The sequence below is a fragment of the Kribbella sp. ALI-6-A genome, from assembly GCF_001984195.1.
Classification (GTDB): Bacteria; Actinomycetota; Actinomycetes; order Propionibacteriales; family Kribbellaceae; genus Kribbella.
In genome coordinates, this window is sequence record NZ_MTQN01000008.1 from 1 (window position 1) to 54745 (window position 54745).

The following is a 54745-nucleotide window of genomic DNA, read 5'->3' on the forward strand; positions in this document are numbered from 1 at the left end:
AAGATCACCCAGATCTACGAGGGCACCAACCAGGTCCAGCGCATCGTGATGGCGCGGCAGCTGCTGAAGGGTCTCGGCTGAGGTCGAAGCCGCAGGGCAGACGACGTGGCGGCTCTTCCCACCGCCTGGGCGGTGGGAAGAGCCGTTCAGCGGTGCGGTCGGTTCACTCGGCGTCGGGCGCCACGATCGTCGGGAACGCCTGGTCGAACGCGGTCAGGACCTCGCGGCTGGGCAGGACGTGACCCTGGTTGGGCGCGCTCTGGGCCAGCTGGTGACCCCAGCTCGACGCTTTCACCCGCTGGTTCGGAGTGCCGTGGTGGCCGTCGGCCGTGAACGAGCAGTCACCCACGTTGAAGAAGATCTGCTCGAAGGCTTCCACCCGCTTGCGCTGCATGGCCAGGCCGCGGGCGTGGGTCAGCGAGTAGCCGGCCAACGCGTCGGCCTGCAGTTCGGAGTGCCGGGTGGTGTCCGCGTCCGAGTCCTCGGTGATCACGCCGTGCTCGAACTGCACGTGGTGGCCGAACTCGTGCGCCATGATCGCTTCCGGAGCGACGTCGCCGTACCCGATGGCGTGGTAGGCCTCGAGGATGCCGTCGCCCATCACCAGCTTGTCCGGGATGCCCTGCAGGGCCGGCGGGTCGCTCGGCAGGATCTCGGAGGCGTAGGCGTTGAAGGAGAACAGCGGGTGGTGGCCGTACTGCCACTTCTCCTGGCTGAACAGCTGGACGATCAGGTCCGCGAGCGGAGCCGCCGCCTCGGGGGTGGGGAGGCCGAGGGCCCCGACGAGCGTCCGGGTCACCTTCGCCTTGTCGACGACCGTGTTGCTGTGCATCGCCAGCAGTTGGATGTCGTCGGACCGGGTGTCCCAGAACCTCCGCAGATCCCGGAAGGTGTGGGTGACCGGGGTCTTGAACTCGTCGTTGCGCCCGAAGACCTGCGGGGTGTCCTCGGTCTCGAAGAGCAGGGTGTCGTACGTCGGGATCTTCAACCCGAAGAACACGAGGATGAAGGCCTCGGTCGAGTCCATCTGCGGGAGGTGGGCCTGAACCCACGCGTCCTTGGGGGTCGGGCCGCACTGGTAGTCCGCGGGGTTGATGAGGCGCTCGACAAGCGCAGCGGTGGGTGCGGACTCCGGGAGGCCGAGTTGCCGGTCGAGCTCGGCCAGCCGCGCCTCGAAGTCTGCCGGCAGACCGTCGAGGATGCGCTGGGCGATCGCCTCGGCCTGCTCAGGGCTGAGATCACCGACGGAGACCTGTGTCGTGGAGTTGGTCGGGGTACTGATCTGGGCCTGGGCCGGACTTGCCGCCAGGGTGCAGCCCAGGGCGAACGCGGCCAGGACCGCCGGCCACTTGACTAACCTCTTCATACGCCATCCTTCCATGGGGGACTCGCCCAATGTCAGCCGGTCCCACGGCACGAGGCCAGATGTGGCGGATGGCAAGATCCGGCATGGCAGGATCCTGACGGCTAGATGAGCGGACCCGCATCCTGCTCGAGTGGTGGGCGGCGTTCACGGTGCTGGTCCACCGAATCTTCCCCGTCAGACGTGACGCGGCCGATCCGCTCGCTACGCTCGGCTACCGAAGCGTCACGCTCGCCGACCCGCGGCTGTCAGCATCGACATCACGGCATTCGGGCCGACGGGCCCCACCTGGGACACCGAGCATCGCCGACTCGGCTGCGCAACACGGCGAGCGGGATGCAACAGCGACAGGTGTGCTCGCGACCGCGGTCGCGAGCACAGTCGTAGCGGCTGCGCTGTCATACTGCTGAGCAGGCTCCGCGGCTTGAGTAGGAATCTGACTGGTGTCCTCGTACCTTGGAGTCCTCAGCGGGCAGCGGGCCGGTCAATTTGGACCACGACACTGCTTCCGATGCGAGGTTGCCCGTGATGCTCCGCCGGCTGAGGATCGAACACTTCCGCGGGATCGAATCAGCGGAATGGTCCATCAATCGGCGGCTGGTGGCGCTGGTCGGCGCTGGTGACAGCACCAAGACGACGCTCCTTGATGCCATCGGACTGGTGCTCAACCCGAACTACAACCCGCAGTTCACGGATGCCGACTTCTACGGCCTCGACCTCACCAGGAACGTCGTCATCGAAGCGACCGTTGCAGATTTGCCGGACAACCTCGTCAAGGAGAGCCAGCTCGGCAAGGATCGCTCCGGAATCATGCCGGACGGGACGCTAGTGCACGACCCTATTGATGAAGCCGAGGAGTGCCTCGTCATCCGGCTCACCGTGACGCCTGAGCTCGACCCAACTTGGGAGGTCGTGCGACCCGATTCCGACGATGCCCGACCGATCACCGGAACCCAGCGGCGGCAGCTAGGCTACTTCCGTCTAGGGGAGCGGCCCGACTTGCACCTACGCTGGGCTCGCGGATCTGCGCTGTCAGGGCTGACCGACGGCAGCGACGGCGCATCTTCCGTGATTCTCGGCGCGCACCGCGAAGCCCGGTCTGCGGTGTTCGACGCGGACACTAACCCCCTGCACGCCGCTGCCGCGGCCGCCCAGAAATCGGCGGGCTATTTCGGCGCGGCTGCATTCGTCGAGCTCCGACCCGGTCTGGAGCCGGGTTCAGCGACGTCCTCACACGCCTTGATGCTCCACGACGGCCTTGTACCGCTGTCGAGCTTCGGACTCGGCACAAGGCGTCTCACCAGCCTGTCGATCCAGGATCTGGCGATGGACGGTGGCTCGATCATTGCCATGGATGAGGTCGAACACGGCCTGGAACCACACCGTCTGGCACAAACACTCCGCCGCCTCAAGAAGCGAACCGACGCCGGCGAGTTGCAAATCGTCATGACCACGCACTCGCCCATCACGGTGGAAACGCTGAGCGCGGTCGACCTGGTTGTCGTGCACACCAACGGTGCCGGGACAACAACGTGTCAGGCTGTACCCGAAGACCTCGACAATGTGCAGGGCACGTTCCGGAGCGCACCCAACGCGCTGCTGGGACGACGTGTGCTGGTTGGCGAAGGGGCGACCGAGGTCGGGTTTCTGCGTGGCCTGCTTCGCCACTGGGATACCGAGCGGCTGGCCGCCGACGAAACTCTTGCCGCCGCCATAGGCACCGTTCTGGTGAACGGCCGCGGAGGGACGCAGTCGACGCAGCGTGCCAAGAACTTCCAGCAGCTCGGTTATCCAACCTGCCTACTCGTGGACAACGACGATCGAGCCATCGACCAGTCGGTCGCTGAGTCCGAAGCCGTCGGGGTGGCTGTGCACCGCTGGACGCTCGGCAACGCACTCGAGGACGAGGTGATCCATACTCTGTCGGCTCAGGGGCTCCAGGCGGTCGTGACGCTAGCGGTGGATATCAGAGGCGAGCAGTCGATCCAAGCGACTGTCGGCGCGACTCTTGGCGGGAAGGCGTTGATCGGCGCAGATGTCGCTGCATGGCAGACGCAGGCAGACGTCGATCTTGCAACGATGCGCACAGCCATCGCCGCGACCGCGACCAAGAAGGAGTGGTTCAAGCGCGAGGATCACGGCGAGGAGTTGGCCGAGGTCGTGATCGCGCACTGGGGCGGTCTTGAGAACACACCTCTCCTGAAGGTGATCGGCGAGCTGCGCGCGTTCGCCTACCCGGCTACGCCAGAGCCGTCGACGCACTTGGACGCGGAGCTCAAGGGTGAGCAATGATCCGCCCCTCCAGGGCGCGGTGCAGACGCTGCTCAGCACGTTACCGGGCTCAGTCGCGCTACCGGCCGGCGCAGGAAAGACTGAGCTGATCGCGGCTGCCGTAGCCGAAGTCGCCGCGCAGGGCGGCACAAGCCTCGTGCTGACGCATACCCACGCTGGCGTGGATGCGCTCCGACGGCGGATGAAAAAGTTTGGTGTCGATCACACGCAAGTCGTCGTCCGCACCATCGACTCCTGGTCGTACAACCTGATCGCTCACTTCCCGAGTCTCGCGGAGCTCGTTGTTCCCGCAGCTCCGGACTGGAGCAAGGTGGCCGAGTATCACCGTGCAGCTGCGCGCGCTGTGAGCACCAGGGCCGTGCGGCGGATGCTCGAAGTCAGCTACTCGAACCTATTCATCGACGAGTACCAGGACTGCCTGACCGACCAGCACACATTGGCGCTCGAGCTCGCCCAAGTGCTGCCCACGGCGGTGCTCGGTGATCCCCTCCAAGGCTTGTTCAACTTCGGCAAAAACCGTCCAGCCGATTGGAGCGCCGACGTCGTCGCGAACTTCCCGGCCGTCGACATCGATTACCGTCCGCGCCGTTGGGACCCCGATCACCAGGAACTTGGCGCTTGGCTCGTCGCCATTCGCGAGAACCTGCTGAACGGCCGGCCAATCGACCTCACCTCGGCGCCCGTCACCTGGGTGCCGCGGCGAGACGCTCGAACCTTCGTTAACACTTGCTACGCTGCCCTGGATCTCGACGGGACCATTGCTGTGCTGGGGCAGTTTCGTCCGGACTGCGTCAACGCCGCAAGCAGCCTCGGTGGTTCGTACTCGGTCATGGAGGCGATTGACGAGAAGGTGTCGGTCACCCTGGCCACTAGAATCGACACCAAAGGCGGTGCCGAGGTGGCACAGGCGGTGGTTGAGTTTGCGATCGGCTCAACGGCTGGGCTTGCCACGCACATCCCAGCTGCGAAGCGGCGGCAACTCGGTGAGGGCAAGTCGTTCGTGACTCGACGCGAGGACTTGCGGCCCGCCTACGAGGCAGTCGTTCAGGTTCGCAGTGATCCGACTCCGGCCGCTGTGCGAATTGCGCTCGATCTTCTTGGCAGGCTGCCTGGCGTAACCATCCATTGCCGCGAGGCGTGGTTCGAAGTCATGCGATCCGTAGCCACCGCCATCTCCGATGAATGCACAGTGTCCGAGGCGCTGCAACGGACGCGAAATCACACCCGGGCCGCCGGGCGTTCACCAACCACCCGAGTGGTGTCACGGCCGCTTCTGGTCAAAGGACTGGAGTACGACCACGTCATTATTCTGAATCCCGTGAAGTACACCGCTCAGGAACTGTATGTAGCACTCACGCGGGGATCGAAATCTGTGACCGTCATCAGTGACACGATCGTACTCCCGGCCGCGCATATGGCACTGCCCTCGGCCGCGGCACCTAGATAATCTGCTCGACATCCGCGAAGAGGTGTAGCCGCGAATGGTCAGCCACGCCGTCGAACGTCTACAGAGCACGCCTAGCTCGTCAGCGACTACGGCACTGACGACGTCCCTGATGCCCTATAGATTTCCAGCGGCGACGCAGCTCTTCGCCGACGCTTCCACCGTGCTGTCCTTCGTCGCCCCGCTCCGTATCTGCTCCGTCGAGCACTGACCAACGGCGGGGAAGTCCGGCAATCGATGACCGACATCTTCGCAGGTCACAGCCATTTTCGGGGTCTTCGCGCGTTGATCGAGTCGGCGCGGCCAAAGATCACCCAGATCTACGAGGGCACCAACCAGGTCCAGCGCATCGTGATGGCGCGGCAGCTGCTGAAGGGTCTCGGCTGAGGTCGAAGCCGCAGGGCAGACGACGTGGCGGCTCTTCCCACCGCCTGGGCGGTGGGAAGAGCCGTTCAGCGGTGCGGTCGGTTCACTCGGCGTCGGGCGCCACGATCGTCGGGAACGCCTGGTCGAACGCGGTCAGGACCTCGCGGCTGGGCAGGACGTGACCCTGGTTGGGCGCGCTCTGGGCCAGCTGGTGACCCCAGCTCGACGCTTTCACCCGCTGGTTCGGAGTGCCGTGGTGGCCGTCGGCCGTGAACGAGCAGTCACCCACGTTGAAGAAGATCTGCTCGAAGGCTTCCACCCGCTTGCGCTGCATGGCCAGGCCGCGGGCGTGGGTCAGCGAGTAGCCGGCCAACGCGTCGGCCTGCAGTTCGGAGTGCCGGGTGATTTCCGCGTCCGAGTCCTCGGTGATCACGCCGTGCTCGAACTGCACGTGGTGGCCGAACTCGTGCGCCATGATCGCTTCCGGAGCGACGTCGCCGTACCCGATGGCGTGGTAGGCCTCGAGGATGCCGTCGCCCATCACCAGCTTGTCCGGGATGCCCTGCAGAGCCGGCGGGTCGCTCGGCAGGATCTCGGAGGCGTAGGCGTTGAAGGAGAACAGCGGGTGGTGGCCGTACTGCCACTTCTCCTGGCTGAACAGCTGGACGATCAGGTCCGCGAGCGGAGCCGCCGCCTCGGGGGTGGGGAGGCCGAGGGCCCCGACGAGCGTCCGGGTCACCTTCGCCTTGTCGACGACCGCGTTGCTGTGCATCGCCAGCAGTTGGATGTCGTCGGACCGGGTGTCCCAGAACCTCCGCAGATCCCGGAAGGTGTGGGTGACCGGGGTCTTGAACTCGTCGTTGCGCCCGAAGACCTGCGGGGTGTCCTCGGTCTCGAAGAGCAGGGTGTCGTACGTCGGGATCTTCAACCCGAAGAACACGAGGATGATGGCTTCGAGCGAGTCCATCTGCGGGAGGTGGGCCTGAACCCACGCGTCCAAGGGGGTCGGGCCGCACTGGTAGTCCGCGGGATTGATGAGGCGCTCGACAGTCGCAGCGGCCGGCGCGGACTCCGGGAGGCCGAGCTGCCGGTCGAGCTCGGCCAGCCGCGCCTCGAAGTCTGCCGGCAGCCCGTCGAGGATGCGCTGGGCGATCGCCTCGGCCTGCTCAGGGCTGAGATCACCGACGGAGACCTGTGTCGTGGAGTTGGCCGGGGTACTGGTCTGGGCCTGCGCCGGACTTGCCGCCAGGGTGCCGCCCAGGGCGAACGCGGCCAGGATCGCCGGCCACTTGACTAACCTCTTCATACGACATCCTTCCGGGGAACGCCGGTCGCGGGGATCCGGCCGGTGTGGGGGACTCGGCCAATGTCAGCCGGTCCCACGGCACTGACGCCAGACGGGACGGATGGCGAAATCCGGCATGACAGGATTCCGACGTCCGCCCGACCGATTCCTTTGCGGGCCGGGCGGGGTCTACAGGGCATGACCGACAACCACAGTCGCCGACTGACCCAGTCCGTGCTCGTCTCGCTGAACGGGGTGATCAGCTCGCCGGCGGCCTGGGCCGGGCCGTATTTCGGGCCGGGCAGCGCCGCCCAGTCGCTGGCCGCGCTGCAGCGTAGTGACGGGCTGCTGATGGGGCGTACGACGTACGAGATCTTCTCGCGGCAGTGGCCGGCGGCGAGTGGACCGTACGCCGATCACCTCAACCGGATGCCGAAGTACGTGTTCTCGTCGACGCTGCGCCGGGCGGACTGGGAGAACACCACCGTCGTGCCCGGCGACGTCCCCGAAGAGGTGCACGCCCTCAAGGAAGCCGACGGCAACGATCTCGTGGTCTACGGGCACGGTCGGTTCGGGCAGACGCTGGTGGACGCGGGGCTGGTCGACGAGCTGTCGCTGACGATCGTGCCGGTCTTCGTGCCGACCGGTACGCCGCTGTTCCGCGATGGCGGGCAGAATCACCGGTGGGAGCTCGTCCAGGCCGGACCAGGTCACGATCCGGGGCTGGTCGATCTCACCTACCGGCCCGCGGCGAGGGAGGTGCAGGGATGAAGACGATCGCCGGCGACGCACCCGACCAGTTCCTCGCCGACGCCGAGCAGCACCGGGGCGAGTTGCTGGCGCACTGCTACAAGCTGCTCGGGTCCCTGCACGAGGCCGAGGACGTCGTCCAGGAGACGTACGTGCGGGCGTGGCGGGGCCAGGAGTCGTTCGAGGGCCGGTCGTCGGTGCGTACCTGGCTGTACCGCATCGCGACCAACCAGTGCCTGAGCGCCCTCGGCTCGCGGCAACGCCGGGCGCTGCCGTCCGGTCTGTTCGCGCCGAGCCAGGATTCCGGCGTACCGATGAGCCCGTACGCCGGCAAGGCGCTGTGGCTGGACCCGTTCCCTGACGTCGCGGCGGCCGGTGGAGATCCGGCCGAGGTCGTCGCGGCGCGGGCCGGCGTACGCCTCGCGCTCGTGGCCAGTCTGCAGCATCTCCCGCCCCGGCAACGTGCGGTTTTCATCCTGCGGGAGGCGCTGCGCTACCCGGCGACCGAGGTCGCCGACATGCTCGACATGTCGGTGGCGGCGGTCAAGAGCGCCCTGCAACGGGCTCGCGCGCGGCTGGACGAGATCGCGCCGACCACGGACGAGGTCGTCGAGCCGGACTCGCCCGAGGCGCGGGCGATCCTGGACCGCTACATGGCCGCCATCGAGCAGGCCGACGTCGAGGCGATGAACGACCTGCTGCGCGCGGACGCGCGGCTCGAGCTCGTCCCGTCGGACGTCTGGTTCCAGGGCAAGGCGACCTGCGTCGGTCACCTGCGGGACAGCGTGATGACCGAGCCCGGCCTCTACCGGATGGTGCCGACCGTCGCGAACGGCCAGCCGGCCGCGCTCGCGTACTACCGCCAGTCCATCGACGAGGAGTTCGAACCGTTCGCCGTCGCGGTGCTGACCGTCGACCAGAGCACGATCAGCGCGCTGACGATCTTCGCCGACCCGGACCTGGTGGCGCGGTTCGCGGCGGGGTGACGCTGTGCGAGATCCTCGGCCGTACGCCGGGAGACACGCGCGGATTCGTGCCGTCAGGAACTGTGGCGGTGAGTGGGACGTTTGGCGGGCGTGACATCTGTCGAGCAGGCCGAGACAGGCCAAGCGCAGCCGCGGAGCCGTGGTACGGGATTGTTCCGGGCGTTCTGGCGCTGGCACTTCTACGCGAGCTTCCTGGTCATCCCGGTCGTGGTGCTGTTGGCAACGACCGGGTTGATCTACCTGTTCCGGTTCCAGATCGAGCCTTTGCTGCATGCCGACGTGATGAAGGTCGAACAGCCCGCGGGGCTGCGCGCGCAGCCGTACTCGGCGCAGCTCGACGCCGTACGGCAGTATTTGCCGGACGCCACGGTCGTCTCGATGACCGAACCGTCTGGGCCCGACCGGTCGACGGTGTTCTCGGTCGACACGCAGGCCGGGCCGCGGGACGTGTTCGTGGATCCGTACGAGGGCACGGTGCTCGGCGCGCTGAATCCCGACACCACCTTGTCCGGTGGCGCGATCCTGTTGCACGGCGAGCTGATGATGGGTCGCGTGGGCGACTTCGTGATCGAGGTCGCCGCGTGCTGGGCGATCGTGATGGCGCTGACGGGTTACTACCTGTTCTTCCGGGGGCGGGTCGCGCGGGCTCGGCGCCGGGCGGCCGGTGCTGCGGGTGCGGTGCTGAGGTCGCGGCACGGTCGCACCGGCGCGGTGCTCGGGGTCGGACTGCTCTTCCTGATCGTGTCCGGCCTGCCCTGGACGGGATTCTGGGGCGAGAGGGCCCAGCAGATCGCCAGCAGTCAGGGCAGTTCGCTGTGGAGCGAGGACCACGGCGCGCTGTCGGACCCGACGTCGACGCTGGACGAATCCCTGCCGCACAGCCACAACGTCCCGTGGGGACTGGGCGAGAACGAGGTGCCCAGCTCCGATCCGTCCGAGAAGGGCCGCTCGACGGCCGACGTCGACACCGCGATCGCGGTCGGGCAACGGCACGGGCTCCGGCACCCGATGACGATCGCCTTGCCCGCCGACGACGCGGGCGTTTACTCCGCGATCGGCTACGCCTTTCAGGATCCCGGCCAGGAGCGCACCGTGCACGTCGACCAGTACGGCGGCCGCGTGGTGTCCACCTACGGTTACAGCGATTACCCGGCGCTGGCGAAGGTCGTTGCTCAGGGCATCGCATTGCACGAAGGGCGTCGCCTCGGGCTGGTCAACTTCTGGGCGACCGCATTGTTCTGTGCTGGGGTGGTCTTCATGAGCGTCACCGGGCCGTTGATGTGGTGGCGCCGGCGGCCGACCGGTCCCGCGGTCGGAGCACCGCGCGGTCGGCTTCCGCTGCGCGCCACGCCTGCGCTGGCTGTGCTGGTTGCCCCGCTGGCGGTGTTCCTGCCGCTGTTCGGGATCACGCTGGCCGTTGTGCTGCTGCTCGATCGGTTCGTGCTGCGCCGGGTGCCGACGTTGCGGGCCTGGTTCAACGTCACGCCCTAATCCGTTGCATCGTCCGACCGATTTCGCGTCGACAGGGCAACGATCGCCGCGGCCAGCAGTGCGCCGGCGGCCACGGCCACGACCGTGCGCCCGCCGGCGGGCGTGAGCAGTCCGGACCAGATTCCGGCCAGTGCGGAGCCGGTGATCTTGACGCTGCTGGCGAGCACCAGCAGTTGCGCGTGACCGTTCGCCGGCGCGTGCGAACGGCAGACGGCCAGTACCGTCGGGAGCAGCGTCCCGTTCGCGAGACCCAGCAAGCAGAACCCGGCAAGAGCCACCCCGTACGCCGGTGCGGCCGCCGCGGCACCGACCGCGAGGCTCATGACGGCCAGACTCCCGGCGGCCACTCGCAGCGGTGAACCGCCAAAAGGCTTACGGGCGTTGACGAGCGAGCCGATCAGGCTGGTGAAGCCGTACGCCGTGATGAGCAGTCCGCCGCTGCCTGGGGGATGACCGAGGTCGGTGCTGAGCAGCGGTGCCGCGACCGGCAGTGCGCCGAGGCCGAGACCGGTGAGGCCGATCGCGAGAAGCATGGTGCGCAGCGGTTTCACGCGCACCGCGTGCGCCAAGCATTCGCGGATGCCGGCGGCGCGGTCAGGCGAATCCGTTGCTGGCGGCAACGTTAGTACGAGCCCCGCCGCGACGAGTGCGCCCAGCGCCATCAGCAGCACCGCCGCGACCGGACCGACCAGCAAGTTGGTGACCGCGGCCAATCCAGGCCCGGCCGTCGTCGCGAGTCCCCAAGTGGCGCTGTCGAGCGATCTCGACCGCGGGGTGTCGCCGCGGGGCAGCCTGCTGGTGAGTCCACCGGCAAGCATCGGTCCAGCGCAACCGGCGAGCAGGACCAACAGCACGGTGAGCACGGTGGGTGCGTCGTCCATGACCACCGCGGCCGTGGCGACCGCGGCGCCGTACAGGACAAAGGATCCGGCGAGGACGTAGCGCGAGTCCGTCCACGCCAGGGCACGGCTGATCCATGGTCCGAGCAGATGCGGCGCGACCAGTGCGGCCACCAGGGCACCGGCGACGGTCGGGCGGACGGATAGCGCCAGCAGAGCCAACCCGACCGAGGCTCCGTCGTTGACCGCCCGGATCACCACTGCTGCGCCCAGGTAGCGGCCGAGCCCTGATGCAACCGTATCTGCTTTTGCTCGCATCATGCGATGCCTCGTACCCGCTATGATGCGAGCAAAACCATTGTCGATGGAATCAGGGAATCGTGGACTTCGTTGCCGGCGCCCAGTGCCTCGACTTCGTCAACACCGTCGACCCGAGGCACGAGCCGGCCCCGGTGAGCGACTACGTGCCGGACTACCGGGCGCTCATCGGGTGGTCGGTCAAGGCCGGGCTGGTGTCCACCACCGGCGCCCGCACACTGCGGCGGCAGGCGGACTCCCGCGCGGCGAAAGCCGCCCACGGACGAGCGATCGCGCTGCGCGAGGCGTCGTACGCGGTGTTTCACGCGATCGCGACCGGCGGCGTACCGGCGGAGGACGATTTGTGCTCGATCCGCGACGCGTACGCCGAGGCTGTCGCGCACGCTGCTCCGCGCTGGGAAAACGAGCTGCGGTGGACCTGGCCGGCCGACGATCTCGACAGGATCCGGTACCTGCTCGCGGAGGACGCCGTACAGCTGCTGACCTCGCCGCAGGTCGACCGGGTGAAGATGTGCCGTCCGACCTGCGGCTGGTTGTTCGTCGATCTGACCCGCAACGGTTCGCGCCGGTGGTGTGCGACCGAGACCTGCGGGGTCCGCGAGAAGATCCGCCGGCAGTCGCTGCGCCGGGCTGCGCGGCGGTCGGGCTGATTCAAGCCGAGGAGGTGACTTGGACGGGCCTCAGGTGCTGGTGGACGCCCGCAGCGGTGGTCGCCGCGATCGTGCAGCCGATGGTGTTGAGGAGGATGTCGGTGAGATCGCCTGCCGTGCCTAGCGGGGTGAAGGTCTGGAGGACCTCGATCACGGCCGAGGTCAGGGCGGCGCCGACCAGCGCGATCGCGATTAAGCGTTGCACGTTGGCGTGACGGGCGATCCAGGGCAGCAGGAGCCCGGCCGGCATGAACAGCAGAAAGTTCATGACGATCTCGGACGTGGAGGCCACGGTCTGCGTGGCGAACGGGACCCAGTTGAAAAGCACGTAGCCGGTCGCGTCGCGGGGCCGGCCGCCGAGCGTCGCCAGCAGCAAACCGATTCCCCACAAGGCGCCACAGGTGATCGCCAGGCGAGTCGCCTGTTCGAGCTCGCGGCGCTGGGTCAGCCGAACCAGCCGGACCAGCACCCCAGTGAGAAGCGCGAACGCCAGTACGGCGGCCGGGACGACGAGGCTGTTCGGGATCACGCCGTCGGGTCGAGCTTCTTGAACATGTGCACGTCCTCGGCGCCGCCCGGGATGCCGAGGGTGCGGCCGGTTTCGGTGTAGCCGTGGCGTTGGTAGAAGTCCGGGGCCTGGAAGGTGAACGACGAGACGCAGGCGCGGTCGCAGCCGCGGCGGCGGGCTTCCTCTTCGGCTGCGAGAAGGAGCTTCGAGCCCCAGCCTTCGCTGCGGTGGTCCTCGCGGATCCACAGCATCTCGATGCCGAGCAGGCCGGCCCAGGTCCACGCGGTCAGGCCGCCGACGATCTCGCCGGCGTCGTCGACGACCTTGACGGACAGCTCACCCTGGTCGGCGGCAGTGGTCCCGGTGGCCGCGAAGTTGAACTCGTCCAGGCCCGCGGACAGCCGCTCGCTGAGTTCCTTGTCGCCGTCGCCGATGCTGAGCGTCGTACCGGATCGCGTCATGGCGCAGAGTCTGTCAGTGATCGACGCCGCGATGGCAATAGCTGCAACCACGCCGTACCGGCGAGCGTCGGAAGGCTGTCTTGGTGAGGATGCAGCATGCGCATCTCATCGCAGGACGTACCGAGCTGGGTGGCCGGGACCGCCGCCGGCGTCATGTACGCCGTGTTGTTCGCGCTGGGGACCCACTACCTGGGCGACGTCGGCTGGACCGCCGCGTTGATCATGGGCGGGGTCGGGGCGCCGTTCTTCGGGATCGCGATGGGATTCCTGAGTCGGCAGATGAAGCAGTTGATGGCGCCGACCGCGGGCGGCGACGAGCTGACTCGGAAGCAGCGGGAGATCGCGTTCCGAGCGACTCAGCGCGGACCGATCCCGCAGGATCCGGCGGTCCGGGCTGCGGCTGCGGAGTACGCCCAGCGCCACCTGGATCAGGCCGAGAAGCGATGGAGCCGGATCGTGATCGCCTTCGGCGCGTTCTTCATGCTTCTCAGCTTCGTGGTGGGCGTGTTCGACGACGATCGCCCGTGGTGGCGGGCGCTCCTGCCGCTCTGCGGGGCCGCCGTGTTCAGCTACCTGCTGTTTTTTCGGCCCCGTCGCCTCCGCCGCCGCATCACCGCGCTGACCGCCGAGCAGCCGGAGAACGAGTCGACCAGCTGAGCGGCGCGGTCATGGCGCCGCGTCGTGAAGGGCACTGGCCACGGCTTCCACAGCAGGGGTTCTGGTGGTGCGGGTGAGCAGGAAGACCTCGCGGTGGAGTGTGCCTTCGGCGATCGAACGGACGGCGACGCCCGGGACGCCGTAGCCGAGGACGAGGTCGGGGAGGAGGGCGCAGGCGCCGGCGGTGCGGACCATCTCGACGAGGATGAGGAAGTCGTCGGAGGCGAAGCGCAGGTCCGGTTCGAAGTGGCCGAGGTCGCGGCAGGCGCGGATCTGCATGGCGCGGTGGCCGGTGCCGGGCTGGCAGGCGGCCCAGCGGGCGTCGGCGAGATCGGCCATCTGGACCTGCGGCTGGTGGGCCAGCGGATGGTTCTCGGGGAGGACGAGGCGCACCTGCTCCTGGACCAGCGGCTCGCGGGCGAGATCCGTGTGCACCGGGCGCGGCTGGCCGGAGTACTCGTCGCCGACAACCGCGTCGAGCTGGCGCAAGCGCAGCGCCGGGATCGACTCCTCGACCTCGGCCTCGGTCAACTCGACGCGGATGCCCGGATGGCTCTCCGCAAGGGCTGCGACGGCCGGCGCCGCGATGCGCAGGAAGGCCGACTGAAACGCCGACACCCGTACGACGCCCGCCGGATGCCCCGCGGCGATCGCCGTCACCTCCGCCTCGGCGGCCTCCAAACCGTCGAGCAGCACGGCCGCGTGGCGGACCAGCGCCTGGCCCGCGTCGGTGAGCCGCACGTTGCGGCCGGTTCGCTCGAGCAGCTTCGCGCCGGCCTCGCGTTCGAGGACGGCGAGCTGCTGGGAGATCGCGCTGGGCGTGTACCCGAGGGCTCGCGCGGCGCCGTGCATCGTTCCGCGGGCGTGCAGCTCGCGGAGCAGACGGAGGCGGCGCAGATCCAGCATCGTTCACCAACGCTACTCGGTCTCGTACAGAAACAGGAGATGGACGTGAACAGTTGCGCACTGTGACCATCGTCGTATGGGTCCGCTCCTCTGCCTGCTGTCCGCCGTCTGCTTCGGCGCCATGGCGATCTTCGGCAAGCTCGCGTACGACGCCGGCGTCGAAGTCGGCGACCTGTTGCTGGTCCGCTTCGCGATCGCCGCCGTCCTGCTGCTCGTCGTCGCCGGTATGACGGGCGCGCTGCGCGGCGTACGGCGTCCAGCGCTCGTGGCCGGTCTGGCCATGGGTGGCATCGGCTACGCCACGCAGTCCGGCCTGTTCTTCGGTGCGCTCGAGCGCGTGGACGCCTCGCTGCTCGCGCTGATCCTCTACGTCTACCCGGCCCTGGTGATGATCGGCGCGATCGCCCTGCGCCGCGAACGCGCCTCGGCCCGCCGGATCGCCGCGCTCGTGATCGCCTCGGTCGGCACCGCGCTGGTCCTCGGTGGCGCGGCGTCCGGCACCCTCGACCCGCTCGGCGCCGCGATGGGCTTCGGCGCCGCGATCGCCTACACCGTCTACATCCTGGCCGGCGACCGCGTCGGCGCCGGCGTGCCGCCCGTCGCGCTCTCGTCCTTGGTCTGCACGGGCGCGGCCTGCACCTTCGCGGTCGTTTCCGGCGTACGGGGTGGGCCCGGGTTGAACTTCGCCCCCAGCGGGTGGCTCTGGCTGACCGCGATCGCGGTGGTCAGCACCGTCGCCGCGATCCTGACGTTCTTCGCCGGCTTGGCCCGGGTCGGACCGTCGGCCGCGTCGATCCTCTCGACCTTGGAGCCCGTCGTCACCGTCGTGCTCGCGGCGATGATCTTCGGCGAGTCGCTGGGCGCGATCCAGATCCTCGGTGGGGCCGTCGTGCTGAGCGCGGTGCTGGTGATCCAATGGCCGACCGGCCAGCCGTGGCACGCCGTACCGGACACGCCTCGGGTCGAGGCCGGCTGACCTCAGTCCTGCGGGATGTCCGTCGTCCGGGCGAGCGCTCGGCCCGCGGTGAAGTCGGCGCGCAGTGCTTCGAGGCGGGCGTCGGCGAGGCCGAGAGAGTCCGATCCGAGCAGCTGGTGCAGCGGCGCGCCGCCCGTGGTGGCGACGGTGATGATCGCGGCGGCCGCCTTGGCGGGGTCGCCGAGCTGGGTGCCGGGCATCGCCTGGTGGGCCGACGTCATCTCCCGGAGCGCGGGGTAGGCGTCGACGGTCGTCGCGGGCAAGCCGAGCGAGTGCGACCTGAGGAAGTCGGTCCGCATATAGCCGGGCTCGACCAGGGTGACCTCGATGCCCAGGGCACCGACCTCGGCGGCGAGCGACTCGGTCAGGCCCTCCAGCGCGTACTTGGCCGAGCAGTACAGACCCCAGCCGGGGAAGGACGTCAGGCCGAGAATCGACGACACGTTGATGACGTGCCCGCTGCGGTTCGCGCGGAAGTCCGGCAGGACCGCGCGCAGCACGTTCCAGGTGCCGAAGATCTGGACGTCGTACATCTGCCGCGCCTCGGCGTCGCTGACCTCCTCGACGGCCGCGAGGAATCCGTAGCCGGCGTTGTTGACGACGACGTCCAGGTCGCCGAAGCGCTGCTTGGCGGTGGCGACCGCCGTACGGACGGCTTGCTCGTCGGCCAGGTCCACTTCGAGGGCGAGCAGCCGGGACTGGTCCACGCCGTCGAGTGCGGTGGTGAGGCGTTCGGTCGAGCGGGTGGTTGCGACGACGTTGTCGCCGCGGCGCAGCAGCTGGGTGACGAGCTCGAGTCCGAGGCCTCGCGAGGTTCCGGTGACGAACCAGGTGGCGGGGCGGGTGGTGGGGTACGACATGTGAGGTCCCTTCCGGATCGGTCGGCCGGTGGTGGCCGGTGTCTCCAGCTTTCCGCCGCGATCGGCTCCGGAACGGCGTACAACCGGCCCCGCTCGTCCTGGTACGCCGCAACCTGGGACTCAGCGACCCAGGCAGGAACGGCGATCGCCCTGCGATCATGAACAGGTGGCCGATCTCAACCATGAGCTCGCGGACTTCCTCCGCCGCGCCCGCGCTGCCCGCGACCCGCAGACCACCGGACTGCCTGCGGACGGGCGGGTACGCCGCGTGGCCGGCCTCCGGCGGGAGGAGGTCGCGATGCTGGCCGGCGTCTCGACCGACTACTACACCCGGCTGGAGCAGGGGCGTCGCATCGTCCCGTCCCCGCAGGTGCTCGACGCGATCGCCGGAGCGCTCGACCTCGACGCCACCGGGCGGACTCACCTGCGCAACTTGGTCGGCGCGGCTCGTACGACCCGTCCGCGGGCTCGCGCCGTCCAGCGGGTGCGGCCGGGGCTCTACCAGTTGCTCGACACGCTCGACAGCCAGCCCGCGCTCGTGCTCGGCCGTCGTACCGACGTATTGGCGGCGAACCGGTTGGCGCGGGCGTTGTTCACCGACTTCGACCGGATGCCGCCGCGCGAACGCAACTACGCCCGCTGGATGCTGCTGTCCCAGGAGGCCAGGGACCTGTTCGTCGACTGGGAACAGCAGGCCCGCAACGCCGTCGAGACCCTGCGCTTCTACACCGGCAACGCGCCGGACGACCCCGAGGCGCAGAAGCTGGTCGGCGAACTCTCCCTGGCCAGCCCGGAGTTCCGGCAGTGGTGGTCGGAGCACCACGTCCACCAACGCACCTTCGGCGCCAAACGGCTGCACCACCCCGTCGTCGGCGAACTGACCGTCGACTACGAGTCGCTCACCTTCCCCGGCGACCCCGAGCAAACCCTGTTCGTCTACACCACCGCGCCGGACTCCCCGTCCCGCCAGGCCCTGAACCTGCTCGCCAGCTGGTCCCAGTCGCCGAGCCCGACCCACTAGGCGCGTCTCAGCCCGTACGCCTGAGGGCGCGGGAAGGTCTGCGGGGTCGGCCAGCCGGCTGGCGCCTGTCGCTCTACTCGGCGACCTCGAACGTCGTCACGCGGCACGTCAGCAGCCCGCGAACGGCGCCACCGAGGTCGAGCGCCGATGTTGCAGGCGGTCCCTCACGAACTGCTCGCGGCTGCGGGCCGGTAGCGGGAAGCCTTCGGGCCAACCGGATGGTGCCGGCGCGATCCCAGGTCTCCCTACCGGCAGCAGCGCTCGTCACCGACGCACCGCTTCGCGGACGCGCGCCGCCTACTCACCGATCTGACTGCCCGCGACCTCTGACCAGCCGGAGTTCCCCCGGCGCAGCTGCCGGCCTGCTGCTCGGTAGGCGGACCTCCACCACTGACCAACCAGCGCCGCAGCCGCCTCCGATCGGCGTGTCGCGGTGTGTCGCCTTCGATCGCCGGGCTTGGACAGTGGTGGACGTCCGGCCGGGTCGGCGTGGGGTGTTGAGCGCCAGGCCGGGGCCGCGGTGGACGGGCTGGGGGTCCGGTTCCTGGGTCGGCGTGGGGTGTCGAGCGCCTGGCCGAGGCCGGCGGCGACAGGTTGGGGTTTCCGGTCCGGCGGACGTCCACCACTGATCAACCAGCGCCGCAGCCGCCTCCGATCGGCGTGTCGCGGCGTGTCGCCGACGCGAATGACTGGAGTGTCTAGGCGCCGGGGGTGGCGAGGACCTGGCGGGGCCGCGGTGTGCGGGCTGCGGTGTCCGGGCTCTTGGGCTGGCGTGGGGTGTCGCGGTGCACGCGGTACGCGGTGCGCGGTGTGCGCGTTGCCGGTCGACGCCGGGCTCTTGGCGGCTCGCGAGCGGCAGGACTCCTCTCGCGCGGCGGGTGCGCGACCTACTTCGGCGGTGGCCGGTCGTGGAGCCGGGTGCCGGCTTGTTCCTCGAGCCACGCGGCGGCCATCAGCTCGCCGTCGACCGGGCCGTAGCGGTGCAGTGCGGAGCGGTGCAAGGCGGCGACGGCGGCCGTGACGGGGTGCGGGACGTCGGCGCGCGCGGCGGTTCGTTCGACCGAGTCGAGCTCCTCGACGCAGCGGTCGAGGCCGAAGTCGGCGAGGTAGTCGCCGGCCAGCAGCGCCGGCAGGTGCCGCTCGGCGAACGCGCTGTCCCCCGCGCTGCCCCGGAGGATCTCGCGCAGGTGGCCGGGCGACTGCCCGTGGTTCTGGGCGAGCAGCATGACCTCGGTCGTCAATGCCGCTTGGCCGAACCACAACAGGTTGATCAACAACTTGGTCAGGTAGCCCATACCGTGGTCGCCTGCGTGGTGGATCGTCGTAGCGAAGGTGCGCAGGACCGGCTCGGCCGTCGCGAGCACGCCGGCCTCGCCGCCGACGTACAGGGTGAGCGTTCCGTCCCGCATCCCGTCCACGCCACCGCCGATCGGGGCCTCCAGGTGGGCGATCCCCTGTTCGGCCGCGGCCCGCGCGCAGTCCTGGCCGAGCTCGACCGAGGCACTCGTCAGGTCGATCCAGATCGCCCCCTCGGCCAGCTGGGACAGGAGCTGACCTCCGCCGAGCACGAGGTCCTCGAGCTCAGGGCCGCCCGGCATCACCGTCAGCACGACCTCAGCATCCGCCACGGCCCCCGCCAGGTCGGGCGCCCAGCGAGCACCTGCCGCCTCGACCTCGCTGCGGCGCTCCAGGCGAATGTCGGTCCCGACCACTTCGTGGCCTGCAGCAACCAACCGCGCAACCAGCGGCGCCCCGATCCGCCCGACTCCGACCACCGCAACCGACGCCACGCCCTCGAGAGCCACGGGCTCAGCGTACGGGGCGGACGTCCACCACTGTCCAAGCCCCGGTGGCCGAGAGCGACACGCCGCGACACGCCGATCGGAGGCGGCTACGGCACTGGTTGATCAGTGGTGCACGTCCGCCCGGCCCGGAAACCCGAGCCTGTCCGCCGCAGTCCCGGCCAGGTGCTCCACAACCCAACGCCGGCCCGGCGGCGAACCTCCATCACTGTCCAAGCTCCGCGATCGAGGGCGACACGCCGCGACACGCCGGTCGGGGGCGGCTGCGGCGCTGGTTGATCAGTGGTGCACGTCCGCCGGCCCGGAAGCCCAGCCCGTTTGCCGCGGTCTCAGCCAGGCGCTCGATACCCGACGCCGGGCTGGGGGCGGACGTCTACCGCGCACCCCGCGAACCGAACGGCATGCGCCCCGATCCCACCGGGTATCTAACCGTCACTCCACGTGGTATCCCGCACACCGACCGGCGTCAAAACCGAAAACTTCCGGGTTATCCCCATTGCGCTCAGTGGTCGATCGGATACATGCTGCGGAAGGTTGTTGTCAGCAACCGTCGTGCGGCCCGTGAGAGGGAGCTTGCTCCTGCCGCTGACTGGATCGAGGAGACCTGATGAGATTCCGCCCCCGCCCCCTGGTGCTCGGCACGCTGAGCTCGTTCGCCCTCGTCGCGGCCGCCGCCGGAGGTGCCGTCGCGGCCGTCGGCCCCGACAGCTCCGGTACGCCGGCCGGCAGCGCCGCCGCCAAACCGACCCCCGCGGCCACCGACACCGACGGTGACGCCCTGCCCGACACCTGGGAAACCAACGGCTACGACGCCAACGGAGACGGCGTCGTCGACGTCGACCTGCCCGCCATGGGCGCGACGCCGACGAAGAAGGATCTGTTCGTCGAGATGGACTACATGGAGGGCCGGCTGGCCAGTACGACGGCCCTCGATCGGATCGTCCAGAGCTTCGCGACCGCACCGATCAGCAACCCCGACGGCAGCACCGGGATCCGGCTGCACCTCGACGCCGGGTCCGCCCGCGGTACGGCGTACGACCTGGGCGGTGGCAACCAGGTCCCCTACGACAGCAACCTGCAGCCGGCCGTGCAGCAGACCGACGCGATCAAGGCGACCCACTTCGCCCCGGCCCGCCAGGCGGTTTTCCACTACATGCTCTGGGCCGACGACTACGACAACACCTGCAGCAGCGGCAACGCGTTCGCGATCCCGAACGACACGTTCATCGTGACGATGGGCCCGAAGTGCAACTGGACCGTCACCGAGAACATGAACGTCGGCACGTTCATCCACGAGCTCGGCCACGACCTCGGGCTGACCCACGGCGGCAGCGACAGCGTCAACTACAAGCCGAACTACCTCAGCGTGATGAACTACCACTTCCAGTTCGACGGCGTCCCGCGGACCAGCGGCGCGGCCTGGTTCAGCTACTCGAGCTTCGCCCCACCGACGCTGACCGAGTCCAGCCTGAAGGAATCGGCCGGCCTCGGCAGCGCCGCCTCGACCTGGCGGACCAAGTGGAGGTGCCCGGACAACACCACCCGGACCTCCGGCGCGGCCAACCTCGGCATCGACTGGAACTGTGACGGCGACGCCACCGACACCACGTCGGCCGACATCAACCGCGACGGCCGCAGTACGACGCTGACCACCCAGAACAACTGGGCCAACATCCGCTTCGGCGGTGGGGACGTCGGCGGCGGCGACGCGCAGAGCAAGACCACCACGCCGGCGTCCGAGCTGCAGGAGATGACCCAGCAGGAGTACGCCGAGCAGCACCAGCACTGAGTACGGCGAAGGGGTGCCCACCTGATCAGGTGGGCACCCCTTCGGCTACGTCAGGACAGCGTCGCGAGCGCGTCGTTCCAGGTCTTCGACGGCCGCATCGCGGCGGCGGCCAGCTCCGGGTCCGGGTGGTAGTAGCCACCCAGCTCGACCGGGCTGCCCTGGACCGCGAGCAGCTCCTCGACGATGGTCTGCTCGTTGCTCGCCAGGGTCTCGGCGACCGCGGTGAAGGACTTGGCCAAGTCGGCGTCGTCGGTCTGCTTGGCCAGCTCCTGCGCCCAGTACAGCGACAGGTAGAAGTGGCTGCCGCGGTTGTCGATGCCACCGATCCGGCGGGTCGGCGACTTGTCCTCGTTCAGGAACGTCGCGGTCGCCCGGTCCAGGGTGTCGGCCAGCACCTGGGCGCGGGCGTTGCCGGTGGTCTGGGCCAGGTGCTCGAAGCTCGCGGCCAGCGCGAAGAACTCGCCCAGGCTGTCCCAGCGCAGGTAGTTCTCCTTGGCGAACTGCTGCACGTGCTTCGGCGCCGAGCCACCCGCGCCGGTCTCGAACAGCCCGCCACCGGCCATCAGCGGTACGACGGACAGCATCTTCGCGCTGGTGCCGAGCTCGAGGATCGGGAACAGGTCGGTCAGGTAGTCGCGCAGCACGTTGCCGGTCACCGAGATCGTGTTCTCGCCGCGCCGGATCCGCTCCAGCGACAGCTTGATCGCGTCGACCGGGGCGAGGATCTGCAGGTCCAGCCCGTCGGTGTCGTGCTCGCCCAGGTACTCGTTGACCTTCGCGATGATCTGCGCGTCGTGCGCGCGGGTCTCGTCCAGCCAGAACACCGCCGGGTCGCCGGTGGCCCGGGCCCGGGTGACGGCCAGCTTGACCCAGTCGCGGATCGGCGCGTCCTTGGTCTGGCAGGCGCGGAAGATGTCGCCGGCCGAGACGGCCTGCTCCAGCACGACGTTGCCGTCGGCGTCGATCAGCCGGACGGTGCCGGTGGTGGCGACCTCGAAGGTCTTGTCGTGGCTGCCGTACTCCTCGGCCTTCTGCGCCATCAGGCCGACGTTGGGCACCGAGCCCATCGTGGCCGGGTCGAACGCGCCGTTGGCCCGGCAGTCGTCGAGCACGACCTGGTAGATCCCGGCGTAGCTGCTGTCCGGCAGCACGGCGAGCGTGTCGTGCTCCTGGCCGTCCGGGCCCCACATGTGGCCCGACGTGCGGATCATCGCCGGCATCGAGGCGTCGACGATCACGTCGGACGGCACGTGCAGGTTGGTGATGCCCTTGTCGGAGTCGACCATCGCCAGCGCCGGGCCCTCGGCCAGTTCGGCGTCGAAGGAGGCCTTGATCTCAGCGCCCTCGGGCAGCCCGGCCAGGCCGTTGAGGATGCCGCCGAGACCGTCGTTCGGGGTCAGGCCGGCCTTGGCCAGCACCTCGCCGTACGTCGCGAAGGTCTTCGGGAAGAACGCGCGCACGACGTGACCGAACACGATCGGGTCGGAGACCTTCATCATGGTGGCCTTCAGGTGCACCGAGAACAGCACGTCGTCGGCCTTGGCCCGGGCGACCTGCGCGGTGAGGAACTCGCGCAGCGGCGCGACGTGCATCACCGACGCGTCGACGACCTCACCGGCCAGCACCGGGACCGACTCGCGCAGCACGGTGGTCGAGCCGTCGTCGCCGGCCAGCTCGATCCGCAGCGTGCCGTCGGCGGGGATCACCACCGACTTCTCAGTGGAGCGGAAGTCCTCGGCGCCCATCGTGGCGACGTTGGTCTTCGAGTCCGGCGTCCAGGCGCCCATCCGGTGCGGGTGCGTCTTGGCGTAGTTCTTCACCGAGGCGGGCGCGCGGCGGTCGGAGTTGCCCTCGCGCAGCACCGGGTTGACCGCGGAGCCCTTGACCTTGTCGTAGCGGGCCTGGATCTCCCGCTCCTCGTCGGTCTTCGGCTCGTCGGGGTAGTCCGGCAGCGCGTAGCCCTGGCCCTGCAGCTCGGTGATCGCGGCCTTCAGCTGCGGGATCGAGGCCGACACGTTCGGCAGCTTGATGATGTTCGCCTCGGGCGTCTTGGCCAGCTCGCCGAGCTCGGCCAGCGCGTCGGCGATCCGCTGGTCCTCGGTCAGGTACTCGGGAAACAGCGCGATGATGCGTCCGGCCAGCGAGATGTCCCGCGTCTGCACGGCGACCCCGGCCTGCGCGGCGTACGCCTGGATCACCGGCAGGAACGAGTACGTCGCCAACGCCGGCGCCTCGTCAGTGTGGGTGTAGATGATGGTCGGATCAGTCGTCACCGTGTACTCCGCTCCCAGTCTGCCAACGTGATGGCCCGTACGGGCCCGGCGCGTCGGCGATCGGCCGTCGCGCGTCGTGGCCGGGGATCCCCCGGGCCGACCCCCACCTTAGTGGCGGGCAGGCGCCGGCCCGGTCGCGGGTTTCACCCGCCGGATCAGCGTGTACTGAGGGTGACCGACTCGTCAGAGCCGTTGTACGTAGGCGTCGTACGGCCAGGCGGCGAGGACCTTCGTGTTGAGGGTCGCGCCGAGCCGGGCGTAGAAGCGCTGGGCGCCTTCGTTCGAGGTGCGCATGCCCCACGTGATCGTGAGCCGGTGGGTCAGCGCGGCCGCGCGGGCGAGCTCGAGCATCAGCAGCTCACCGATGCCCGCGCCCCGGAAGCGTTCGCGGACGTACAGGTCGTCCAGGCCGAGCACCTCCCGGCCGGTCCACAGGTGGATCCGCCGGACGGCCGAGACGTAGCCGGCCGGCTCTCCCTCGTGCTCGGCCAGCAGGACCGTCACCGCGTCATCGGCGAGCAGCTCCCGCCAGCGGTCGACCGTGACGGTGACGTACTGGCCTTCGTCCTGGTGGTCGGCCAGCTCGCGGACCAGCGTGTCGACGAGCTCGGCGTCCTCGGGGACGGCGGATCGGATCTTGGTGGGCATCGGCAGCACCTCCTGGTCCAGCACTGTACGGACGGGAGGGTCACACGCGGCCGTTCGTACGCAGGGTCGCGATGGCCTGGACGGTGGCGATGCCGCGCCAGTCGAGGGCCTGGCCGGGGGACCAGTGCAGGTAGTCGACGTCCCAGCCGCCGTCGTCGTGCTGACCGGCCGCGAGGCGGTCGAGATCGGCGTCGAGCTGCGCGGGCGTGAACAGCGCGCGGCTCGGCGTGCCGGGATGCGGGGACAGCGTGACCGGGGTGATCTTCTCGTCCTCCGTGCCGCCCTCGACCGGAAGGTTGCCCTCGGCATCGAGTGTCGGCCGGAACCGCTCGACCGCCGCGGCGGCGCGGGCCGGGTCGGGCACCGCGTCCAGGAAGTCGAGCGCGAACTTCACCGTGTAACCGCCGACGCCGTCGGCCGCCTCGATCGTCGTCCAGCACCAGTCGGTGGCGGCCTCCAGCCACGGGTGGGACGATCCGGCCTGCCAGAGCTTGGCGGCGATCGCGTAGGTGAGGAACCCGCTCTCCGGCGCCGGAACCATCCACGGCGCCCGCGGATGACCGTCGGCGCTCGGCAGCACGGTCGGAACGCCGCCGTCGGAATTGGTGATCGTGGTCAGCCAGTCACCGATCTCGCCGACTAGCGGATCACCGAGCGCGCCGAGACTCGCGAGAATCTCCAGCGCCTGCAGTACGGCGGACGGCTGGCTGCCCGGGCATCGGACGTCCGGTTCGAGCGCGTGGCCGAAACCGCCGTCGGGCGTGCGGTAGGCGCGCAACGCGTCGAGCACCGGGCCGGCCGGAGCGCCGTGCAGGAGGACGGCCAGGCGGTGCCGGTCGATCAGGCGGGCGTTGGCGTGCACGAACTGTTCTGCTGCGTCGAGGTCGATCATGGACCCGACGTTAGGCGGCGGTCAGTGCGGCGTCTTTCAGGAAATGGACAGGTGTGAGGCCGGTCAGCCGGCGCACCTCGTCGGTCATGTGGGCCTGGCTCGCGTATCCGGCGGCGAACGCGCGAATCGCCAGCGGGTCGTCGCCGGGCTGGGCGATCAGGCGGCGCAGGCGGGCGACGCGGGCGAGCATCTTCGGGCCGTAGCCGACGGCGTTCTGCAGCCGCCGGTTGAGCTGCCGCTCGCTGATCCCGAGGTCGGCTGCCGCGGCGGAGACCCGCACACCGGGCTCCGCGAGTTTGCGGGCGGCTGCCAAAGCGAGCGGGTCAGGGGTCGCGTGGCGTCGTAGTACGCCCTCGGTCAGGATCCGCAGCCGCTGCCCCGGATCGGCGGTCATCAGGGCGTCCTCGAGCTCCCGACCTTCGGCGCCCCAGACCAGATCGGCGCTCACCCGGCTGTCTCGCACCTCCGAGGCAGGCAATCCGAGCACCGCGCCCGCGGCTCCGGGGCGGAGTCGGATCGCGTAAGTGCTGTCACCCGCGGCCGACGGTCCGCTGATCCAGGGGCCGGTGTCCGCGCCGACGACAACCAGCCCCTGCTCGGCGCCGAACCACACCAGATCGACACAACCATCCGGGATGACCCGCGTGGTCCTGCCCGGCACCGGGTCGCTCGCCCACAGGCAGGCGACCAGCGGCTCCAGGCCCACTGGTGACCGGTACTCACGGTAAGTCACACCACCGAGGCTAACTCGCCCCACCGACAACTGAGGCCGGCGTTGTGTTTGCATGGGCGGCATGGGGCTGAGTGCGCGGGACGCCGTCGAACAGATCCGGCGGGCGGTGCCGTCCGAGCGGGTGCTGGTCGATCCCGAGGTGATGGCGGGGTTGTCGCAGGACCAGGCTGTCTGGGCACCGGTCGGGCTGCCCGCGGCCGTTGTGCGCGTGGCGTCGACGGCGGAGGTGCAAGCAGTTGTCCAGGCCTGCATCCGGTACGGCGTACCGATCGTGCCGCGAGGTGCCGGGACCGGGCTGTCCGGAGGGGCGAACGCGGTCGACGGCTGTGTCGTCGTCAGCACCGAGCGGATGAACACGATCGTCGAGGTCGACGCGCTCGAGCGGCTCGCCGTCGTGCAGCCGGGCGTGGTGAACGACGACCTGCGCGCGGCGGTCGCGGACTACGGGCTGTGGTACCCGCCGGACCCGGCCAGTTCGCCCTGGTCGACGATCGGCGGCAACGTCGCGACCAACGCGGGCGGGGTCTGCTGCGCCAAGTACGGCGTGACGCGCGACTACGTGATCGGCCTGGAGCTGGTGAACCCGCTGGGCGAAGTCGTCCGGGTCGGGCGCCGGACGGCCAAGGGCGTGGCCGGCTACGACCTGGTCGGGCTGATGGTCGGGTCCGAGGGCACGCTCGGCGTCGTCACCGAGATCACCGTCAAGCTCCGGCCGTTGCCGCCGAACCCGATCACCGTCGCGGCGTACTTCGACACCCTGTCCGACGCGGGGGCCGCGATCGAGGCGGTCGCGGCGGCCGGGCTCACGCCGTCCGCGCTGGAACTGGTCGACCGGCACTGCCTGGCGGCCGTCGACGCCTGGAAGAACATGGGCCTGTCGACCGACGCGCAGGTCGTGCTGCTCGGCCGGGTCGACGAGCCGGGGGAGGCCGGTGCCGCGGCCGCCGAGGAGATGGCCGGCTGCTTCCGGCGGGCCGGGGCGACCTGGGCGGAGCGGTCCACGGACGAGGACGAGGCGGAGGCGTTGTTCGCCGCCCGGCGGCTCGCGTTCCCGGCGCTGGAGCGGCTCGGGCCGGTGCTGACCGAGGACGTCTGCGTGCCGAAGGGCCGGGTCGCCGAGATGCTCGGCCGCATCGAAGAGATTGCCCTGAGCAACGAGGTGACGATCGCGAACATCGCCCACGCCGGCGACGGCAACCTGCACCCGCTGCTGATCACACCGCTCGGTGACGAGGCGGCCCGCGCGCGGGCTCAGAACGCCTTCGAGCAGATCCTCGCCGCCGCGCTCGAACTCGGCGGCACGGTCACCGGCGAACACGGCATCGGCCTGCTCAAGCGCCCTGGCCTCGACGCCGAGTTGTCCATGGAGGTCCTGCAGATGCACCGAGCGATCAAACGGGCCCTCGACCCCGCCAACCTCTTCAATCCCGGCAAGATCTTCGACGCCTGACTCACGCCGCCAGACGCGCTCGCAGGCCGAGCATCAACAGGTCGAGGCCGTCGCTGAAGAGCTCGTCCGGACCGTCGGCGGCCACGGCGGCCAGCGTCCAGTGGGCGATGGTCTCGAAGATGTCCCGGGCGTCGGCCTCGGAGACGCCGAGGGCCACCAGCGCGTTGAGCTGCGCCCGGACCAGCGCGGCCCGCGAACCGTCGCCCTGATCCCGGTACGGCGTGGCCTTGGCCTGGATCAGCGCGGCCAGACCCGGATGCTCGGCGTAGAACTCACGTAACCGGTGCGACCCGGTCGTGGTCACCGCGATCCACTCGTCGAGGCTCCCGACTCGCTCGTACGCCGTCCGGTCGGCCGCGAAGGAGTCGAACGCGTTACGGGCCACCAGGTCGAGCAACTCGTCCTTGTTGCGCACGTGGTGGTAGAGCGAGGGAGCCCGAACGGCCAACCGCTCGGCCACTGCGCGCATCGTCAGCCCGGCCACACCGTCGGCCCGGATCACCGCCAGCGCGGCCTCGACGATCGCCTCGACCCGCAGCCCCGCCGCGGCGTGCGACGACGCCCCGCGCTGCTCCGGCACCTGGAATCTCCCTTGTCGCGGTCTGTCTAACGCCATTAGCCTACTGTCTAACAGCATTAGACGAGAGGATCGCCATGCCCGGAGGACTGCGCCCCGACTACCCGGTGAGAACCGAACGACTCGATCTGCGGCCGCATCGGCGCGAGGACCTGGACGACCTGCTCGCCTTCCACTCCGATCCCGACGTCGTCCGCTACGTGCCGTGGCCGGTCCGGGACCGCGAGCAGACCCGCGTCGCGCTGGAGGCGAAGCTCGGGCAGGCCGAGGTGACCGAGGCGGGGCAGTGGCTCGTGCTGGCGATCGAGCTGCGGGAGACCGGAACGGTGATCGGTGAGGTGCTGCTCAAGTGGGCCAGTGACACCGACCGGCAAGGAGAGCTCGGCTACGCGCTGAACACCGAGTACCACGGTCGCGGGTTCGCCGCCGAGGCGGCGGAGGCGATGCTGAAGCTCGGGTTCGACGACCTCGGCCTGCACCGGATCTGCGCGGTGATCGTCGCCGGGAACGACGCCTCGGTCCGCCTGGCGGCACGGCTCGGAATGCGCCAGGAGGCGCACTTCGTGCACAACCACTTCTTCAAGGGGCAGTGGATCGACGAGTTCGTCTTCGCTCTGCGTGACGACGACTGGCGAAATCGCAGTCGGTGAAACGTTCGCCCCCGGTTCTCCGATAGACCAGCAGAGAGGGGGCCTGAGGCAATGAAAATCACCGGAGAACCGGCGTGGCGGCTGGTCGCGCTGCTGCGCCTGGTCGAGCGCGAACCGGTCGAGGCGGGCGGCGAGGACGTCGTACTGGACGCCTGGTTCGGGCCCAACTCGCCCGGCTCCCGCACGCCCCGGCCGTGGTCCTGTCTGCATCCCACCCGCGGCCCCGAACCGCCGCTGCCCTGAGCAAATCCGCCGACACTCGCCGTCATGTATTGACCACCCGTGGTGTGGGCACTTGACTGGGGAGAAGGAGGTCGAGATGGCGGCTACGGGGATTTTCGGTGGGCGGCGCTATCGGATCGTCTGGACGGCCGTGGTCGGCTTCCTGCTGCTGGCCGGATGCGGCGCGGCGATTCTCCTGATCAGCCCGACGACCTGCCTGATGACGTTCGTGATGGGCGCCGGCACGGTCGGCTCGGTCTACCTCAGTGCCGGCATGGCCGACGGCCAACCGGCGCGCCACGTCGCCCGCCAGGTCGTCAAGTGGTCGCTGCGGTCCGGCGTCCTGACGCTGGCGGTTTGCGGGTACGCCGTCACCGCCGGCTGGACGACGATCGCGCTGCTGCTGGCCGTCGTCGCGACCGCGCCGTACGTCGTCACGCGTTTGTGGACACCGGCCTCGACAGTCGAGCAGTACTCCGACGAGGAGCTCTGCCTGGCCTGGTGCCTGAGCACGGCCGCGCTCGAGTCCGCCGCGACGGACGAGCAGCGCCTGGCGATCACCGCGACCCGGCTCAGCTACCTCGACGAGCTGGAACGCCGGCAGCCCGAGAAGTTCGCCGCCTGGCTGGAGACCTCGCCGCAGGCCACCGCCGATCCGAGCGACTTCTTCATCCGGACCGACCACCACACCGCGTCGGACTGAGCCGGCCCAAGAAAGGGTTAAGGCTGCCCTGACATCGTTCCTGGCGGGGCCGGGCGGTCACTACGATCGCCGGATGCCGGGGACGACGAGTGGTGGCGTGATCCGGTCCCGCGACCAGGTGGTCGTCCGGCGGGATCCGCAAGACACGTACTTCTTCCTGACCATGCCGCGCAACGTGCTGCGCACCCATCCGCTGGTGGTGCACCTCACCGGCGTCACCGATCGCTGCGCGGTCGCCGGGGACGAGGTGACGCAGGTGCTGGCCAGTGGGGACGAGATGTTCTCCGCGGTGTGGACGGTCGGCCGGGCCGAGTGGGGCCATCGGTGGAGCGTCGAAACTCCGCAGTACGGGTGGCGCGGCGTCGGCGCGCAGGTCGACTACCTCTTCGAACCAGTTGCCGAGGGCACCAAACTGACCCGGGTGATGACGGTCCGGCTGGCGCCGGGGCACCAGGAGTGCCGCGCGCTGCGGCAGTTCACCGACCGCTCGGTGCCGCAACGGTTCCTGCACAACGTGAAGCACCGGGTCGAAGCGGTCCGCGGCGCGTTCTCCTTCTGATCCCGCCGGTCCGGGCTCACTCGGTCGTCGTCGCGAGGATCTCCTTCAGCAGCTGCTCGGTCTCGCGCGGCGTACCGGCCGCGATCGACAGTGCGTCCATCGTGACGTGGTACTTGTCCAGGTCCTCGCGCTTGTCCAGGTAGACCGCGCTGGTCAGGTGCTCGATGTAGACCACGTCCGGCAGCTCGACCTCGGCGAACCGCAGGATGCTGAACGCGCCGCCGGTCGCGGCGTACAGGCCGGCCTTGAACGGGATCACCTGCAGGGTGACGTTGACCCGGCGGGACATCTCCAGCAGATGCTCCAGCTGGCGCCGCAGAACGCCGGGCGTGCCGACCTCGCGCCGGAGCACGGACTCGTCGATCACCGCCCACAGCCGCATCGGCCGCAGACCGCGGGTCAGGACGGCCTGGCGCGACATCCGCAGCGTGACCAGCCGCTCGACCTCGACCTGCGGCAGCGGGGCCTCGCTGTGTCCGAGCTGGGTGACGGCGCGGGCGTAGTCGGCGGTCTGCAGCAGACCCGGGACGAACTGCGACTCGAACGTCCGGATCATGTCCGCGGCCATCTCGAGACCGAGATAGGAGTGGAACCAGTTCGGCGTCAGGTCGTCGTAGCGCTGCCACCAGCCGGGGTTGTTGGCCTGCTGGGCCAGCTCGAGCAGGCGTTCGCGCTCGGCGGGATCGGTCAGCCGGTAGAGCGTGAGCAGGTCCTCGACGTCGCGGGGCTTGAAGCCGACCTTGCCGAGCTCGAGCCGGCTGATCTTGGACTCCGAGCCGCGGATCGCCCAGCCGGCGTCGGCCCGGCTGATCCCGGCCTCCTCGCGCATCCTGCGCAGGTGGGCTCCGAGCATGATCCGCAGGGCGGTCGGTCCGCCCGGCGCGCCCTGCTCCTCGGTCACCAGGACCCTCCCCAGTCGGTCTCGCGCGGCGTGCCCGCCGATCTTCGCACGTTCCGCGCGGCCGTGGGCAGCGGGGACTCGCTACCGGGCGTGATTTTTCGGCTGCGATGTGGTTAGGCTCGGACCCTCAGCCGAACCTTCCCCGAGTGAGGTCGCCGCATGCCCGATGCCACCAAGGCTCCCAGTTCCGTACCGGTCGGGGTGGACACCACCCGGGCCAGCATCGCCCGCGTGTACGACGCGGCGCTGAACGGCAAGGACAACTTCGAGATCGACCGCGAGGTGCTGCGGCAGGTCGCGACGGTGGCCCCGCAGGTGAACGACCTGGCCTGGTCGAACCGCAACTTCCTGATCCGGGCCTGCCGCTTCCTGGCCGGCCAGGTGGGCCTCACCCAGTACCTGGACTGCGGGTCCGGCCTGCCGACCGCGGAGAACACCCACCAGATCGTGCAGCGGCTGCAGCCGAGCGCCCGGGTGCTCTACATCGACAACGACCCGGTGGTGCTCGCGCACGGCCGCGCGTTGCTGGAGGAGAACGACCAGACCCTGTTCCTCAGCGCCGACATCTTCAAGCCCGACGAGGTGCTGAGCCTGCCGCAGGTCCGCGAGTTCCTCGACTTCAGCCAGCCGATCGCGCTGATCCACAACGGCACCCTGCACCACTACCTGGGCGACGACGCGCCGGAGCTGATGAAGACCTACGTCGACGCGCTCGCGCCCGGCTCGTACTCGGTGATCGCGCACTTCTACGACCCGCAGACTCCCGAGCACTCCGCGATCGCCCGGGCGATGGAGGAGAAGTTCACCCACAGCCCGATGGGCAGCGGCGTGTTCCGCACCTACGAGCAGATCCGCGCGCTGTTCCCCGGCCAGGAATTGGTCGAGCCGGGCCTGGTGCTGTGCGACGACTGGTGGCCGGACGGCCCCCGGGTCAAGCCGCTGAACCAGGTCGAGGAGTGCATCGCGGGCGGGGTCGGCCGTAAGGTCTGACGCTTTGTTGCCTGCGGCAACGGTCTAGGATGTCTCCGACACCAGTACGGCGGTGGTGTTCGGCTCCAGTGCCTGGAACAGGTGCGGGAGGTCGCCGGGGTAGGCGATGTAGTCGCCCGGGTGGAGCTCGACCGGTTCGCTGCTGAGTCCGACGAGCGCCCGGCCGGTGCCGAGTACGACGTGCTCGATCGTGCCGGGCATGTGCGGCTCGGACTTGCGGCCCGGGCCGGGGGAGACCGTGAGCCGGTAGAGGTCGCGGCGCGCGTTCGGTGGGCAGGATGCGACCAGTGTCGCGCTGTAGTCGGCCTGCTCGGAGTAGATCGCCGGGCCCTCGTGCGCCCGGATCACCTGCACCTTCGGTCGTGGCGGATCGATCAGGTCGCCGAACTGGATCTCCAGTGCCACGCAGAGCGCCCACAGCGTCTCGACGCTGGGGTTGCCAGTGCCGGACTCCAGTTGCGACAGCGTGGACTTGGCCACGCCGGCCCGTTTGGCGACCTCGCTCAGCGACAACCCGGCCCGGGCGCGCTCCCGGCGCAACGAGCCCGCGATCACGTCGAGCGGTGCCTTGCTGTCCATCCGTGTTCGCTCCATCGGTCCATGCGTTCGCCTTGACGAACGGCGCTGTGTTTGTTCATCATAAAACCCATGCGTTCGACATGGCGAACACTCGACCCCGGACTGGCCCGTGACATCGCGCTGGTCTGCCTCGCCGACGGCGTCGTCGGGCTCTCGTACGGCGCGATCAGCGTCGGCGGCGGCCTCGACCTGTGGGTGCCGATCGCGATGTCGCTGCTGGTGTTCGCGGGCGCGTCGCAGTTCCTGTTCGTCGGGATCGTCGCGGCCGGCGGCTCGCCGATCGCGGCGACCGTCGCAGGGCTGCTGGTGAACAGCCGGCACGTCGCCTTCGGGCTCGCGGTCAGCGACGTGATCGGCCACGGCTGGCGACGGGCGCTCGGCAGTCACGTGATGACCGACGAGAACGTCGCTTTCGCGCTCGGCCAGGACGAGCTGCGGCACCGGCGCGCGGCGTACTGGGTGTGCGGGATCGGGATCTTCGTCTGCTGGAACGCCGGGGTGGTGGTCGGGGCGCTGGCCGGGTCGGTGATCACGGACACCGACGCGTTCGGGCTGGACGCCGCGTTCCCGGCCGTCCTGCTCGCGCTGGTCCTGCCGTCGCTGAAGGACAAGGCGACCCGGACGGCCGCACTGGCCGGGTCGGTGGTCGCGCTGGCGGTGACGCCGTTCCTCCCGGCCGGTCTGCCGGTCCTGCTGGCGCTCGTCGGACTGCTCTTCTACCGCCCGGCCCGAACGTTGGAGCCCGCCTGATGGACAACCCGGCCCTGGTTCTCGCCGCCATCCTGGTCCTTGCCGCAGGCACCTTTGCCCTGCGCGTGGCCGGACCGCTGATGCGATCGCGCTTCGAACTCTCCGACCGCGTGCAGCAGTTGCTCTCGACGGCTGCTGTGGTCCTGCTCGCGGCGCTGGTCGCCACCGCCGCCCTGACCGCCGGCCACACGCACGCCGGCATCGCCCGGCCGGTCGGCGTACTGGTTGGTGGAGTCCTTGCCTGGCGGCGGGCTCCCTTCGTCCTGGTCGTGGTCGCTGCGGCGGCGACCGCCGCCGGCCTGCGGCTGCTCGGCGTTCCCTAGCTGTTCGCCCTTTCGGGCAATTCGGCCGGGGACGATCCTCTCCCGGGCTAGCGTGCGGGGTATGACGAGCTATCCCGGGGGACCAGTGGCGCCGAAGCGCACCCTGACGTGGATCGCGGTCGGCTGCTTCGTCCTCGGGCTGGTGCTGAGCGGGATCTTCGTGGTCCGGCTGGTGCAGAACCTGCCGGAGGCGCCGGCGCGCGTCGACGGTGGCCCGGTGCGGCTGACCTCGGACGGGCTGACGGTGTACTCGTCCGTGCCGACCCTGGTCCCGCCCTGTACGGCGAAGGACGCGTCGGGCGCCGACATTCCGCTGGAGCGGGTGAAGGGGTCGCAGGAGATCACCGTGAACGGCGACACCTGGTACGTCGTCGCCCAGTCGGTGGACAAGGTCCCGGCCCAGGAGGTCGTGGTCGCCTGTGAGACCCCCGGCACCGCGGCGTCGTTCTACGCCGGCCCCAAGCTCGCACTCGGCTCCCTGGTGGTGTCGGTGCTGCTGGCGATCGGCTCGTTCCTGCTGTTCTTCCTGGTCGGCATCGTGCTGATCATCGTCGACAACGTCCGTCGCCGCCGCGCGAGAAAGGCAACCATGGCTCATCCTGGTCCGAACAACCCCGAGTACCCGTTCCCGCCCACCGACGGCGTGGACCCCGACTACCCTGCCCCGCAGCCGGCCCCGCCGGGTCCGGGCAACGACGGTGTCGACCCCGACTACCCCGCCCCGCAGCCCGCTCCGCCGGGCCCGGGCAACGACGGCGTGGACCCGGACTACCCGGCGCCGCCCGCGGACGGCGTCGACCCCGACTACCCCGCGCCGCCCGCCGAGACCGACGGCGTCGACCCGGACTACCCGGCCCCGACCCGCTGACCGGCTGAAGCCAGCCAGTAGTACCCGAACTCCTCGAAGCGGATCTCCGAGCCCAGCGCCCGGAGGTCCGCTTCGACCGTTCCAGGCCCGGGGAAGTTCTTGAGGATCTCGTACGCCGAACCGTCGGCCAGCCGCCGCGTCTGGTAGGTGTCACCGTCCGGTCCCACCGACGTCACCGGCGAGCTGCTGCCCTCGACGTACAGGTTGTCGACCAGCACCACCCGCCGCCCGCAACGGCCCAGCCGCCGTACGAACTCACTGGCCTCGGCTCGCGGCACGTGCGACCAGAAGAACCCGGCGAACACGACGTCGAAGCTCGCCCCGAGCTCGTCCAGCCGCGCGACGTCCGCCGTACGGAACGAGACCTCGCCCGCGTAGTCGCGCTCGCGCGCGACCGCCAGGGTCTCCTCGGCGAGGTCCGTGGCCAGCACGGATCGGGCCGTGCCGGCCATCACGGCCGTCCAGTAGCCCGTGCCGGCGGCGACCTCCAGCACGGTTTGCTCGCGGACCAGTTCGGCCACCGCCGACCGGAGCCGGCGGAGGTCGTCCTGGCGTTCGGGCTTCGCGTACACGGCGTCGTACTCGCGGGCGCGGCGCCGGTAGTACTCGGTCAGGTCGGTCATCGGGAACCTCCGTCGTCGGTCGCGGAGGTCCGGTGGGACCGGACATCAGACCCTAGGCGTCAGGTTCCCACCCCGGCAACGGCTTTCGGCCGGAGCAGGAAAGCTCCTACGTACAGCAGCGCGGCGATCAGGATCAGGCCGTCGAAGCCGATCAGCAGCGCGGCGTACTCCAGGCAGCCGCCGACCAGCGCGCCGAGCAGGTTGGCGCCGAAGCTCGCGGTGCCGTCGGCGGTGTCGGTGAAGCGCTTGGCGAAGATCACGTTCGCGGCGAAGATCGGCAGGAACGCGATCAGCACCGCAACGACCGCGCGCAGGCCGAGCGGCATGCTCAGCAGCCAACTGTCGGGGAAGATCCAGCTCAGCAGCAGCCCACCGAACAGTACGACGTACATCGTCTTCAGCGGTGGCGTCTTGAAGCGTCTGGTGACTTCGACGGCGGCCAGGACGGCGACCAGGACGCCGGCGAAGACGATCGCGTTGACCACCCAGGTCGTGCCGAACAGCAGCGCGAAGCCGGTGATCGACTTGGTCTCCAGCAGCATGAAGCCGGCGCCGAGCAGGAACAGGTCGGCGTACGGCCGCATCCGCCGGTACGACGAACCGCCGCCGGCGATCCCGACGCCGATCAGTCCGGCGACCAGGATCAGCCCGAGCGTGATCAGGTACAGCGACGGGATCCGGTCGGTGAACAGGTACAGGAACGGGCGGTTGTCCGTCGCCGGCGGCGGCGTGGTCGCCGACGCCCCGGCCCACTCCGCGCCGCAGGCCTGGTCGGCGTCGGTCAGGCCGACCGTGACGACCGCCTGCTGCAGGTCGTCGCCAACCTTGTCCACGCACGGCTTGTGCCCGAAGGCCTTCTCCGCCGTCAACGCCAGCCGGTCGATCAGCCAGGTCTCGCGGTAGTAGTTGTACATCGCGAACGCGCCGCCCGGCGCGAGGTGGTCCCGCGCGCTCTTGAACGCCTGCTCGGTGAACAGGTAGCTCTCCAGCCGCAGCGAGCTCGCGCCGTTCACCAGCGTCAGCGAGTCCGGCAGCGCCAGCAGGATCAGGTCGTACTTCTTGTCGGTCCGGGACAGGAACGCCCGCCCGTCGTCGATGTGCGACGTGACCCGCGGGTCCTGGTACGGGTGGTCGGGGTGCTGCTCGCGGCCGATGTCGCGCAGCCGCGGGTCGATCTCGACCGCGTCGACGTGCTTCGCACCGTTGCGCAGGGCAACGGCCACGTCGGTGCCGGAGCCGGCACCGATGATCAGCACGTTCTCCGGGTTCTTCTTCGCCGCCCGCTCGTAGGGCAGCCCGTACTGCGGCTCCCACTGCAGCCGCTTCTCGGCCGGGATCGCCTGCTGGTGCGGGACACCGTTCACGGTGATCGTCAGCAGCGGCGTGTTCTCCCACGTCGACGACGACGTCTGCACCTTGTAGTACGGCGACCAGCTGTTCTCCGGCCGGGTCGACTCGTGCAGCAGCACGCCGAGCATGGCCAGCAGGGGAGTCGCCACCAGCGCGGCGCTCAGCGCGGCCGCGGTCGCCTTCTGGCCCGGCACCATCAGCGCGACGAACCCGATCGTGACCAGCAGCCCCCACCAGATCGGCGGCGCCCCGAGGAACGACAGCAGCGTGAACGCCACGATGCCGGTCAGGCTGCCGATCAGGTCGTAGCGGTACGCCGTCAGGCGCGGCAGTTCGGTGAAGCACCGGCCGACCAGCTCGGCCGGTCCGGCCAGGACGACGGCCGCGGCGACGAAGATGACCGGCAGGATCACCCACACCGGCGGGCCGGTGGTGTCCAGGCTGGTGAAGTAGATGACGCTGTCGCCGGACCGGTTCACGGTGACCGGCTTCCACGCGATCACCAGCACCAGCAGCCCGAGCATGATCGGCGAGTAGTACGGCAGCCGCTTCGCCTTGCCGGCCCGCAGGATGCCGATCCCGATGCCGAGGAACGAGCCGAGGAGCACGAAGTTGGAGAAATAGCTGAGGTGGACCACGTTCGATCCGGTCCAGCGGATCAGCGCGAGCTCCAGGAACAGCATCAGCGCGCTGGCCGCGACCAGCCGGGGTTTCACCCCGAACGGGCTCTGCCAGCGGTGGGGTTCAGCCGTACGAGGGGTTGACGAATCCACTGCCATGGGCCGGGACCTTACCCATGACAGTGGCCCACGTCACCCCCTGCGGACGGCTGACGCCTATCGGCGCGTCGGCTTCGGCAGCTGGCAACCGGTCTTGTTCAGGTCGATCGTGCGCGACGCCGTCAGGCAGGTGTAGAGCCACCAGGTCTGCTGCCCGTACGCCGCGCCCTGGTCGACCGTCACGTTGCCGTTCGCATCGACCTCGCAGGGGTTGTTCACCGTGCAGCGGGCGCCGTCCTCGTTGCCGGTGTTGTTGACGCCGATCACCTCACCGGTGCTGGTGCTGACCACCGGCGAGCCGGAGGTGCCGCCGATCGTCTCGCAGCCCGGCTGCTGGTACTTGATCGAGTCCCGCCAGGTCCAGTTGCCCTCGCGCAGCTCGGGAATCGTGGCCTGCACCGAGCAGGTGTAGATCCGCTTCCAGTAGCCGGACACGACCGCCATCCCGGCGCCGTCGGCCGGGCCCTGCTTGGCCAGCGTGAGCGGCGTGACGTTCAGTCGCGACCGGATCGAGTTGTAGGACTCGTTCACCTCGTACACGATCATGTCGGTCTTGGTCATCGTGCCGTAGAGGATCCGGCTCGCCCGGACCGTGCCGGCGTTGCTCGCGTTCGGCCTCAGCAGCGTGATCGACCGCGTCGACGCGCGGTTGACCAGAACGACGCCCGGGTTGAGGAAACCTCCCTCGTAGCAGTGGCCGTTGGTGAGCACGAGCGCCTTGTCGGTACCGACGGACTCGGCGTACCGGATCAGGGAAGCCGAGCAGTTGCTGAGCGCGGCGATGCCGGTGTAGTCGGCGCCGGGTGCGGCGGCCTTGGCCGGTGCGGGTGCCGACGCCGCAGTGGGCTCGAGCGCGTGGGCCTGGCTGCCGCTCAGCAGAACGGCGCTACAGGCCAGAGCGGACAGGAGAACGGAACGGACGAGTTTCATGGGCGGTGATCCTTTGTCCTCAGGGGTACTGGTCGGACTCTTCGTATCCGACCCCGGCCGTCGGGGGCCATCACGAACGCGTGAACGTCGCTGACGCAGGGGTTTCCCTCCGCAATCGTACTGTTACCCTGCGTTTCGGTCCGAACTACAGGCCTCCTGGGTACGTCGTACCGGTGAGGGAACAACAAACCCCGGCGGCGCGTCTGATCGAGGCGCTGGTGGGCCACGGCCATACTGGACGACGCGACGACCGGCCACGGGGGCCGTCCCGGCTACGACCGGCAGCGCCGAACGGAGAACGGAAGGACGTCATGCCGCAGGACAAGCCAGACCTGCGCAATCTCAGTGAGCCGGTGCGCTTCAAGCGGGCCTTGACGCTGCTGCTGATGACGCTGGTCCTGCCAGGGTCCGCGCAGATCGTGGCCGGCAGCAAACGGGTCGGCCGTTACGCCTGGCGGGTGATCGCCGGACTGGTCGCGATCGTCGTGTTCCTGGTGCTGCTGTCACTGGTGTGGCGCTCGGGCACGATCAACCTCATCGTGTCGCCGACCACGTTGCGGATCGTGCAGGTGCTGCTGATCGTGCTGGCGATCGGCTGGGCCGCGCTGTTCGTCGACGCCTACCGGCTCGGCCGGCCGCTCACCCTGGAACGCAACCACCGGCTCACCGCCAGCATCCTGGACGGCGTTCTGGTGCTCGTGGTCGTCGGCGCGCTGATCTGGGGCAGCACGATCGTGTCGGCGCAGCGCGACTTCGTCGCCAGCGTGTTCGGCAACGGGGAGAAGTCCAAGGCCGAGAAGGGCCGCTACAACGTGCTGCTGCTCGGCGGCGACTCCGGCGCGAACCGGATCGGCGTCCGGCCGGACAGCATCACGCTGGCCAGCATCGACGCCGACACCGGCCGTACGGTGCTGATCGGCCTGCCGCGCAACCTGGCCAAGGTGCCGTTCCCGGCCGGGACCGAGATGGCCAAGCAGTTCCCGAACGGCTTCGAGTGGGACGGCTGCGGCCACGACTGCTACCTGAACGGCGTCTACACCTGGGCGTCCGGGCACAAGCAGCACTTCCCCGGCGTCCAGGATCCCGGTCTGGTCGCCACCCAGCAGGCGGTCGAGGGCGTGACCGGGCTGAAGGTCAACTACTACGTGCTGATCGACATCGCCGGCTTCCAGCACCTGCTGAACGCGGTCGGCGGGATCACCGTGGACGTCGGCAAGAAGGTCCCTATCGGTGGCATCGGCGGGCCGATCAAGGGCTACATCCAGCCGGGCAAGAACCAGCACCTGGACGGGTACCACGCGATGTGGTTCGCCCGGTCGCGGGCCGGCGCCAGTGACTACGAGCGGATGACCCGGCAGAAGTGCGTGATGACCGCGATGCTGAACCAGCTGTCGCCGCAGAAGGTGCTGACCAAGTTCCAGGGCATCGCCGCGGCCGGCAAACAGGTGGTCAAGACCGACATCCCGTCGGGTGAGCTCGGGACGTTCACCGACCTCGCGCTGGACTCGAAGAAGCTTCCGGTGTCATCCTTCTCGCCGGTCCCACCGCTGATCAAGACCGGCGACCCGGACTTCGACCTGGTCCGGTCCAAGGTCGCCGAGGCGATCGGCAAGTCCGAAGCGCTGGACAAGGCGTCCAAGGACGGGGACGGTGATACGACGGACACACCGAGTAGCGTGTCTGCCAGCAAGAAGCCGGCCCCGGCCGGCAAGACCCCGTCCAAGCCATCCACCGACGTCGACGACGTCGCACAAGTCTGTAAGGCCTGACCTGAAGATGCCACTGTCCAACTGGCCCCCGGTCTCCGTCGTGATGCCCGTGCTGAACGAGGAACGACACCTCGAGGAGGCTGTCGGTCGTGTCCTCGACCAGGAGTACCCCGGCGAGCTGGAGGTGGTGCTCGCGATCGGCCCGAGCAAGGACCGGACCGAGGAGATCGCGGCCCGGCTGGCCGCCGCCGACGCCCGGATCACGATCGTGCCGAACCCGACCGGCAAGACGCCGGCCGGCCTGAACGTCGGCATCGCGCACGCCCGGCACGACATCGTCGTCCGGGTCGACGGGCACGGCGTCCTGACCCAGGGCTACATCCGCCGGGCGGTCGAGGTGCTGCACGAGAGCGGCGCGGACAACGTCGGCGGCGTGATGGCGGCCGAGGGGCGGACGCCGTTCGAGATGGCGGTCGCCTGCGCGTACCGGTCGCGGCTGGGGCTGGGCGCCTCGACGTTCCACCAGGGCGGCAAGGCCGGACCGGCCGACACCGTCTACCTGGGCGTCTTCCGGCGGCAGGCGCTCGAGCGCGTCGGTGGTTTCGACGAGTCGATGCACCGCGCCCAGGACTGGGAGCTGAACTACCGGATCCGCAAGACCGGCGGACTGATCTGGTTCAGCCCCGACCTGTCGGTGACGTACCGGCCGCGCTCGTCGCTGTCGGCCGTCGCGAAGCAGTTCTTCCACACCGGCCAGTGGCGCCGCGAGGTGATCCGCCGGCACCCCGAGACGGCCAGCAAGCGCTACCTCGCGCCGCCGGTCGCCGTCGGCCTGCTCGCCGTCGGCACGATCCTCGGCATCGTCGGCCTGATCGTCGGCAGCCCGATCCTCGACCTGGGCTTCGTGATCCCGCTCGGTTACGCCCTGGCCGTGATCGCCGGCTCGGCGATGGAAGGCCGCTACCTGCCCTGGAAGGCGCTGTTCTGGCTGCCGGCCGTGATCGCCACCATGCACGTGTCGTGGGGTCTCGGCTTCATCGTCGGCCTGCAGGAGAAGCCGGCCGGCCCGGCGCTCACCACGCCGGGCACAGCCTGATCGTCGTACGGCGTCAGCGCCGGGTCATCGTGGACTGGTAGCCGCCGCCCCCGGGGTAGATCCACTCGCCGGCCATCACCCGGTCGCCGTCGCTGAAGGTCCCCTCGAAGTACGCCGGGCTGCCCTTCGGGCCACCCCAGATCGTCAGCTTGTCGCCGTCGAGCTCGTAGGTGTAGTCGAGCGTGTTGCCGGTGGAGTCGTAGAAGCGGGACACCACGTCCGCCCCGGCGGGTTCGCCGAACGGCCGCAGGTTGCCGATGATCTCCAGGCCCTTGATCTGCTGCCCGTACTGCTCGAGCTCGACGGTCTGGAGCAGGAAGTAGCCGCCCTCCATCCACTCGTACTTGACGACGCCCTCGGCGCCGCCGGTGACGGTCCACTCGCCGACCAGCCGGTCGAGCGCCTTCAGGCCGGCGGTCGGGGCGGGGATCTCGTGGCTCTCGGTCATCTCGGTCTCCTCGGTTCCGGTGCTGGGTCCGTCCCTCGCACTCACCGCTACCTCGGAGCCACTGACCCGGCGTCAACATAAAATCCAGAATGAGATTTTTGCTGCTGAGCTACACCCCGGCGGACAGCTGGGACGGGGAGACCGCCGATGTGCCGTCCGAGGAGGCGCTGGCCGCGTTCGCGGCGTACCAGAAGTTCGAGGCGGAGCTGCGGGAGACCGGGGAGTTCGTCACCAGTGAGGGGCTCGGGCATCCGGTGATGACGACGACCGTGCGCAAGACCGCGGCCGGGGTGGTCGCCACCGACGGGCCGTTCGCGGAGCTGAAGGAAGTGCTGGCCAGCTTCGCGGTGATCGACTGCGTGAGTCTGGAGCGGGCCACCGACATCGTCCAGCGGATGGTCGAGGTGCTGGGTGAGCCGATCGAGATCCGGCCGATCATGGGCGACGACTTCGCCGCCTGAGATGGAGATCGAACAGCTGCTGCGCGCCGAGGCGCCGCACGTGCTGGGCGCGCTCGTACGGCGCTTCAGCCGCTTCGACACGGCCGAGGACGCGACCCAGGAAGCGCTGCTGGTGGCCGCCCGCCGGTGGCCCACCGAAGGCGTCCCGCAGGATCCGAGGAGCTGGCTGATTCGCGTCGGCTACCGGCGGATGGTCGACCTGCTGCGCTCTGAGCAGGCCGCCCGCCGGCGCGAGCAGGAGGTCGCCCAGGCCGATCCGGCGATCGTCGACCCCGCCGGTCCGGCGCCGCAGGTGTCCGACCAGGACGACAGTCTCCTGCTGCTGTTCCTCTGCTGCCACCCGGCGTTGTCCCCGGCGTCCCAGGTGGCCCTGACGCTGCGCGCGGTCGGCGGTCTGACCACGGCCGAGATCGCGCGCGCGTACGGCGCCGCCGAGCGTTCGATGTCCACCCGGATCAGCCGGGCCAAGCAGACGCTCAAGGACAGCGGTGCCCGGTTCACCGCGCCGACGGACGTCCGGGACGAGCGGATCGACGCCGTCAAGCACGTGCTGTACCTGATCTTCAACGAGGGCTACACCGCGACCGGTGGCGACGAGCTGGCCCGCACGCAGCTGTCCGCCGAGGCGATCCGCCTGACCAGGATGCTGCACCGCCTGCTGCCCGACGATCTCGAGGTCGCCGGGCTGCTGGCCCTGATGCTGCTCACCGCGTCGCGGGACTCGACGCGCGCCGACGAGGACAACCTCCTGATCCCGCTGGAGGACCAGGACCGATCGCGCTGGGATCACGCGATGATCGCCGAAGGCGTCGCCTTGATCGAGGCGGCCTGGTCACAGCGCAAGGCCGGCCCGTACCAGCTGCAGGCGGCCGTCGCGGCGATCCACGCGCAGGCGAAGTCGGCCGCGGAGACCGACTGGCCCGAGATCGCCGCTCTCTACCTGTGGCTGGAACGCCTGGCTCCCACGGCCCCGATCCGCCTGAGCCGGGTGGTGGCCGTCGCCAAGGCCTTCGGCCCGCAGCGGGGTCTGGCCCTGCTCGACGAGCTGAACCGAACACACAGCCTCGCGGACGATCCGTTGGTGCAGCACCGCGAGGCCGCCGTACGGGCTCATCTGCTGGAGTCCGTCGGCGACCTCACACAGGCCCGAACCGCCTACCTCGCCGCGGCGGCTCTCGCCACCAACGAGGTGGAGCGTCGCTATCTGGTAACTCGGGCCGACGCGCTCAGTGCCAGTTGCTGATCTGGTAGTCGTTGGGCGACGGCGCGCCCTTGCCGGTCTCGACGTACTCCTTGAGGCTCAGCAGGTACGACGCCCACTTGGTGCTGCAGTGGTTCATGAACTCGACCTGTTCGCGCCAGCCCTCGTGCTTGAACAGCAGCACCGTGTATTCGCCGTCCTGCTGGAGGTCGAAGGTGATCGTGGTGCCTTTCCACTCCTCCGGGCCGTCGGCGACCTCCCAGCGGACCTGGTCGGGCTTGATCTCGAGCACCTTCATGTCGAAGCCGCCCGGAACGAACCGGAACTGGACGACGCCGCCCACGTCGGCGTCCCCCTGGGTGTCGGTGGTCCACCACGACGCCAGGCCGTCGATGGTGGTGAGAGCCGGCAGGACGTCGGCCGGGGTGGTTCCCAAGGTGGCGATGCGGTGCAGGATGTCGGGCATGGTCAGTGGCCTTTCTGGCGTTCGATGGATTCGGCAAGACGCTTGATGCGTTGCAGGCGGCGGTCCCAGGTCTGCCCGACGTCGGCCAGCTGGGCCGCGGCCCGGGCCAGTTGTGTGTCGTCGATCTGGTAGCGCATTTCCCGGCCCGCCGGGGCGACGTGGACGAGTCCGACCCGGTCGAGCACGCCGAGGTGCTTGGCGACCGCCTGGCGGGTGACGGGAAGGTGTTCGCTGAGGCTGGTCGCCGTTCCGGGACCGGCGTCGAGCAGCAGGTCGAGCAGCCGGCGCCGGGTCGGGTCGCCGATCGCGGACCACAGGTCGTCGTCGATCATCGCGCGACCAGCTTCTCGACGTACTGCCCGAGGCGGGGCAGGAAGAAGTCCCAGCCGTTCTCGTGGTCGCGGTACTCCGCCTCGGCCACGGCGAGCTCCAGGCCGCGCTCGCGGAAGCCGGTCTCGGTCAGCTTGAGCGTCGTCCCGGTCCCGGTGGGGACCAGTTCGAAGGTCACCAGCAGCGAGTTCGCCGTGGCGGCCGGCTCGCCGACCGGGTGGGTCCACCGGAACGAGAACAGCCGCGGCGGCTCGACCTCGATCACGGTGATCTCGACGACCTTCGGGTCGGCCGCGCCCTGGCCGAACACGATCCGGCCGGTGCCGCCCGGCACGGCCGGGTAGTCGGCCTCGTCGGGCCACCACTCGCGCACGTGCTCGGGGCTGCTGACCACCTCGAAAACCACCTCCGGGGAGGCGTCGATGTGGATCTCACGCTCGAGGGTGGCGTACTCCATCGGAACTCCTTGGGCTTCGCGATCTGCAACGTTCGGTTGCACATCACCTTACTGTGCAACCATCGGTTGCACAACCCGGCACAGCAAAACGCCCGGGACCGTCACGGTCCCGGGCGTCGCGAAGATCCGGCTCAGCGCTTGCCGGTGGCCTCGGCGTTGTAGGCGTCGACGACCTCCTTGACGTCGCCGTCCATCCGCAGCACGCCCTTGTCGAGCCAGATCGCCCGGTTGCAGGTGTCCAGCACGACGTCGAGCGAGTGGCTGACCAGGAAGACCGTGCCGGCCTGGTCGCGCAGGTCCTTGATCTTGCGCTCCGAGCGGACCCGGAACTCCGCGTCACCGGTGGCCAGCGCCTCGTCGACCAGCAGGATGTCGTGCGTCTTGGCCGACGCGATCGCGAACTTCAGCCGCGCCGACATGCCCGAGGAGTACGTCGACATCGGCAGGTCGATGAAGTCGCCGATGCCGGAGAACTCGACGATCTCGTCGTAGCGCTCGTCGATCTCGGCCGGCGTCATGCCCATCGCCAGGCAGCCGAGGACCACGTTCCGGTCGCCGGTCAGGTCGTTCATCATCGCGGCGTTCACGCCCAGCAGCGACGGCTGCCCGCCGGTGTAGATCGCGCCCGAGGCCGGCGGCAGCAGCCCGGCGATCGCCCGCAGCAGCGTCGACTTGCCGGAGCCGTTGCGGCCGATCAGGCCGATCGCGTCGCCCTTGTAGGCGGTGAACGTGACGTTCTTCACCGCGTGCACCTCGCGGATCGTCGGCCGGTCCTGGCGCTTGAGGATGCGCCGGAACGCGGTCGCCGCGGTGCCCTTGCCGCCGGAGCCGGCGGCCACCTTGTAGATGATGTTGACGTGGTCGGCGATCACGGTCGGGACAGCGTCGGACGACGGCGGGGGAGCCGCCGACGTCGGAGCTGCCGTCTCAGCCACGGCCATACCTGTCCTCCGCTCGCCAGAAGTAGATGAATCCGCCGGCCAGGGCGACCACCGCCCAGCCGATCGCGATCGGCCATGCGTTCGGCAGCGCGTGCTCGGCGTGCGACTCCAGCAGGGCCCGCCGCATGATGTCGATGTAGGCCGAGATCGGGTTCAGCGCCAGCACGTGGATCACCCAGCCCGGAGCGTCGGCGTCACGCAGCTTGTCCGGGATCGAGAAGAAGATGCCGGAGGCGTACAGCCAGGTCCGGGTGATGAACGGCAGCAGCTGGCTGATGTCGGTCAGGAACGTGCCGAGCCGGGCGAAGATCAGCGTCACGCCGATGTTGAACATCGTCTGCAGCAGCAGGGCCGGGACGATCAGGAACCAGCGCCAGGCCGGGCCGTCGGTGAAGCCGACCAGCACCAGCAGGATGCCCATCGAGATGAACAGCTGGTTCAGCTCGTTGACCACGTAGGCCAGCGGCAGCGTCGCCCGGGGGAAGTGCAGGGTGCGGATCAGCGACATGTTCGTCGCGATCGAGCGCGAGCCCTCGGTCATCGACCGCTGGGTGAAGGTGAACACGAACATGCCGCAGATCAGGAACGCGGGGTAGTTCTCGATCCCCTTCGCCGTGCCCAGCAAGACGCCGAAGGCCAGGAAGTAGACGGCGGCGTTCAGCAGCGGGGTGAGGATCTGCCAGACCGATCCCAGCCGGGCTCCCGCGTACAGCGCGTACGTGCGCGCGCGGGCGTAGCTGTAGATGAACTGGCGACGGCCCCACAGTTCACGGAGGTAGTCCCGGAACGGCGGACGTGCCGCGCTCCTGGACAACCCGTAGCGTTCGGCCAGTGCCGCGGCGTCCGCGGTGGAGGCCGACTCGGCGGCGGTTGACATGCGGGCCAATCTACTGGGCACCGGCCCCGGACCTCACATCGGCGCGCTCTGAACCGTTTCAGCCGGTGACTCCGGGTCGCGGCTCGGCAACAATTGGCCACCGTTGCCGTGGCTGCCCCCGGCACCGCATAAGTTCTGCGGGTGAAGGATTCCCGCCCGCACGACCTGTCCGAGGAACAGCTCGGATTCCGCCGCCGGGGAGCCGTTCGCTGGCTCCTGCCGACCGTCCTGGCCAGTGCCGGACTGAAGGCCGTGCTGGCCGGCATCTTCGGCGCGTACGCCGACAAGCGCGAGCTGCAGAGCGGACTGCCGGCCAAGATCTACACCCACGGCGACGACGAGCTGTGGTTCGACTTCGTCGCCGATCTGGGCGACGGCTTCGACGCGACGTACTCGGTCGCCTCGGTGCTCGCGGCACCGGAGCTCGCACCGGGCGGAGACCTTCGGCTGCCCCGCGGTCAGGTGCTGGTGATGGGCGGCGACCAGGCCTACCCGTCCGCGTCCGCGACGGCGTACGAGGACCGCACGAAGGGCCCGTACCGCGCCGCGTTCCCGCGCGAGGGTGATGTGGAGGACCGGCCGACTCTGTTCGCCCTGCCGGGCAACCACGACTGGTACGACGGGCTGACGGCGTTCCTGCGGGTGTTCGCGCAGAGCCGTCCGGTCGGCGGCTGGGACACCGAGCAGAGCCGCAGCTACTTCGCGATCCAGCTGCCGCAGCGCTGGTGGCTGCTGGCGATCGACACCCAGTTCGACGAGTACATCGACGCGCCGCAGCTGGCCTACTTCCAGCGCGCGACCGCGCAGATGCGCGAGGGTGACGCGGTCATTCTCTGTACGCCGAAACCCGCGTGGATCAAGGCCGGATCGGGCGGCGACGCCCGCGGGTACGACGCGATCCGGTTCTTCGAGCGGCAGATCGTCCGGCCGGCCGGCGCGACCGTGCAGGTGATGTTGTCGGGCGACTCGCACCACTACGCGCGCTACGCCGAGCACGAGGGGACCGGGCAACGGATCACCAGCGGCGGCGGTGGCGCCTACCTGACCGCGACGCACCTGCTGCCGAAGACGCTCGAGCTGCCGCCGAAAACCTCGCGGGTGACCGAGACCGACGAGCACACGACCTTCGACCGGGCCCGGACGTATCCGTCCGCCGACCGGTCCTCGCGGCTGGCGAACGGGATCTTCCGGCTGCCGTGGCGCAACCCGGGCTTCTGGGGACTGACGGCGTTCCTGCAGACGGTGATCGCGCTGCTCGTGCAGTTCGGACTGGCCTCGGAACCGCACGGAGTGTTCGGCACGCTGGCGGTGTGGGCGCCGGCGGCGTTCGCGGCGCTGGGCACCGTCGTCGGCGGGGTGCTGTTCGCGCGGCTCGGGCTGGAACGAAGTTCGTTCGCCGCGGGAGTCGCCGGGGTGATCCACTCGGCGGCACATCTGGCACTGGCCGGCTTCTGGGCCGTGGTGCTGTACCGGCTGGAAGCGAACGCGGCCGAGTGGGTGACCGTGGTGGTCGCCCTGATCGGTACGCCGGTCGTCGTGGGGTTCGTCGACTCGCTGGTGGTCGGCCTCTACCTGTTGGTCGCCTGCCGGTTCGGGTTCAACACCAACGAGGTCTTCGCCGGCCAGAGCATCGAGGACTACAAGGGCTTCCTGCGGCTGCACATCGATCCCGAGGGGGCGTTGACGATCTACCCGATCAAGGTGCCGAAGGTCTGCCGGAAGTGGAAGGCCGATCCCGACGGCGCGCCGGGCACTCCCTGGCTGGTACCGGCCGACGGCCCGATCGTCACCGAGCTGATCGAGCAGCCGATCGAGGTCACCCGCGCGAGCGTCGCGGCGACCGCGCGGGTGTGACTACTCCGTCAGCCGGGCCTTCAGCACGGCGAGCTGCTCGTCGCTGAGACCGGCCCGACGCAGGTACGCCCCCGCGCCGCCGTACGTCGTGTCGAGGTGCCGCAGGATCGCGGTCATCGACTCGGCACGGGTGTCGCGGAACTCGAGCAGCTCCGGATGCCGCGACTCGTCGGGCTCGGCCGCGAGCTGCTCGGCCATCAACGCCGCCAGGTTGTCCCGGGTGAGGAAGTAGTCGGCGACGATCTCCTCCTCGCTGACGCCGGCCACCGCGAGCGCCAGCGCGACCACCACGCCGGTGCGGTCCTTGCCGCCGAAGCAGTGCACGACCACGGCCCCCGCGGGCGCGTCCAGGATCGCCTCGAACACCGCCACGAACAACTCGGGGTGCCGGTCGAGCATCTCCGTGCAGGAGTCGACGATCGTGGTCGCCGTACTGGGTGGGTCGGCCGGGTCCTGCAGCGGCAGGTGCAGCCCGATCGGGTCCTGCGTGAACGGCGTCGGGAAGCTGCTCACCTCACCGTGCGACCGCAGGTCGAGCACCCGGCTCACCCCGGCTGCGCGGATCGCCTCGACGGCCGCGGGCGTCAGGTACTGCAGGCTGTCCGCGCGGATCAGAGCGTGGTCGCGGATCCGCCCGCCGTCCGCGGTCGGCAGTCCACCGAGGTCACGCACGTTGCGGCACCCCGGCCAGTCCAGAACACGATCCGGTCCCGTCATCGTCCGGAGTCGCCGGCGTCCGAAGGCGGATGCGCCATGGACGCCAGTCGCGTGCGGACCTCGTCGTCGAAGCCGGCCACCACCTTCGCGATCCCGGCCGGTGTCAGCGCCGACTCCTCCAGCACGGTGATCCGGCCGGGCCTGGTCTGCGGCGCGTAGGCGACGACCTCGGCGAACTCGTCCAGGCTGAAGCCGAGATCCATGGGCCGGACCGGCAGTCCGTGCCGGTGCAGGCAGTCGACGGTGGTGTGAAAGGCGGTTCGGTCGCCGCGCAGGAACCACGCGAACGCCGCGCCCAGTCCGACCTGCTCGCCGTGGAAGGCGCGCCGATCCGGATGCATCAGGTCGATCGCGTGCGAGATCTCGTGACACGCGCCGGACGACGGCCGCGACGTGCCCGCCACCACCATCGAGATCCCGGACAGCACCAGTCCTTCGGCCAGCGTGGTCAGGAACTCCTCGTCGAGCACGCCGCCGGGATGGCTCTGCACCGCCTGCGCCGACGTCCGGGCCAGCGCCACCGCGAGTCCGTCGAGTTCCTCGCCGTGCGCGACGTGGGCGGCCTCCCAGTCGGCGATCGCGGACAGGTTCGAGACGATCTCGCCGATGCCCGAGCGGACCGACCGCGGCGGGGCCTGGGCGATCAGGTCGAGGTCCACGATCACCGCGATCGGCGCCGGTACGCCGTACGAGCCGCGGCCCGCGTCGTTGTCCAGCGTGCTGATCGGCGAGCCGATCCCGTCGTGGGCCAGGTTGGTGGCGACCGCGACCATCGGCAGCCCGAGGCGGGCGGCGGCGAACTTGGTCACGTCCAGCACGGTCCCGCCGCCGATCCCCACCACGGCGTCGTAGCGCTGTTGCCGGATCCGTTCGACCAGCTTGATCGCGGTGTTGATCGTGCCGCCGTCGACGGTGAACCAGTCGGCCTGCACCAGCCCGTGCTCGAAGGTCTTCTGCACGATCGGTCCGTACGTCGACCCGACCGCGATCGCGACCCGGCCGGACGTCGAGATGCGCTGGTCGGCCAGGACCGCGGCCAGCTCCTGCAGCGCCCCGCGCCGGACGTCGACGACCAGCGGCGTGGTGACGAACCGGGCTAGGAGGGGCATACGATCTCGCGGGCCCGGGCCAGGTCGGCGTGGTTGTCGATCTCGACCCAGTCGACCGCGCCGATCGGGGCGACGTCGATCCGGAAGCCCGCGTCGGCCAGCAGTTGGTAGCCGTCCTCGTAGTACTGGTCCGGGTCGTTCTCCCAGGTCTTGCGCAGCGCGTCGGCCAGGTCGCCGGCCGCGGCCGGCTCGATCAGCGTGACGCCGATGTACTCCCCGGTCGCGGTGGCCGGGTCCATCAGCTTGGTGATGCTGCGGACGCCGTGGTCGTCGTGCCAGACCACCTTCATCTCCTCGTCGGCCAGCTGCTTCTCGGTGTCGAGGGCAAGAATCAGCCGCCGGTCGCCGCCGCGCGCGTCGAGCAGCGTGCGCTCCACCGAGACCGGGTGCACGGTGTCGCCGTTGGCGAGCACGACGCCCTCGCCGAACAGGTCGCGGGCGCACCACAGCGAGTAGGCGTTGTTCCAGATCTCCGCCTTGTCGTTGTGCACCAGCTCCAGCCGGACGCCGTACCGGTTCTGCAGGTCGCCGACGCGCGCCTCGATCGCGCCCGCGGCGTACCCGACGACGATCGCGACGTCGGTCAGTCCGACCTCGGCGAAGTTGGCCAGGGTGAGGTCGAGCGGGGTGGTCTCCGCGTCGATCGGGACCAGCGCCTTGGGCAACGTGTCCGTGTACGGGCGCAGGCGGCGGCCGGCGCCGGCGGCGAGAACTAGTCCGATCATTGGCCGATGATACCGATTCGGACCGGTTCGGACAGGGGTTCGCCGGACTGGCAGGATAGGCAACATGACATGGCTGGTGACTGGTGGGGCCGGGTACATCGGAGCGCACGTGGTGCGGGCCTTCGCGGCGGACGGGATCGACGTCGTGGTGATCGACGACCTGTCCAGCGGGAAGCCGGAGTTCCTGCTGGACGGAGTGCCGTTCGTCGAGGCGAACCTGCTCGACACCGACACCGTCCGCAAGACCCTCGACGGGGTCAGCGGAGTGGTGCACCTGGCGGGCTACAAGTACGCCGGGGTGTCGGTCGAGAAGCCGATGCACACCTACACGCAGAACGTCAGCGCGATGGTGTCGCTGCTGAACGCGATGGCCGACACCGGGGTGCGCAACATCGTCTTCTCCTCCAGCGCGGGCGTCTACGGCACGCCGGAGGACGAGGTCGTCACCGAGCAGACCAAGCCCGACCCGCAGAGCCCGTACGGCGAGACGAAGCTCGTCGGTGAGTGGCTGCTGGCCGACCAGGCGAAGGCCGTCGAGCTGCACCACACGTCGCTGCGCTACTTCAACGTGGTCGGCTCCGGTGACCCGAAGGTGTACGACGCCAGCCCGTACAACCTGTTCCCGATCGTGTGCAACCTGCTCACCCAGGGCAAGGTCCCGCAGATCTACGGCACCGACCACCCGACCCCGGACGGTACGTCGGTCAAGGACTACGTGCACGTCGCCGACCTGGCCCGCGCGCACGTCGCCGCGGCCCGGGCGCTGGACTCCGGCAAGACCCTCGAGCCGGTCTACAACCTCGGCTCCGGCACCGGCACCAGCGTCCGCCAGATCATGGACGCCGCCCGCCGCGTCACCGGCATCGACTTCACCCCCGGCGAGGCCCCCCGCCGCCCCGGCGACCCGTCCCGCGTCGTCGCCTCCGGCGAACTCGCCGCCCGCGACCTGGAGTGGAAGAACACCCACACCGTCGACGAGATGTTCGCCTCGGCGTGGGAGTCCTGGCCGCGGTCCTGAGTCCCGATGGACACCGTCGATCGCCCGGCGGACCACCAGTCCGCTGGGCGGAGTGAGGGCCTGACCGGGTATCAGCCCGATGGGCCGAGCGGGGTGTGGCGGGCGGAACAACCCGCGCCCGGCTGTCCCTGCGGCCTGCCCGTGCAGCAGCCCTGGCGAACCCGGGACGACACGTTCAGCCCGGCTTCCTTCATCGGCGGCCTGTGCTGGTACGCCGTGGCGGCGTTGGCCTTGTTCGGCGGCTACTTGGCGTTCGGCTGGATCCTGGCCGGTGTGCTGGGTGGCGCGCTGATCGGATCGCTTGTTGTGCAGGCGGTTCGCCGGCACCGCGGGTTCTGCTGGTTGCGGCGCGCGCTGTGGTTCGGGGTCGCTGCGCCGGGTCTGCCGGTGAGGGTTGTCGCGGCGTTCAGTCCCTGACCGCGTCGAAGCAGGCGGCGGGAATCGTCAGGGTCAGTTCGCCGCGGCGGTTGAGTTCCTGTTCGACGGCGGTCAGGTCGGGAGTGACCTCGTGCCAGCCGTCGAGGAAGCCGAGGCGGATGAAGTAGTGGTTGAGCAGGGCCGTGCCATCGGCGAAGCGCCAGGTGAACTCGGTCTGGGTGACGCTCGCCTGGAAACCGGCGGACGTGAGGAGTTCCAGCGTGCCGTCGACGGTCGCGCGGTGGGCGAGGTGCTCGTCCAGCGCCCGGTGGTCGTCGAGGGTCTCCCGTAGTACGTCGTAGAACTCCTGCATGTGGCCGACCAGGTTGGTGCTGATCAGCAGCCGGCCACCGGGCCGGAGCACCCGATGGCACTCGGCCAGGACGACCGCCGCGTTGCTGAAGTTGTTGATGCCGAGGTTGGAGACCACCACGTCGACCGACTCGTCGGCCGGCTCCAGCGTGGCCGCGTCGGAGACCACCAGGTCGACGTCGGTGAGACCGAGGTAGGAGACCTTCCGGCGCAGCACGTCCATCGCGTCGGCCCAGGGATCGACCGCGATCACCCGGGCGGCCGAACGCTGGGCCAGCTCGACGGTCAGGAAGCCCGTCCCGGCGCCGATGTCCACGATCGTCTGACCACGGCGCAGCGGAACCCGGTCGAGGATCAGCTGCCCGAACGGCGCCGACCACAGCGGCAGTTCGTCGTAGTGGTCGGCGACGGCGCGATTGATCTCCACCCCGCCACGCTAACCACCGGCGGGGTGCAGCTTCACCTCCGCGATCGAGAGTGGGTTCGACTGCGACTCGAGCTGGATGCGGACGTAGCGGGCCGTGGTGTCGAGGTCCACCGAGGTCGGACTTCCGGCGACGGCGGTTTGCCGGAGGGCTGTGACGCCCGGGGTGTTGCGGGCTTCGGCCAGGGAGGTCGCGGTGATGGGGGATTCCGACGTCAGGATCCAGTAGTTGCTGAGCCGGTCGGAGCAGCAGTCGGTGCGGTTGTAGAGGGCCAGCTGGGACAGCGCCTCCGACCGGCCGAGGTCGACCTGCCACCAGGCTTCGGTGGAGGGCTCGGCGGTGTGGGTGACGGAGTTGTCGCCCCAGCTGCCGCTGGTGTTGCCGTCGACGGCTCTGGACGCCTCGGCGTTGTGCGCGGTGGTGCTCTGGGTGGCGGGTTTGCCGCGGGCGAGGTTGACGCGCCACAAGCCGGTTCCGGCGCGGGCAGTGAGTGTGCCGTCGGAGCTGGTGTGCTGCGCGGTCAGCGTGAAGTCGCCCTCGCCCGAGGCCATCGTCGGGGTGACGGTGAAGCTGGTGTGGAACGGCTTGCCCGGCTTGATCGCCGGAGTCTTCACGGTCGTGGGAGAGACCGTCCAGCCGTCGGGAGCGGTCAGCGTCAGGTCGCCGGCGGCGAGGGATCCGGTCAGTGAGGCCTTCACCTCAACGGGTTTCAGCGCGACGGCAGCTGGTGCGGTGAGTTGAAGTTGAGCCTTGGCCCGGACCAGGTACGTGCGCCCACCGGCGGCGTCGAAGGTGATGGTGTCGGCGGCGGTGCGCCGGTACTCGACGGCCCGGCCGTGCTGGTCGGTCAGCGTGAACGGCCCGGCGACGATTTTGTTGCGCAGGGCAACCTCCCGCGAGCGGTCCGGCCGGATCCTCAACTCCGACGCCGCTCCGGACGCCCAGGTCGCGCCGACGGTGATCGCGCCGCGCGCCCGCAGGCCGTCGTACGAACCCTTGTCGGCCCAGGAGTCGGGCAGCGCGGGCAGGACGTCGACCACGCCGGTGTGGCTCTGCAGCAGCATCTCCGCCACCCCGGCGGTCGCGCCGAAGTTGCCGTCGATCTGGAACGGCGGGTGGGTGTCCCACAGGTTCTTCAGCGTGCTCGTCTTGAGCTGTTCGGACAGCATCTTGTGCGAGTGGTTGCCGTCGAGCAGCCGGGCCCAGAAGTTGATCTTCCACGCCTTGCTCCAGCCGGTCCCGCCGTCCCCGCGACCCTCCAGCGTCTTGACCGCCGCGGCAGCCAGCTCAGGGCTCTCGGAAGGAATGATCTGCCGCCCGGGATGCAGCCCGAACAGCTGCGACGTGTGCCGGTGCTGATCGGTCGGGTCGTCCCAGTCCTCCTTCCACTCCTGCAGCTGACCCCACGAGCCGACCCTCGTGCCCGGGTCGAGCCGGCTCAGCACCGACGCGAGCTGCGCCCGGTACGCCGCCGACTCGCCGACCAGCGGCGCCGCCTCGGACAGGTTGGTGAACAGGTCCCAGACGATCTGCTGTGGCATCGCGGCGCCGGCGGAGTAGTCGCCGTGCTCGGGCGAGAAGCTCGGGCTGACCACCAGCTTCCCGTCGCGCGGATCGACCTGCAGCTCATCGATCCAGAACGCGGCCAGCTCCTTCATCAACGGGTATGCCCGCTCCTTCAGGAACCGCTTGTCCTGGGTGAACTGGTAGTGCTCCCAGTAGTGCTGCGCGAGCCAGCCGCCCGCGTCGGGCATCCAGAACGCCAGCGGGTAGCCGATCACACCGGTGAAGCCGAACGGGTTGGTCTGGCTGTGCACGACCCAGCCGTCCGCGCCGAACATCTCCTTGGCCGTCACCCGGCCCGGCGGGACCAGCGCGTCGACGAAGTCGAACAGTGGCGCCGTCGTCTCGCTCAGGTTGGTGGTCTCGGCCGGCCAGTAGTTCATCTGCAGGTTGATGTTGACGTGGTAGTCCGACCGCCAGGGCGGAGTGGTCGAGTTGTTCCACACCCCCTGCAGGTTGGCGGGCAACGGCGAGTTGTCCCGTGACGACGCGATCAGCAGATACCGGCCGTACTGGAAGAACAATGTCTCCAGCGCCTTGCGCGCCCGGGGAGTCGCCGTGCCGTCCCGGTACTGCGCGAGCAGCTCGTCGGTCGGCACGTCGGGCATCACCTGGCCGAGATCCAGATCGACCCGGTCGAAGAGTTTGCGGTGGTCGGCGATGTGCCGCGCCTTCAGTGCGCCGTACGGGAGCTTGCTCGCGGCATCCACCCGGCTGGTGACGCCCGCGTGCGGATCCTTGCCCCGGTACGTCGGGTAGACGTCGGAGTAGTCGGTGCCCGAGCTCAGCACGAGCACGGCGGAGTCGGCGCCCGCGACCGTGACGGTGCCGTCGGGGTTGTCGGTCCTCGTGCCGCCGGTGGTGATCACCTGCGCCTGCAGTTCGTACTTGAGGCCGTTGTCGTTCAGTGCGCCCTTCACCGTGATCCGGCCGCGCTCGGCGCTCGCGGTGAGCGTGCGGTTCGCCTCGCCGGTGAGGCTCGCGGTGAAGCCGACCTGGCCGCGGCGGTCGGCGCCGATCCGCGCGACGATCACGTTGCCGGGAGCGCTGGCGAA

The 54745-nt window shown here is 69.6% G+C and carries 56 protein-coding genes (1 of these 56 cut by a window edge); 27 read left to right on the forward strand and 29 right to left on the reverse strand.

Going from position 1 to position 54745, the window contains the following annotated elements; all coding sequences use genetic code 11:
• Nucleotides 1–163 precede the first annotated feature (163 nt).
• Nucleotides 164–1366: a hypothetical protein gene (locus BWI15_RS05940; RefSeq protein WP_077013295.1), complete on the reverse strand. Its 1203-nt coding sequence runs from the start codon at nt 1364–1366 to the stop codon at nt 164–166.
• 525 nt (nt 1367–1891) lie between these two features.
• Between BWI15_RS05940 and BWI15_RS05945 the strand changes: the two genes are divergently transcribed.
• From BWI15_RS05945 to BWI15_RS39250, 3 genes are all read left to right on the forward strand, one after another.
• A complete protein-coding gene (locus tag BWI15_RS05945) occupies nt 1892–3655 on the forward strand; it encodes an ATP-dependent nuclease (RefSeq protein WP_077013296.1) in 1764 nt (587 codons plus the stop codon).
• Nucleotides 3645–5102: an AAA family ATPase gene (locus tag BWI15_RS05950; protein WP_083750585.1), complete on the forward strand. Its 1458-nt coding sequence runs from the start codon at nt 3645–3647 to the stop codon at nt 5100–5102. Before BWI15_RS05945 ends, BWI15_RS05950 begins: the two co-directional genes overlap by 11 nt.
• 234 nt (nt 5103–5336) lie before the next feature.
• Entirely contained in the window at nt 5337–5486 is a 150-nt protein-coding gene (locus BWI15_RS39250) for a hypothetical protein (protein WP_168197269.1), read from the forward strand.
• A gap of 82 nt (nt 5487–5568) precedes the next feature.
• On the opposite strand, the gene BWI15_RS05955 is transcribed toward BWI15_RS39250, so the two are convergent.
• Nucleotides 5569–6771, reverse strand: coding sequence for a hypothetical protein (locus BWI15_RS05955; RefSeq protein ID WP_077013298.1), 1203 nt, complete (start codon nt 6769–6771; stop codon nt 5569–5571).
• 177 nt (nt 6772–6948) lie between these two features.
• Here BWI15_RS05955 and BWI15_RS05960 point away from each other — a divergent pair, with 177 nt between their 5' ends.
• From BWI15_RS05960 to BWI15_RS05970, 3 genes are all read left to right on the forward strand, one after another.
• Nucleotides 6949–7521, forward strand: coding sequence for a dihydrofolate reductase family protein (locus tag BWI15_RS05960; RefSeq protein WP_077013299.1), 573 nt, complete (start codon nt 6949–6951; stop codon nt 7519–7521).
• A complete protein-coding gene (locus BWI15_RS05965) occupies nt 7518–8486 on the forward strand; it encodes an RNA polymerase subunit sigma-70 (protein ID WP_077013300.1) in 969 nt (322 codons plus the stop codon). Before BWI15_RS05960 ends, BWI15_RS05965 begins: the two co-directional genes overlap by 4 nt.
• A 90-nt stretch (nt 8487–8576) precedes the next feature.
• A complete protein-coding gene (locus BWI15_RS05970; RefSeq protein ID WP_077013301.1) occupies nt 8577–9977 on the forward strand; it encodes a PepSY-associated TM helix domain-containing protein in 1401 nt (466 codons plus the stop codon).
• On the opposite strand, the gene BWI15_RS05975 is transcribed toward BWI15_RS05970, so the two are convergent.
• The gene (locus tag BWI15_RS05975; RefSeq protein WP_077013302.1) at nt 9974–11077 is read right to left on the reverse strand and encodes an MFS transporter; all 1104 of its coding nucleotides are present in this window, start codon (nt 11075–11077) and stop codon (nt 9974–9976) included. The two genes, BWI15_RS05970 and BWI15_RS05975, sit on opposite strands and share 4 nt — an antisense overlap.
• Nucleotides 11078–11196: 119 nt before the next feature.
• Here BWI15_RS05975 and BWI15_RS05980 point away from each other — a divergent pair, with 119 nt between their 5' ends.
• Nucleotides 11197–11784: a CGNR zinc finger domain-containing protein gene (locus BWI15_RS05980; protein WP_077013303.1), complete on the forward strand. Its 588-nt coding sequence runs from the start codon at nt 11197–11199 to the stop codon at nt 11782–11784.
• A gap of 1 nt (nt 11785) precedes the next feature.
• On the opposite strand, the gene BWI15_RS05985 is transcribed toward BWI15_RS05980, so the two are convergent.
• Entirely contained in the window at nt 11786–12313 is a 528-nt protein-coding gene (locus BWI15_RS05985) for a VanZ family protein (protein WP_077013304.1), read from the reverse strand.
• Entirely contained in the window at nt 12310–12753 is a 444-nt protein-coding gene (locus tag BWI15_RS05990; protein WP_077013305.1) for a GNAT family N-acetyltransferase, read from the reverse strand. Before BWI15_RS05990 ends, BWI15_RS05985 begins: the two co-directional genes overlap by 4 nt.
• Nucleotides 12754–12849: 96 nt before the next feature.
• On the opposite strand from BWI15_RS05990, the gene BWI15_RS05995 reads away from it, so the two are divergent.
• Nucleotides 12850–13410, forward strand: a complete 561-nt coding sequence (locus BWI15_RS05995) for a hypothetical protein (protein WP_077013306.1) — start codon at nt 12850–12852, stop codon at nt 13408–13410.
• A 9-nt stretch (nt 13411–13419) separates the two neighbouring features.
• Here BWI15_RS05995 and BWI15_RS06000 read toward each other — a convergent pair whose 3' ends face one another.
• Nucleotides 13420–14316 carry a LysR family transcriptional regulator gene (locus BWI15_RS06000; protein ID WP_077013307.1) on the reverse strand — a complete coding sequence of 299 codons (897 nt, stop codon included), beginning with the start codon at nt 14314–14316 and terminating at the stop codon, nt 13420–13422.
• Between the two features lie 76 nt (nt 14317–14392).
• On the opposite strand from BWI15_RS06000, the gene BWI15_RS06005 reads away from it, so the two are divergent.
• Nucleotides 14393–15292: a DMT family transporter gene (locus BWI15_RS06005; RefSeq protein WP_077013308.1), complete on the forward strand. Its 900-nt coding sequence runs from the start codon at nt 14393–14395 to the stop codon at nt 15290–15292.
• A 2-nt stretch (nt 15293–15294) separates the two neighbouring features.
• Here BWI15_RS06005 and BWI15_RS06010 read toward each other — a convergent pair whose 3' ends face one another.
• On the reverse strand, nt 15295–16152 hold the full coding sequence (locus tag BWI15_RS06010; RefSeq protein WP_077013309.1) for an SDR family NAD(P)-dependent oxidoreductase: 858 nt from the start codon (nt 16150–16152) through the stop codon (nt 15295–15297).
• A gap of 166 nt (nt 16153–16318) precedes the next feature.
• On the opposite strand from BWI15_RS06010, the gene BWI15_RS06015 reads away from it, so the two are divergent.
• Complete coding sequence (locus BWI15_RS06015) at nt 16319–17173, forward strand: helix-turn-helix domain-containing protein (RefSeq protein WP_077013310.1); 855 nt, start codon at nt 16319–16321, stop codon at nt 17171–17173.
• Nucleotides 17174–18060: 887 nt separating this feature from the next.
• Here BWI15_RS06015 and BWI15_RS06020 read toward each other — a convergent pair.
• A complete protein-coding gene (locus BWI15_RS06020) occupies nt 18061–18978 on the reverse strand; it encodes an NAD(P)-dependent oxidoreductase (RefSeq protein WP_083750587.1) in 918 nt (305 codons plus the stop codon).
• A 604-nt stretch (nt 18979–19582) separates the two neighbouring features.
• Here BWI15_RS06020 and BWI15_RS06025 point away from each other — a divergent pair.
• Nucleotides 19583–20764 (forward strand): hypothetical protein, encoded by a 1182-nt coding sequence (locus BWI15_RS06025; RefSeq protein WP_077013311.1) that lies wholly within the window; start codon nt 19583–19585, stop codon nt 20762–20764.
• Between the two features lie 50 nt (nt 20765–20814).
• Here the strand turns inward: BWI15_RS06025 and BWI15_RS06030 are convergent, their stop codons facing one another.
• The 4 genes from BWI15_RS06030 to BWI15_RS06045 form a co-directional block, all read right to left on the reverse strand.
• A complete protein-coding gene (locus tag BWI15_RS06030; RefSeq protein ID WP_077013312.1) occupies nt 20815–23037 on the reverse strand; it encodes an NADP-dependent isocitrate dehydrogenase in 2223 nt (740 codons plus the stop codon).
• Between the two features lie 183 nt (nt 23038–23220).
• Nucleotides 23221–23685: a GNAT family N-acetyltransferase gene (locus tag BWI15_RS06035; protein WP_077013815.1), complete on the reverse strand. Its 465-nt coding sequence runs from the start codon at nt 23683–23685 to the stop codon at nt 23221–23223.
• A 40-nt stretch (nt 23686–23725) separates the two neighbouring features.
• Nucleotides 23726–24577: a hypothetical protein gene (locus tag BWI15_RS06040; RefSeq protein WP_077013313.1), complete on the reverse strand. Its 852-nt coding sequence runs from the start codon at nt 24575–24577 to the stop codon at nt 23726–23728.
• 10 nt (nt 24578–24587) lie between these two features.
• Nucleotides 24588–25310, reverse strand: a complete 723-nt coding sequence (locus BWI15_RS06045; RefSeq protein ID WP_202817585.1) for a helix-turn-helix domain-containing protein — start codon at nt 25308–25310, stop codon at nt 24588–24590.
• A 61-nt stretch (nt 25311–25371) separates the two neighbouring features.
• Between BWI15_RS06045 and BWI15_RS06050 the strand changes: the two genes are divergently transcribed.
• Nucleotides 25372–26760: an FAD-binding oxidoreductase gene (locus tag BWI15_RS06050; RefSeq protein WP_077013817.1), complete on the forward strand. Its 1389-nt coding sequence runs from the start codon at nt 25372–25374 to the stop codon at nt 26758–26760.
• Nucleotide 26761: 1 nt separating this feature from the next.
• Here the strand turns inward: BWI15_RS06050 and BWI15_RS06055 are convergent, their stop codons facing one another.
• Nucleotides 26762–27340: a TetR/AcrR family transcriptional regulator gene (locus BWI15_RS06055; RefSeq protein ID WP_237771156.1), complete on the reverse strand. Its 579-nt coding sequence runs from the start codon at nt 27338–27340 to the stop codon at nt 26762–26764.
• Between the two features lie 74 nt (nt 27341–27414).
• Between BWI15_RS06055 and BWI15_RS06060 the strand changes: the two genes are divergently transcribed.
• The 4 genes from BWI15_RS06060 (at nt 27415) to BWI15_RS06075 (ending at nt 29471) form a co-directional block, all read left to right on the forward strand.
• Nucleotides 27415–27987 carry a GNAT family N-acetyltransferase gene (locus tag BWI15_RS06060; protein WP_077013315.1) on the forward strand — a complete coding sequence of 191 codons (573 nt, stop codon included), beginning with the start codon at nt 27415–27417 and terminating at the stop codon, nt 27985–27987.
• 51 nt (nt 27988–28038) lie between these two features.
• Nucleotides 28039–28230, forward strand: a complete 192-nt coding sequence (locus tag BWI15_RS06065; RefSeq protein WP_077013316.1) for a hypothetical protein — start codon at nt 28039–28041, stop codon at nt 28228–28230.
• Between the two features lie 76 nt (nt 28231–28306).
• On the forward strand, nt 28307–28912 hold the full coding sequence (locus BWI15_RS06070) for a hypothetical protein (protein WP_077013317.1): 606 nt from the start codon (nt 28307–28309) through the stop codon (nt 28910–28912).
• 73 nt (nt 28913–28985) lie between these two features.
• The gene (locus BWI15_RS06075) at nt 28986–29471 is read left to right on the forward strand and encodes a hypothetical protein (protein ID WP_143465424.1); all 486 of its coding nucleotides are present in this window, start codon (nt 28986–28988) and stop codon (nt 29469–29471) included.
• 16 nt (nt 29472–29487) lie between these two features.
• On the opposite strand, the gene BWI15_RS06080 is transcribed toward BWI15_RS06075, so the two are convergent.
• On the reverse strand, nt 29488–30324 hold the full coding sequence (locus BWI15_RS06080; protein ID WP_077013818.1) for a helix-turn-helix domain-containing protein: 837 nt from the start codon (nt 30322–30324) through the stop codon (nt 29488–29490).
• 207 nt (nt 30325–30531) lie between these two features.
• On the opposite strand from BWI15_RS06080, the gene BWI15_RS06085 reads away from it, so the two are divergent.
• Entirely contained in the window at nt 30532–31362 is an 831-nt protein-coding gene (locus BWI15_RS06085; RefSeq protein WP_077013319.1) for an SAM-dependent methyltransferase, read from the forward strand.
• A gap of 24 nt (nt 31363–31386) precedes the next feature.
• Here the strand turns inward: BWI15_RS06085 and BWI15_RS06090 are convergent, their stop codons facing one another.
• Nucleotides 31387–31941, reverse strand: a complete 555-nt coding sequence (locus BWI15_RS06090; RefSeq protein ID WP_077013320.1) for a helix-turn-helix domain-containing protein — start codon at nt 31939–31941, stop codon at nt 31387–31389.
• A gap of 69 nt (nt 31942–32010) precedes the next feature.
• On the opposite strand from BWI15_RS06090, the gene BWI15_RS06095 reads away from it, so the two are divergent.
• The 3 genes from BWI15_RS06095 (at nt 32011) to BWI15_RS06105 (ending at nt 33882) form a co-directional block, all read left to right on the forward strand.
• The gene (locus BWI15_RS06095) at nt 32011–32691 is read left to right on the forward strand and encodes an AzlC family ABC transporter permease (protein WP_077013321.1); all 681 of its coding nucleotides are present in this window, start codon (nt 32011–32013) and stop codon (nt 32689–32691) included.
• Nucleotides 32691–33014 (forward strand): AzlD domain-containing protein, encoded by a 324-nt coding sequence (locus BWI15_RS06100; protein ID WP_077013322.1) that lies wholly within the window; start codon nt 32691–32693, stop codon nt 33012–33014. The genes BWI15_RS06095 and BWI15_RS06100 overlap by 1 nt, the downstream gene beginning before the upstream one ends.
• Before the next feature lie 61 nt (nt 33015–33075).
• Nucleotides 33076–33882: a hypothetical protein gene (locus BWI15_RS06105; protein ID WP_143465425.1), complete on the forward strand. Its 807-nt coding sequence runs from the start codon at nt 33076–33078 to the stop codon at nt 33880–33882.
• On the opposite strand, the gene BWI15_RS06110 is transcribed toward BWI15_RS06105, so the two are convergent.
• The 3 genes from BWI15_RS06110 to BWI15_RS06120 are packed head-to-tail and all read right to left on the reverse strand — an operon-like array spanning nt 33861 to nt 37564.
• Complete coding sequence (locus BWI15_RS06110) at nt 33861–34505, reverse strand: class I SAM-dependent methyltransferase (protein ID WP_083750588.1); 645 nt, start codon at nt 34503–34505, stop codon at nt 33861–33863. The two genes, BWI15_RS06105 and BWI15_RS06110, sit on opposite strands and share 22 nt — an antisense overlap.
• A gap of 59 nt (nt 34506–34564) precedes the next feature.
• On the reverse strand, nt 34565–36634 hold the full coding sequence (locus BWI15_RS06115) for a spermidine synthase (RefSeq protein WP_077013324.1): 2070 nt from the start codon (nt 36632–36634) through the stop codon (nt 34565–34567).
• A gap of 57 nt (nt 36635–36691) precedes the next feature.
• Entirely contained in the window at nt 36692–37564 is an 873-nt protein-coding gene (locus BWI15_RS06120; protein ID WP_077013325.1) for a S1 family peptidase, read from the reverse strand.
• Nucleotides 37565–37875: 311 nt separating this feature from the next.
• Here BWI15_RS06120 and BWI15_RS06125 point away from each other — a divergent pair, with 311 nt between their 5' ends.
• Together BWI15_RS06125 and BWI15_RS06130 are read left to right on the forward strand one after the other, a co-directional pair.
• A complete protein-coding gene (locus BWI15_RS06125) occupies nt 37876–39333 on the forward strand; it encodes an LCP family protein (RefSeq protein WP_077013326.1) in 1458 nt (485 codons plus the stop codon).
• 13 nt (nt 39334–39346) lie between these two features.
• Nucleotides 39347–40369: a glycosyltransferase family 2 protein gene (locus BWI15_RS06130; protein ID WP_202817598.1), complete on the forward strand. Its 1023-nt coding sequence runs from the start codon at nt 39347–39349 to the stop codon at nt 40367–40369.
• A gap of 13 nt (nt 40370–40382) precedes the next feature.
• Here BWI15_RS06130 and BWI15_RS06135 read toward each other — a convergent pair whose 3' ends face one another.
• Nucleotides 40383–40817, reverse strand: a complete 435-nt coding sequence (locus BWI15_RS06135; protein WP_077013328.1) for a hypothetical protein — start codon at nt 40815–40817, stop codon at nt 40383–40385.
• Nucleotides 40818–40906: 89 nt separating this feature from the next.
• Between BWI15_RS06135 and BWI15_RS06140 the strand changes: the two genes are divergently transcribed.
• On the forward strand, nt 40907–41278 hold the full coding sequence (locus BWI15_RS06140) for a YciI family protein (RefSeq protein WP_077013329.1): 372 nt from the start codon (nt 40907–40909) through the stop codon (nt 41276–41278).
• A 1-nt stretch (nt 41279) separates the two neighbouring features.
• Nucleotides 41280–42521 (forward strand): RNA polymerase sigma factor, encoded by a 1242-nt coding sequence (locus BWI15_RS06145; protein ID WP_077013330.1) that lies wholly within the window; start codon nt 41280–41282, stop codon nt 42519–42521.
• Here the strand turns inward: BWI15_RS06145 and BWI15_RS06150 are convergent.
• From BWI15_RS06150 to BWI15_RS06170, 5 genes are all read right to left on the reverse strand, one after another.
• Nucleotides 42505–42945: an SRPBCC family protein gene (locus BWI15_RS06150; protein WP_077013331.1), complete on the reverse strand. Its 441-nt coding sequence runs from the start codon at nt 42943–42945 to the stop codon at nt 42505–42507. The genes BWI15_RS06145 and BWI15_RS06150 overlap by 17 nt on opposite strands.
• 2 nt (nt 42946–42947) lie before the next feature.
• A complete protein-coding gene (locus tag BWI15_RS06155; RefSeq protein WP_077013332.1) occupies nt 42948–43277 on the reverse strand; it encodes an ArsR/SmtB family transcription factor in 330 nt (109 codons plus the stop codon).
• A complete protein-coding gene (locus BWI15_RS06160; protein WP_077013333.1) occupies nt 43274–43732 on the reverse strand; it encodes an SRPBCC domain-containing protein in 459 nt (152 codons plus the stop codon). The genes BWI15_RS06155 and BWI15_RS06160 overlap by 4 nt, the downstream gene beginning before the upstream one ends.
• 131 nt (nt 43733–43863) lie before the next feature.
• Nucleotides 43864–44673 (reverse strand): ABC transporter ATP-binding protein, encoded by an 810-nt coding sequence (locus tag BWI15_RS06165; RefSeq protein ID WP_077013334.1) that lies wholly within the window; start codon nt 44671–44673, stop codon nt 43864–43866.
• On the reverse strand, nt 44660–45550 hold the full coding sequence (locus tag BWI15_RS06170; protein WP_077013335.1) for an ABC transporter permease: 891 nt from the start codon (nt 45548–45550) through the stop codon (nt 44660–44662). The genes BWI15_RS06165 and BWI15_RS06170 overlap by 14 nt, the downstream gene beginning before the upstream one ends.
• A gap of 141 nt (nt 45551–45691) precedes the next feature.
• Here BWI15_RS06170 and BWI15_RS06175 point away from each other — a divergent pair, with 141 nt between their 5' ends.
• Entirely contained in the window at nt 45692–47404 is a 1713-nt protein-coding gene (locus BWI15_RS06175; RefSeq protein WP_237771157.1) for a metallophosphoesterase, read from the forward strand.
• Here BWI15_RS06175 and BWI15_RS06180 read toward each other — a convergent pair whose 3' ends face one another.
• The 3 genes from BWI15_RS06180 to BWI15_RS06190 are packed head-to-tail and all read right to left on the reverse strand — an operon-like array spanning nt 47405 to nt 49955.
• Nucleotides 47405–48121 carry a tyrosine-protein phosphatase gene (locus BWI15_RS06180; protein WP_077013337.1) on the reverse strand — a complete coding sequence of 239 codons (717 nt, stop codon included), beginning with the start codon at nt 48119–48121 and terminating at the stop codon, nt 47405–47407.
• Nucleotides 48118–49230: an iron-containing alcohol dehydrogenase family protein gene (locus BWI15_RS06185; protein ID WP_077013338.1), complete on the reverse strand. Its 1113-nt coding sequence runs from the start codon at nt 49228–49230 to the stop codon at nt 48118–48120. The genes BWI15_RS06180 and BWI15_RS06185 overlap by 4 nt, the downstream gene beginning before the upstream one ends.
• Complete coding sequence (locus BWI15_RS06190) at nt 49218–49955, reverse strand: phosphocholine cytidylyltransferase family protein (protein ID WP_077013339.1); 738 nt, start codon at nt 49953–49955, stop codon at nt 49218–49220. The genes BWI15_RS06185 and BWI15_RS06190 overlap by 13 nt, the downstream gene beginning before the upstream one ends.
• Before the next feature lie 64 nt (nt 49956–50019).
• On the opposite strand from BWI15_RS06190, the gene galE reads away from it, so the two are divergent.
• Nucleotides 50020–50973, forward strand: coding sequence for a UDP-glucose 4-epimerase GalE (gene galE, locus BWI15_RS06195; protein ID WP_077013340.1), 954 nt, complete (start codon nt 50020–50022; stop codon nt 50971–50973).
• Between the two features lie 6 nt (nt 50974–50979).
• On the forward strand, nt 50980–51390 hold the full coding sequence (locus BWI15_RS06200; protein WP_143465426.1) for a folate/biopterin family MFS transporter: 411 nt from the start codon (nt 50980–50982) through the stop codon (nt 51388–51390).
• Here the strand turns inward: BWI15_RS06200 and BWI15_RS06205 are convergent.
• Together BWI15_RS06205 and BWI15_RS06210 are read right to left on the reverse strand one after the other, a co-directional pair.
• Nucleotides 51380–52129 carry a class I SAM-dependent methyltransferase gene (locus tag BWI15_RS06205; protein ID WP_077013342.1) on the reverse strand — a complete coding sequence of 250 codons (750 nt, stop codon included), beginning with the start codon at nt 52127–52129 and terminating at the stop codon, nt 51380–51382. The genes BWI15_RS06200 and BWI15_RS06205 overlap by 11 nt on opposite strands.
• A 9-nt stretch (nt 52130–52138) precedes the next feature.
• Nucleotides 52139–54745, reverse strand: the 3' portion of a protein-coding gene (locus BWI15_RS06210) for a glycosyl hydrolase family 95 catalytic domain-containing protein (RefSeq protein WP_143465427.1). It continues 543 nt past the right edge of the window; only the last 2607 of its 3150 coding nucleotides appear in the window; its start codon lies off the right edge, out of view; the stop codon is at nt 52139–52141.

Excerpts from the sequence above, each read along its gene's own strand:
- BWI15_RS06025 (WP_077013311.1), top strand. The coding sequence starts at position 19,583 with ATGAGATTCCGCCCCCGCCCCCTGGTGCTCGGCACGCTGAGCTCGTTC.
- BWI15_RS06080 (WP_077013818.1), bottom strand. The coding sequence starts at position 30,324 with ATGCTCGGAGCCCACCTGCGCAGGATGCGCGAGGAGGCCGGGATCAGC.
- BWI15_RS06150 (WP_077013331.1), bottom strand. The coding sequence starts at position 42,945 with ATGCCCGACATCCTGCACCGCATCGCCACCTTGGGAACCACCCCGGCC.
- BWI15_RS05990 (WP_077013305.1), bottom strand. The coding sequence starts at position 12,753 with ATGACGCGATCCGGTACGACGCTCAGCATCGGCGACGGCGACAAGGAA.
- BWI15_RS06065 (WP_077013316.1), top strand. The coding sequence starts at position 28,039 with ATGAAAATCACCGGAGAACCGGCGTGGCGGCTGGTCGCGCTGCTGCGC.
- BWI15_RS06140 (WP_077013329.1), top strand. The coding sequence starts at position 40,907 with ATGAGATTTTTGCTGCTGAGCTACACCCCGGCGGACAGCTGGGACGGG.
- BWI15_RS06125 (WP_077013326.1), top strand. The coding sequence starts at position 37,876 with ATGCCGCAGGACAAGCCAGACCTGCGCAATCTCAGTGAGCCGGTGCGC.
- BWI15_RS06155 (WP_077013332.1), bottom strand. The coding sequence starts at position 43,277 with ATGATCGACGACGACCTGTGGTCCGCGATCGGCGACCCGACCCGGCGC.
- BWI15_RS06110 (WP_083750588.1), bottom strand. The coding sequence starts at position 34,505 with ATGACCGACCTGACCGAGTACTACCGGCGCCGCGCCCGCGAGTACGAC.
- BWI15_RS06070 (WP_077013317.1), top strand. The coding sequence starts at position 28,307 with ATGGCGGCTACGGGGATTTTCGGTGGGCGGCGCTATCGGATCGTCTGG.
- BWI15_RS06200 (WP_143465426.1), top strand. The coding sequence starts at position 50,980 with ATGGACACCGTCGATCGCCCGGCGGACCACCAGTCCGCTGGGCGGAGT.
- BWI15_RS06165 (WP_077013334.1), bottom strand. The coding sequence starts at position 44,673 with ATGGCCGTGGCTGAGACGGCAGCTCCGACGTCGGCGGCTCCCCCGCCG.
- BWI15_RS05945 (WP_077013296.1), top strand. The coding sequence starts at position 1,892 with ATGCTCCGCCGGCTGAGGATCGAACACTTCCGCGGGATCGAATCAGCG.
- BWI15_RS05940 (WP_077013295.1), bottom strand. The coding sequence starts at position 1,366 with ATGAAGAGGTTAGTCAAGTGGCCGGCGGTCCTGGCCGCGTTCGCCCTG.
- galE (WP_077013340.1), top strand. The coding sequence starts at position 50,020 with ATGACATGGCTGGTGACTGGTGGGGCCGGGTACATCGGAGCGCACGTG.
- BWI15_RS06145 (WP_077013330.1), top strand. The coding sequence starts at position 41,280 with ATGGAGATCGAACAGCTGCTGCGCGCCGAGGCGCCGCACGTGCTGGGC.
- BWI15_RS06190 (WP_077013339.1), bottom strand. The coding sequence starts at position 49,955 with ATGATCGGACTAGTTCTCGCCGCCGGCGCCGGCCGCCGCCTGCGCCCG.
- BWI15_RS05995 (WP_077013306.1), top strand. The coding sequence starts at position 12,850 with ATGCGCATCTCATCGCAGGACGTACCGAGCTGGGTGGCCGGGACCGCC.
- BWI15_RS06095 (WP_077013321.1), top strand. The coding sequence starts at position 32,011 with ATGCGTTCGACATGGCGAACACTCGACCCCGGACTGGCCCGTGACATC.
- BWI15_RS39250 (WP_168197269.1), top strand. The coding sequence starts at position 5,337 with ATGACCGACATCTTCGCAGGTCACAGCCATTTTCGGGGTCTTCGCGCG.
- BWI15_RS06115 (WP_077013324.1), bottom strand. The coding sequence starts at position 36,634 with ATGGCAGTGGATTCGTCAACCCCTCGTACGGCTGAACCCCACCGCTGG.
- BWI15_RS06105 (WP_143465425.1), top strand. The coding sequence starts at position 33,076 with ATGACGAGCTATCCCGGGGGACCAGTGGCGCCGAAGCGCACCCTGACG.
- BWI15_RS06185 (WP_077013338.1), bottom strand. The coding sequence starts at position 49,230 with ATGCCCCTCCTAGCCCGGTTCGTCACCACGCCGCTGGTCGTCGACGTC.
- BWI15_RS06050 (WP_077013817.1), top strand. The coding sequence starts at position 25,372 with ATGGGGCTGAGTGCGCGGGACGCCGTCGAACAGATCCGGCGGGCGGTG.
- BWI15_RS06035 (WP_077013815.1), bottom strand. The coding sequence starts at position 23,685 with ATGCCCACCAAGATCCGATCCGCCGTCCCCGAGGACGCCGAGCTCGTC.
- BWI15_RS06010 (WP_077013309.1), bottom strand. The coding sequence starts at position 16,152 with ATGTCGTACCCCACCACCCGCCCCGCCACCTGGTTCGTCACCGGAACC.
- BWI15_RS06085 (WP_077013319.1), top strand. The coding sequence starts at position 30,532 with ATGCCCGATGCCACCAAGGCTCCCAGTTCCGTACCGGTCGGGGTGGAC.
- BWI15_RS06135 (WP_077013328.1), bottom strand. The coding sequence starts at position 40,817 with ATGACCGAGAGCCACGAGATCCCCGCCCCGACCGCCGGCCTGAAGGCG.
- BWI15_RS06075 (WP_143465424.1), top strand. The coding sequence starts at position 28,986 with ATGCCGGGGACGACGAGTGGTGGCGTGATCCGGTCCCGCGACCAGGTG.
- BWI15_RS06040 (WP_077013313.1), bottom strand. The coding sequence starts at position 24,577 with ATGATCGACCTCGACGCAGCAGAACAGTTCGTGCACGCCAACGCCCGC.
- BWI15_RS06060 (WP_077013315.1), top strand. The coding sequence starts at position 27,415 with ATGCCCGGAGGACTGCGCCCCGACTACCCGGTGAGAACCGAACGACTC.
- BWI15_RS05960 (WP_077013299.1), top strand. The coding sequence starts at position 6,949 with ATGACCGACAACCACAGTCGCCGACTGACCCAGTCCGTGCTCGTCTCG.
- BWI15_RS06180 (WP_077013337.1), bottom strand. The coding sequence starts at position 48,121 with ATGACGGGACCGGATCGTGTTCTGGACTGGCCGGGGTGCCGCAACGTG.
- BWI15_RS06005 (WP_077013308.1), top strand. The coding sequence starts at position 14,393 with ATGGGTCCGCTCCTCTGCCTGCTGTCCGCCGTCTGCTTCGGCGCCATG.
- BWI15_RS06120 (WP_077013325.1), bottom strand. The coding sequence starts at position 37,564 with ATGAAACTCGTCCGTTCCGTTCTCCTGTCCGCTCTGGCCTGTAGCGCC.
- BWI15_RS06000 (WP_077013307.1), bottom strand. The coding sequence starts at position 14,316 with ATGCTGGATCTGCGCCGCCTCCGTCTGCTCCGCGAGCTGCACGCCCGC.
- BWI15_RS05965 (WP_077013300.1), top strand. The coding sequence starts at position 7,518 with ATGAAGACGATCGCCGGCGACGCACCCGACCAGTTCCTCGCCGACGCC.
- BWI15_RS06170 (WP_077013335.1), bottom strand. The coding sequence starts at position 45,550 with ATGTCAACCGCCGCCGAGTCGGCCTCCACCGCGGACGCCGCGGCACTG.
- BWI15_RS06090 (WP_077013320.1), bottom strand. The coding sequence starts at position 31,941 with ATGGACAGCAAGGCACCGCTCGACGTGATCGCGGGCTCGTTGCGCCGG.
- BWI15_RS05955 (WP_077013298.1), bottom strand. The coding sequence starts at position 6,771 with ATGAAGAGGTTAGTCAAGTGGCCGGCGATCCTGGCCGCGTTCGCCCTG.
- BWI15_RS06100 (WP_077013322.1), top strand. The coding sequence starts at position 32,691 with ATGGACAACCCGGCCCTGGTTCTCGCCGCCATCCTGGTCCTTGCCGCA.
- BWI15_RS06160 (WP_077013333.1), bottom strand. The coding sequence starts at position 43,732 with ATGGAGTACGCCACCCTCGAGCGTGAGATCCACATCGACGCCTCCCCG.